Here is a 57,671-nt window from a genome sequence, read left to right as displayed (position 1 = left end):
GTAGATCACGTAGGCCAGGTTCGAAGCGTTGAGGCCCGGTACCTGAGGGTTTTGATCGGGGTAGTTCTGCCAGTGATCCTGATCGAAATCGAGCAGCGGCACGCCACCTGCCTCGAACAGCGTCCGGGTCGCGCCGTGCGCCAGCAGCGCCACCGGGGCGCTGTCCTTGAGCATGTAGTTCAGGCGTTCCGCCGGGTACGCCGGGTCCAGCGGGACATAAGCGCCGCCGGCCTTGAGAATGCCCAGCAGGCCGATCACCAGTTCAGGCCCGCGCTCTACGCAGATCGCCACCGGCGTATCCGGCCCGACACCCAGCTCACGCAAGCGGTGAGCCAGGCGATTGGCCCGGGCATTGAGTTCGACATACGTCAGTGATTGCGCATCGGCCTGCAATGCAACGGCCTGCGGCGAACGCTGGACCTGAGCCTCGAACAGGCCATGAACGGTCTGTTGCAGATCGAGCTCGACGCGGCTGTCATTGAATCCCACCAGCAATTGCTGCCGCTCCTGCTCCGGCAAAACCGGCAACTGGTTGATCAGCGTCTCGGGCGACCGTTCCAGGGCATCGAGCAAGCCGTCGAGTGCGGTTTGCACATAGGCGCAGACCCGTTCGGCGCCGATGCCGCTCGGGGCGATGGCGGACAGCCGGAAACCACTGCCCAGGTCATCGACACTCAGGGTCAGCGGATAGTTGGTCGGCTCCTTGCCACTCAGGACCTGGACGCCGGGGGCCAGTTCGATCACTGCGGCAACATCACCGACAGCGCTGTGGCGATAATTGAGCATGGCGCTGAACAACGGCGTCTGCGCATTCAACGCGCTGCAACGCTGGGCCAGTGCCAGCGAGGCCTGTTCATGGGCGAGCAACGCGCTCAGCCGTCGATGCGTGGCGAGCACGCCGTCGTGGACGCTTTGCGCGCCGACATCGACCCGCAGCGGCAAGGTGTTGATGAACATGCCCAGCGCCTGCTCACCGCCATCGCCCGCCTCCATGCGCCCCAGCAACACGGTGCCGAACACCACCGAGGTGCGCCCGGACAACTGGCCCAACACCCGCGCCAGCGCCAGGTGCATCAGGCTCGCCACGCTCACGCCGAGTTGCCGCGCTTGCGTGCGCAGTCGCAGGTTCAGTGCATCGCTGAGCGTCAGCTGCGCATCTTCGAAATCCTGCCCGCCGCCGTGAACATCCTGCAACCCCCACGGCAACGTCGGCTCGTCGATATCGCCGAGCATCTCGCGGAAGAACGTTTCGTGGGCCTGCTCATCAAGGGCCATGCGCGCCCGCGCCAGGTGATTGCGAAACGGCACGGCCGGCGCCACCTGTTCGGTCTGCCCTTGCAGCCACGCCTGGATTTCCCGGCGCACCACATCCAGCGCCACGTGGTCGATGATCATGTGATGGAACAGCAGCAGCGCGACGATCCGCCCCTGCGCCGGATCCCGTGCATAGACCAGACGCAGCAGCGGCGCCTGTTGCAGATCAAGGCGCAAGTGACGGGCGTCGTAACGCGCCTGCAACTGACTGAACACGTCCGTGGACGTGTCGAGCTGCACCTCTTCGCAGACCAGCGGCGCCTGGCGCCAGACCACTTGCACCGGCTCGTCCAGGCGCTCCCAGACAAACGAGGTGCGCAGAATGTCGTGACGGTCGATCACCCATTGCAAGGCCTGGGCAAACGCGTCGAGGCGCTGGTGACTGTCGAACGTGAACTGCGCCTGTTGCACATACAGATCGCCTTCACCGGCGGCGAGGTGCAGATACAGCATGCCCTCCTGCAACGGCGCCAGCGGATAGATGTCCTGCACATTCGCCACGCCACCCGGCACGGTGGCGACGATGCGGTCGATGGCCGGTTGATCCAGTTGCACCAGCGGCAGCATGTCCGGGGTGATGCGCAGCGCCGGGCTCGACCAGTCGCCGCCATGGCTCGCCACCAGCTCCAGCAACTGCGCCTTGTGCTTGGCGAGGCTGTCCCAAAGCGCGTCGTCCAGCGCCTCGTCGTCGCCCAGAATGACCAGGTCTTCATCGTCCTGTTGAAGGCGGATCGCATGGGTGGAAATAACAGCCATCAGCTCGCGAAATTGCATGGGGGTAACCTGCTGTAAATTCGGGAAAAAAGGAGCGCGCAGCGGCGAATCCGTGCGGCCACGCGCAGCCCGGAAAAACTAAAACATCGGGGCTTGGGTGTCTGACATGGGAAGCGGGGACAAGCCCCGTGACCGGCCAGTCATGGCGTCGATCCACGGGAACCGCGAATCGACGCCGATGTCGGCTCAGAGCCGGCGTTTGCGGTTGAGCGTCGGTATGGTGGTTTGCGGGACTTCAACCTGCCTGGCTTGCGCCGAAGTCTGGGCCGCCAGCGCCGCCAGGGTCGGCTGACTGAACAGCGTGCGGGCATCGACGTGCAGCCCGGCCTGACGCATGCGCGCCACCAGACTGACCGCCAGCAACGAATGCCCGCCGAGTTCGAAGAAGTGATCGTTGCGTCCGACCTGCTCCAGTTGCAGTACCTCGGCCCAGATCTGCGCCAGCCGGATTTCGACTTCGCCCTCGGGCGCCTCGTAGCGACGACTGAGCACCGCCTCTGCCCCCGGTGCCGGCAAGGCCTTGCGGTCGACCTTGTCGTTGGGGGTCAGGGGCAACGCATCGAGCTTCACGTAGGCGCCTGGCGCCATGTACTCCGGCAAGCGCTCCAGCACGTGGGCGCGCAAGCTTTCGATGGGTGGCGCGTCGAAGCCTTCACGCACGGTGAAATACGCCACCAGTCGTTCGTCGCGCACCAACACCACGGCTTCACGCACCGCCGGATGCTCGATCAGCCGCGCCTCGATTTCCCCCGGTTCCAGACGCAGGCCGCGCAACTTGATCTGGAAGTCGTTGCGCCCGAGGAATTCGAGGTTGCCGTCCGCCCGGTAGCGCACCAGATCGCCGGTGCGATACAGGCGATCACCGGCCACGAACGGGCTGTCGATGAAGCGCTCGGCCTGCATGTCCGGCAGTCCCAGGTAACCCCGCGCGACTCCGACCCCGCCGATGTGCAAGTGACCGCTGACACCGAATGGCACCGGTTGGTCGTGGGCATCCAGCACGTAGAGCCGGGTGTTGCTCAACGCCTTGCCGATTGGCACCACCGCTTCCGGCACCGGTTGATCCGGTTCCAGCGTCCAGCCGGTGCTGTCGACCGTGGTTTCGGTCGGGCCGTAAACGTTATGCAGACGCACCCATGGCAGGCGCTCGCGGACGCGCCGCGCCAGTGCGGCAGTCAGTTCACCGCCACCGTTGAGCACGTCGGTCAGGCTGGTGCACTGGCTGACATCGTCCTGCTCGATGAACTGTTGCAGCAGCGCCGGCACGAACTTGACCACGGTAATCTGCCGTTCGCGAATCACCTGGGTCACATAGGCCGAATCGCGGTTGCCGTCGGGACGCGCCAGCACCAGCCGCAGGCCGGAACACAGCGGCCAGAAAATCTCCCACACCGAACTGTCGAAGCTGAACGGCGCCTTCTGCAACAGCGCGCCGTGCCCGGTCGGTGGGCTGATCTGCGAACCCCAGTGCACCATGTTGCAGGCGCTGCGGTGCTCGATCATCACGCCCTTCGGCGTGCCGGTGGAACCCGAGGTGTAGATCATGTAGGCCAGGTTCGCAGCGCTCAAACCCGGTATTTGCTGATTGTCGGCGGACGCGTCCTGCCAGGTGCAACGGTCGAAATCGATGACCGGCACACCGGGATCAGCCAGCAGATTGCGGGTGGCCTCGTGTACCAGCACCGCCACCGGGGTGCTGTCCTGCAACATGTAATGCAGGCGTTCCAGCGGATAGTCGGGATCCAGCGGCACATACGCGCCGCCCGCCTTGAGAATGCCCAGCAGGCCGACTATCAGATCCAGGCTGCGCTCGACACAGATCGCCACCCGGGAATCCGGTTGCACACCTTGCTCGCGTAGATGATGCGCCAAGCGGTTGGCCTGCTCATTCAACTGGCGATACGTCAGCTGTTGTTCACCGGCCTGCAAGGCGATGGCGTCGGGACGACGTTGCGCCTGCTGTTCGAACAAGGTTTGCAGCGGCTGATCCATCGGGCAATCGACTTCGCTGGCATTGAACTCGACCAGCAGTTGTTCAAGCTCCGCCGCCGGCAGGATCGGCAAGCGATTCAGCGGCTGTTGCGGTGTCTGCTCCAGCGCATCGACCAGCGCCTGCAACGCGGTTTGCACGTAGTCGCCGATGCGCCGGGCGCCGATGCTGATCAGGGTTCGCGTGGTGATCTGCAAGGCGCTGCCCAGGTCATCGACGCTCAAGGTCAGCGGATAGTTGGTGCGTTCTTCGTTGTCCAGGGTCTGGATGCCTTGCCAAGCCGGATCCGCCGCCGATTCCTGCACCTCAAGGTCGGTATGCCGATAGTTGAGCAACGCACTGAACAGCGGTGCCGGTGACGCGACGCCGCTGCAACGCTGGGCCAGCGCCAGTGACGCATGTTCGTGCCCGAGCAAGTCGGTCAGTCGGGCGTGGGTCAGCAGCACGGCATCACGCGCGCCTCGGTCCATGTCCACTCGCAAAGGCAACGTGTTGATGAACACCCCGAGCGCCCGGTCCGCGCCCTCGCCGCCCTGCATGCGGCCCATGAAAACGCTGCCGAACACCACACGTTCCTGTCCCGAGGTCGCCGCCAGCACCTGCGCCCAGGCCAGATGAATCAGGCTGGCCACGCTGACGCCTGCCTGCCGCGCTTGCTGGCGCAAGCGGCGGTCCAGTTCAGGCGCAAGGGTTCGCACGGTTTCGTCGATACCGCGCCCGTCGCCCTGTACGTCCTGCAAACCGAACGGCAAGGTCGGCTCGTCGATGTCGGCGAGCATTTCGCGGAAAAACGCTTCATGTTCCTGCTCGCTGACACCGAGCCGGGTCTGGGCCACGTAATTGCGATACGGCACCGCTGGCGGCAACGGCTCGCCCTGCCCCAGCAGGTTGGCGCGCATTTCATGGCGCAAGACTTCCAGGGCGATGTGATCCAGCGCCAGGTGATGGAACAACAGAATCGCCACGATCCGCCCATGGGCCGGATCGCGGGCATACATCAGCCGTATCAGCGGCGCCTGACTGACGTCGATGCGATAACGCCGGGCATCGAAGCGCTCATGCAACTGCGCGAGGACATCGCCCTCGGCCGGGTCGAGCATGATTTCCTGCACCGGCAATTCAGCCTGGCGCCAGACCACCTGCACCGGCGTGGTCAAGCCTTCCCAGACCACGGCGGTGCGCAGGATGTCGTGCCGCGCCATGACCTGACGCAGCGCGGCCGCATAGGCCTCGACCCGCTCGACGCTGTCGAACGCCAGCTGCGATTGCAGCAGGTACGGATCACCCTGCGCGGCGGTGATGTGGTGATAAAGGATGCCTTCCTGCAACGGCGCCAGCGGATAAATGTCCTGCACGTTGGCCGCGCCGCCCGGCACGGTGGCGATGATCCGGTCGAGGGTGGTTTGATCCAGCTCGACCAACGGCAACAGGTCCGGGGTGATCTGCGTGCAACCCTGCGGAATGCGGTTGGCCGGCACTTCGACTTCACGACCACTGCCTACCGACGCTGCCAGCGCCGCCAGGGTCGGCTGGCCGAACAGCACGCGCACGTCGCTGCTCATGCCGAGCTGGCGCATGCGCTCGATCAGATTGACCGCCAGCAACGAATGCCCGCCCAGCTCGAAGAAGTGATCGTGACGCCCGACCTTTTCGACTTGCAGCACCTCGGCCCAGATCTGCGCCAGGAGGATTTCGACGTCGCCTTGCGGCGCTTCGTACTCGCGGCGGATCAACGCCTCCGGCCCCGGTACCGGCAACGCCTGACGATCCAGTTTGCCGTTGGCGGTCAGGGGCAACGCCGTCAAGCGCACGTAGGCCGATGGCAGCATCGCGCTCGGCAGACGGGTTTGCAGATGGGCATGCAGCTGCGTGATGTCCAGCGACTGGTGTTCGGTGAACCAGGCCAGCAACTGCCCGTCGCGCACCTGCACCACCGCATCGCGCACCGATTCATGACTGCTCAACGCGGCTTCGATTTCGCCGGGTTCGATGCGTACACCACGGATTTTCACCTGATCGTCGTTGCGGCCCAGATATTCGATGGTGCCGTCCGGGCGCCAGCGTGCGAGGTCACCAGTGCGGTACATCCGCGCGTTGGGCTGGTGGCTGAACGGATCGTCAAGAAAGCGTTCGGCGGTCAGTTCCGGGCGGTTGAAGTAACCCCGCGCCACCCCGGCACCACCGACGTACACCTCACCGGCCACGCCAATCGGCACCGGTCGCTGTCGGTCATCCAGCAGATAGGTCGTGGCGTTGCTCACGGGTTTACCGATGTGCAGCGTCCGGCCCGGCTCGAGTCGGCCCGAGGTGGCAACCACGGTGGCCTCGGTCGGGCCGTAGTTGTTGATCACCTCGAACGTTTGCTCGCGATTGAACTGGCGCAGGCGATCACCGCCGATCAGCAGGGTGCGCAACGTCGGATGTTCGAGGTGGCGACTGAAGGCGTACTCGGCAATCGGCGTTGGCAGGAAACTCACGTCCAGCGGTTGCGCGCGCCACCAGTCGAGCAGCGCGTCGATGTCTTCGCCACCGTCACGGGACGGCGCCAGGTGCAGGGTCGCGCCGACACATAGCGCAGGCCAGACTTCCCAGGCCATGGCGTCGAAGCCGAAGCCGGCCAGGCTTGAGGTGTGGCAACCCGCGCCCAGGTCGAAAGCCGTGCAATGCCAGTCCACCAGATTCGACAGGGTCCGATGTTCGACCATCACGCCTTTGGGCTGGCCGGTGGAACCAGAGGTGTAGATCACGTAGGCCAGGTGCGCGTTGGTCAGGCCCGAGACCTCGGGGTTGAGATCATTGACCGGCCAAGAGCGCGGGTCGATGTCGATCACCGGCACATTCAGCACCGGCAGACGTTCACGCAGATTGCGCTGGGTCAGGACCACGACCGGCGCGCTGTCGCTCAATAAATAGCTCAAACGTTCCGCAGGATGGGCCGGATCGACCGGCACATAACCGGCGCCGGACTTGAGGATTGCCAGCAACGCGACCAAGGTGTCCAGCCCTCGGCGGGCGACCAGCGCCACGCGGTCATCGGGTTGCACACCGAGCCCGATCAAATGATGGGCCAAGGCGTTGGCCTTTCGGTTCAGTTCGGCATAGGTCAGTCGTTGTCCCTGGGATTCTGCTGCCACCGCATCCGGCCGCATCGCCGCTTGCGCTTCGATTCGCTGATGGAGGGTCAGCCCGTCGGGGTAATCGGCGCGGGTGTCATTCCACTCTTGCAGCAAGGTCGACTCGGCTGACAGGTTCAGACTGAAATCGCCAACCGCCAGCGAAGTATTTTCAAGCCCCTGCTCCAGCACCCACAGCAATCGGCCGCACAGCGCCGCGATTTCATCCGCGTCAAAGTAGGCCTCGTTGTACACCATGTACAAACTGTCCTCTTCGTCGCCTCGGCTGCTCAACAGGTGCACGGACAGCGGCGTGCCCTCTTCATGGTTGGACACTTTGACCACCCGCCCCCGGGCCTCTCCGTACCGGTATTCATGGGCGTCCCGCTCGTAGGAGACGGTCACTTCGAACAGCTGTGAACGATCCTCGCGCAGCAGGCCCAGCGCCCGGTTCATCTCACTCAGAGGAAAACGCTGATGGCGGAAATCCTGTTTCAGCTCATCGCGAACGGCCTTGACCAGCGCGCCGAACGCCAGCTCGCGCCCGAACCCCATGCGCACGGCGCTGACCTGGGTGAACAGCCCCAGGGTCGACTTGAAACGGGCCCCGGACCGATTGAGCAACGGCAAGCCCACCACCCATTCATCACGCTGGCCGATGCGGCTGTAGTACACATGCATCGCCGCCAGCAGAAAGTGCAACGCCGAAGCCCCGTACTCTGCGGCCACCTGCTTCATACGGTCGTGAAAGCGGGCCGGAAAGACCTGCGAGTAAATCCGCGTCGGTGCCGTCGCGCCGGCAAAGCGTTCCTGATAGCGCGGCAATAACAGCGGTTCGGGAAGATGCCGGTATTTTTCCAGCCAGTACGCTCGGTCACGCGCATAGCGGGCGGACTCGTAATACCGTGCGTCGTCATGGATGAAGTCGACATAGGACGGCGCCGAATCCGGCGGCTGTTGCCCGAGCGCCAGGGCGTTGTAGATCTCGTCGAGGGACTTGAGCATTTCGCCAAAGCCCCAGCCATCGACAATCAGGTGGTGGGCCTGGAGCGAAAACCAGTGGCAGCGGTCATCGAGACGGATCAGGCAGAAACGGAACAGCGGCCCGCCGTCCAGCGTGAACGGCTGTTCGATGCGCTCCTGGGTCAACCGGCGCGCCGCAGCCTCGGGCTCGGGATGGGCACTGAAGTCATGGAACGGCATCGGCACCGGCATCGATGGCGCAAAACGCTGCAACGGCAGACCGTGCTCACCGGCACCCAGCAGCAGGCTGGTGCGCAGGGCGTCATGCCGGGCCACGAGGCCTTCAAGGGACGCATGCATCAACGCAGGGTCAAGGGCGCCGGTCATCTCGACATAACCACCGATGTTGTACACCGGCGAATCCCCCTGACGCAGTTGATCGAGCCAGATGTCACGCTGGGCAGCGGTCAGCGGGAAGGCTTCGGAAATCGCGGACAGACCGTCCGCCGCATCGGCAGCAAATTGGTTCATAAGATCCGTCTCATGTGATTTGGCGCGTATTCAAGCATCGGCCCCGAAACCCGCATGACACGTGAAACCCGGACAACTCCCCCCTCTTTGCCCCGCCCTGAGGGTCGTCAGCCCCGGACAAGTCAGTTATTCCCTCAAAAGTTCGGAAAGAAATGGCTGAAAATCCTGTAGGACAATCGCCACACACTGCTACCGACCAGCGCCTCGCAAATGTGGGACGCGGCGTTACGAGCCCCGGTTTTCGGGGTTCCCACTAGACCGTACAGTCACGGACCACGAGTCCTTACACATTGATCTGACAGAAACGTGACGCCATTTTTTCGGAAATGGTGGCACTTTGTGTCCCCGTTTTCCCCTACAGACGTAGGACAAATGCATAGGCTTAAATCCTGCTCCAGATCGATTTCAAGGAGAAACGCTGGGTTGGCGGCTTCACAGGTGTATGCACGGCAGATGATTCGGCAATGGCTTTAAATCAGGGATGACAAGGATATGAATCTGACCGGCAGTCTTCGCAACATGGAAAACCCGCACTTCTACTGGCAACTGGGCGAGCTGATCGCCAGTACGGGGAACGAACGATTCGCCTCCAACATGTTTCAGTTGGTCGACACCCTGGTGCCGGTCAACCGGGTGGATCTCAGCGAATGGACACTCGACGAGCGCGAGGCCAGCGTGGTCGAGATCAAGGCCCTGGGCAGCGCCGGTTTGCCAGATACCTTCCCGCCCCCGGACCCGCTGCAATGTCAGGACGATCATCCACTGTTGCAGAAGATGATCGAGATGAATGACTCGCTGCTGATTCAACTCAAGGCCTCGCTGCAGCAACGACACCCGCACCACAGCGTCCACCAGTGCAATCTGGTGTCACGCACCTCCAACCGCCGCTGCGTCATCTCGTTCTGTCGCCCTCACACGCACCGGGTGTTTTCCCTGCCGGAGCTGTCGTTTCTCAAAAGCCTGTCCGACACCCTGCTGCCATTGATCGAGCGTCACGCGCAGATCCGTCGGCAAATCATCGCCCGGCAACCGCGCCCACTTCAGGCCGATCAAGAGCAGACACCGTTGCAACAGGTGTTCGACGAGCGCCTGGCACTGGGCGACATCACCCTGTCAGTTCGTGAGAAGGAAGTCTGCCTGGGCCTGCTGACCGGCGGCACCGTGCCGCAGATGGCCGAAAGGTTGCGGGTCAAGAACAGCTCGATCGAGACCTACCTCAAGCGCGCGGCGGCCAAACTCGGGGTCAGTGGGCGTCACGGTCTGGCGAAATGGATGGCCGGGGCCTGATCCGGCGTTTTCTCATCACGGGCCTTCGCGCCCACTCCTATTTGTGAACGAGGCTGTTTGATGTCCAGGTTGCCGATCTCCCTGCTGTCCATGGCGTTGCTGATGGGCGGCTGCTCGCTGATTCCCGATTACCAGCGTCCGGCGTCACCCAGCGCGGCGCAGTATCCAAAAGGCCCCGCCTACCCTGTGCCAACCCGGACCACGACCGCTGTCGAGGACTGGCGCGGGCTGTTCAATGACCCGGCGTTGCAACAGCTGATTGAAAGCGCACTGGTCAATAACCGCGACTTGCGGGTTGCCGCGCTGAACGTTGAAGCCTTCCAGGCCCAGTACCGCATTCAGCGTGCCGACCTGCTGCCGGCGGTTTCAGCCAATGCCAATGAGCTGCGCCAACGGGTGCCGGCGAGCGTGACCAAAACCAAAGCGGCAATCACCTCGACCTACTCGGCGAACCTCGGCATCAGCGCCTACGAACTGGATTTTTTCGGCCGGGTCCGCAGCCTCAGCGAACAGGCCTTGATGAGCTGGCTGGCCACCGAAGAAGCCCGGCGCAGCGCGCAATTGAGCCTGGTGGCCAACGTCGCCAACGCCTACCTGACCTGGCGCGCCGACCAGGAGTTGCTGGCCCTGGCCCAGGAAACCCTGGCCGCCGACGAGAAAAGCCTGCACCTGACCACCCGCAATCGCGAGGCCGGCAAGTCCTCGGCGCTGGACCAGATCCAGGCGCAGACCAGCGTCGACAGCACTCGTGCCAGTCTTGCCCGCTATCAGCGACAGGTGGCCCAGGACTTGAACAGCCTGACGCTGCTGGTCGGTGCACCGGTTCCGGAGACTCTGCCGGCACGTCCACTGGCCAGTGATCTGGTTGCGCAAGTACCAGCCGGATTGCCGTCGGATCTGCTGCAACGCAGGCCGGACATTCTCCAGGCCGAATACAAGCTGAAAGCTGCCAACGCCAATATCGGCGCGGCCCGGGCGGCGTTTTTCCCCAGTGTCAGCCTGACCGCCAATGCCGGCACGTCGAGTCGGGAGCTGTCGGGATTGTTCAAGGGCGGCTCCGGCGCCTGGACCTTCCAGCCGCAGATCAACCTGCCGATCTTCAACGCCGGCAGCCTGCGCGCCAGCCTCGATTACGCGAAGCTGCAGAAGGACATCACCGTCGCCGAATACGAAAAGACCATTCAGACCGCCTTTCAGGAAGTGTCCGACGGTCTTGCCGCGCGGGAAACCTATCAGCAACAACTCCAGGCCCAGCGCGATCTGGTGCAGGCGACTCAGGACTACTACAACATGGCACAGCACCGCTACCGGACCGGTGTCGACAGCAGCCTGACGTTTCTCGATGCCCAGCGTTCGCTGTTCAGTTCGCAGCAAGGTCTGATCTCCGACCGGTTGGCACAACTGGTGGCGCAAGTGAACCTGTACACCGCACTGGGCGGTAGCTGGAGCCCGGTCGAACCGTCGCCGCAATAACCGCAGGTCATGTTTTCTTACACCTTTTGTCGCCAGATCTGACATCCGTCGGTGATCAAAAACCGACCTGCCGGTTCATTTTGGTATCATGCGCCGCTTTTACGGTTAACCCCCCGCCTGTCTCGCTGACCGGCGGGCTGCAAAAGGCGGTATTAGATGACGGCTTTGTTGACTCGCCGCAAGGTGCTTGCGGGAATGGGCGTGCTCGGTCTGGGCCTGCTCGCCGGCTGCGACACCCGTGGCCAACTGTCGTACAAGTACGGCAAGGATCTGAGCGACAAGATCCTCGGACGCACCTTCAAGCTCAAGGACACCGAAGGCAACACCGTGACGCTGTCGAGCTTTCGCGGCCTGATGCCGATGATTTTCTTCGGTTTCACCCAATGCCCGGCCGTCTGCCCGACGACCCTGGCCCGCGCGGCGAAAATCAAGAAGCTGATGGGCAAGGATGGCGACATCCTGCAGGTGGTGTTCATCACCCTCGACCCGGAACGCGACACACCCGAAATCCTCGACGCCTACGTCAAGACCTTCGACCCGAGCTTCGTCGCCCTCTACGGCACCCTCGAGGAAACCAAGGCCACCGCCAAGGAATTCGACGTCTTCTACGAAAAAGTCCCTGCCGGCGACACCTACACCCTGTCGCACACGTCCACCAGTTATGTCTACGACACCCGCGGCAACCTGCGCGTGGGTCTGTCCCAATCGCTTTCTGCACAAGAGTGCACGGAAGATTTGCAAACCGTCATGGAGGTCTGCTGATGAACCCTTTCCTGAACAACATCAAACGTGCCGCACTGGGCCTGTCCCTGCTGGGCCTGGCCTTCCAGGTTTCGGCGCAGACCAGGGTCGATGACGCCTGGGTCCGTGCAACCGTGCCAAACCAGTCGGCCAGCGGCGCGTTCATGACCGTCACCGCCGACAGCGACAGCAAGCTGCTGAGCGTTGCCTCGCCGGTGGCCAAGGACGTACAGATTCATGAAATGACCATGAAGAACGACGTGATGAGCATGGGCCCGGTCAACTCGGTCGACCTGCCGGCCGGCAAGGCTGTGAAGTTCGATCCGAACGGCTACCACGTAATGCTGATGGGCCTGAACGGTCAACTGAAGGAAGGCGAAACCGTGCCGCTGACCCTGACTGTGGAAAACGCCAAGGGCGAAAAACAAGCCATTGAAGTGCAGGCGCCAGTACGCTCGCTGACCAACATGGAAGGCCACGATCACAGCAAGATGCATTGATCTGACTTTGCGGTAACAAAAAACGGGACAGACTGATCGACAATCAGACTGTCCCGTTTTTTTGTTTTTAGCGTGTGTCGCTTCGCTTATCTCAAATCAGCATTGCCAGTGGATACGCGCAGCGACAGGTCAGTTGTCTTCATGAGGCTGCGTTTCTTCAAGATTACGGGCCAATGCGTAGTGAACGACCGACCGGGAAACGTTCTGCCGATCAAGCTTCTGGACATGTTCCAGCAAACCCGCGATCAAACGCTGCTTGCGCAGTTTTTTCTCTATTCGCACAAAAATGTAGAAAGCAATACCGATCAACAGGCCCCAGCCCGCGAAAAACCAGGTTCCAACAGACCCCAGCAGCAGTGCAATCCAGAAAGGTGTGCTGCTCGGTTTTGCCTCGACAAGTTCCGTGTAGATGTATTCGCCATCATCCAGCAAACCCGCGTCACCGTTGCGGCAATTACGCAGAAGCGCATAAATAATGTCGTCGGTCGTTTCGGTCGAGGCAGAAATAATCTGGACCTCATCACCTGGACGAACCTGGAAATTCAAGCGTGAAATGTCAATCGCACTCTCATCGCCCTCCTCGTCCCGGACCCAGATCACATCCTCTTCCCGGTGACGTGGTTCGCTGAGTTGATCGGCGCGAACAACCTTCCCTACCGTCTCCCAGAACTCGATCACGATGTTATCGAAGACATAATCCTTCATGGCAATTCCTTGAGATCCCTGCAGAACGATACGTAAAGGGAAAATACATTGGGCCCCGAATGCTACTGAGTGGCCACTACCCTGTCCAGAAACCCGGCGAGAGCGGCCCTGCGACTGCAAGCCTTAAACAGCCTGAAACAATAAATCTGCCGTCGATGGCTCCCCGTTCATTTGCCGCAATCGGGCTGACACGAACGCCGGTCACGACTTCAGGCCCTGTGCCGCGCTTTGGCAAGCAGATCAGCCTCGTGTTTAAAAAGGCGATCAGACAGCCCACCCTTGGTATCATCGCGCACACTTTTATGACGGTTTGATGGCTGGAAGGTCTTTTTTTGTGAGCGCTCTTTTTCAACGGCTTCGGCACCCCGACGCCCGTCTTCTTTCTCTGGTTTTTCTGGTACTGATCGTACCGGTGTGCCTGCGTGCGGCACTCGGCTGGTCGAGCCTGTTCGGCTATCTGTCGGACCTGGCCATCGGCAGTCTGCTGGTGGTTCTGTTGCATCGACGACCGTGGTGGCTGGGCCTGCCGGTGCTGGTTTTCTGGGGTTTGCTGGCGGTGGCGACGGCAGAACTGGTCAGCGCGGTCGGGCGCCTGCCCAATCCCCAGGATTTGCATTACCTGATCGACCCGCAATTCGTCGAGAACTCCACCGGCGGCGGCTTCGCCCATCCGGGAGTGGCCGGTGCATTGCTGCTGGCGCTGTTGCTGTGGCTCGCGACGCAGTGGGCAAACCGCGGAACGCTGGCGCCGGCGTTGCCCCGCGCCGTGTGGTCGGCACCGGTGTTGCTGTTTGCCGCCCATTGGGGCGCACAGAATCTTTCGCCGAGCGACGCCGACCCATGGCGCCTGTACAACCTGCCTCACCAATTGCTCGCCACCCAGGTCGCCGACGCACAGATGCAGGCCGAAGAATGGCTGGAAGGTGGCAGCGATGCACCTGCTCCATCAATGGCCGGTCTCACCGACCTCGACTTGAATGGCCACTCGTTACTGGCCGCAAAAGGTCAGGCGCGCAACGTGCTGATCGTTGCCGTAGAAGGCATTCCCGGCGCCTACATCCGCGCCAATCGCGAGGCCATCGGCAGTCATTATCAGGAAGACCTGATGCCCAAACTCAGCCGCTGGGCCGAGCGCGGCATGAACACGCCGGACTACGTGCTGCACACGCACCAGACCATTCGCGGCCTGTACGCCATGCTTTGCGGCGATTACGACAAGTTGAACAACGGCACGCCCAAAGGCGTGGAAATGCTGACCCAGAACGAACGCAACCAGGCCTGCCTGCCGGCCCAGTTGCGTCAGCACGGTTTCACCACCCACTACCTGCAAGGCGCCGGCCTGCGCTTCATGGCCAAAGACAAGATCATGCCGCACATCGGCTTCGATGCGACCCATGGCCTGGAGTGGTTCACCAACGCCAACTACCTGGAATTCCCGTGGGGCAAGGACGACAAGGCCTTCTTCGAAGGCGCGCTGGGTTACGTCGGCCAACTGAAGAAACAGAAAAAACCCTGGATGCTGACCCTGCTGACCGTCGGCACCCATCAGCCCTACTCTGCGCCGGAAGACTACCTGCAGCGCTACGACACGCCGAAACAGGCCGCCGTCGGTTATCTGGACGACGCTTTGGACCAGTTCCTCAGCGGCCTCGAGCGTCAGGGCGTGCTGAAAGACACGCTGGTGGTGATCACCTCGGACGAATCCCATGGCATTGATGGCGTGCGGCTCGCCTCGTCCTGGGGCTTCAACCTGACCCTCGCACCGGAACAGGCGCAGTTGCCGCACCTGAACGCCGGGGTCTACGGACATGTCGATTTGAGCGCATCGATCCTCGATTACTTTGACCTGCCGGTGCCCGCCGCACTCAGCGGCCGTTCGCTGTTTCGCGACTACGACACCGGACGAGAAATCATGTCGTTCACCAACGGCAAACTGCGCTACTACGACGGCCACGGCATCCTGACCGAGTGCGATATGCCGCGACGCTGCCGGGCTTACGCCAGTGAAGGTTTCATCGCCGAAAGCGCGACGTTCAAGGGCAATGCCAGCGGCCAGAATGCGCGGCAGATTGCGGCCCGCGCCGATGCGCTGGACCTGTCGCTGCTGCGCACTCCGCTGAACCAGCGCTACCAGTTCGGCAGCGACAACGTCATCCCGCTGCAAGCGCAGATCAAGGATGACTGGGCCGACAACCTGATCGGCGCGCAATACCTGGAAATGCCCAAAGGCTCGCACACACGCGTGCGCCTGACCGTGCGCTCGATGGACCCGCAGCAGGCGGCGTACATCCAGCTCAAGGCCAAGGAGTTCGAGCAGGACGTGCAACTGGGCCTGCCGTCGGAAATGGTCGCCACGGCGGACCAGCCGCTGGAAATGGATTTCAGCTTCGACAACCCGCAGCCGCGCAAGGCCTTCTCGTTCCACTTGCTGGGTTATGGGCTGGGGGCGGTGGAGGTCACGGATTTCAGCGTGATCACCGAGCTGCCGGGGCAACAGGATCTGCGGGAGGAACTCCCGGAAGACGACACCGCTCAGTCGAGCTGATGCCGACGCCAGCGTCCCGCGGTTCGCGGGACGCTGGCGAAAGATTGCGGGGAACGATCAGAAGGTAGTGCGCAATCCCACCTGAATGCTTCGCCCTTCTGCCGGCGCAATGTCGCGCAGGATCGAGCTGGCGTAGCGCACGGTCTGGTTGGTCAGGTTCTCGGCATTGACGAAGGCCAGCCATTTGCTCTGGCCGACGTCAAAGTGATACCCAACATTCGCACCCAGCGTGGTGTAGCCATCGGTGCTGCTTTCATTGTCCGGTACCCGATGCTGGGAACTGGCGTGCTCCACATCGATCCGTGCCTGCCAGCGATCCAGCTCCCACAAAAGCCCGGTGTTCAAGCGCAGAGGCGCGATGCGCGGCAGATCCTGACCGTTGTCGAGGTTCTTGGCGCGGGTGTAGTCGCCCGACAATTCCAGCGCGAACTTGCCGTAGGCGCTCTCGCCGAGCTGCCAGCGATCCTGGGCTTCGATGCCGCTGAAGCGTGCGCGAACACCGGAATAGGCGTATTCGGGAATGCCGCCGGCGTCCTCTTCCCCTTCGTCATTCAGCGTGCGACCGGTGCCGAGCAGGCCGATGTAATTGGAGAAGTGGCTGTAGAACACGCCGACGCTGCCCTTGTGCGTGCCATTGTCGAAACGCAATGCCAGATCGCTGGAGACGGCTTTCTCCTTCGACAGACCCGCATCCCCGACTTCATACGTGCCGGTGGCGACGTGAGCGCCGTTGGCGTACAGCTCGTAGAACGTCGGTGCCCGCTCGGTGTAGCCCAGCGTTGCGGCGACCGACCAGACCGGCGTCAGCGTGTAGACCGCACCGGACGACAGACTGCCGGCGGTGAAACTGCTGGAGCGATCGGCATTGGCGAAGCGCTCGTTGCCTTTGGCGTCCGGGTCGACCGTGGTGTGCTCCAGGCGGCCGCCGAGGGTGAACAGCAGGCGATCCGTGGCTTGCAGCTCTTCCAGAATGAACATTGCGCCGGCATTGGTATCGGTGTGCGGCACGAAGGCTTCTTCGCCCAGCGCCGAGAATTCATTGCGACTGACCTGCGCGCCAATCACCCCGTTGAACGGCCCCAATGGCTGGTGCCGGGCCTCGACCCGCGCTTCGTAGCCCTTGTTCTTGAACGTGGTGCCGACCTCGCCGCCCTCGATTTCGCGGTGCTGGTAATCGGTGTAACCGGCGTCGAACTTGACCGAGCTGAACGGCCCCTGGAGGTTGCGGATTTCCGAGGCGAACGCGTAGTGCTCCTGCTGCATGCGAATCCGCACGTCGTCTTCGGCCGGTGAGCCGTAATTGGAGTCGTAGTTGCTGTAAGACAGACCCGCGTAACCGTCATCCCAAGTGTACGACCCGCCCACCGCGCCACCGTCCTGACGACCGTCGCTGTTGGCCAGGCGATGCTTGCTGGAATCGCCATCATCCCCCGCCCGTTCGCGGCTGCTTTTGGCATAGCCGGGGATTTTCAGGTCATTGAACTCGCGGGCGCTGGCGTCCAGGTGCAAGGCGAACTGACCGTTGCCGGCCTCGAGTTTGCCCGCGCTGCTGCGGGTGGTGTCGGCACCGCCATAACGCAGCTCGCCGGCACCGTGGATGCCGTCGATGGCTTCGGTCGGGATGCGGTTGTCGAAGGTATTCACGACCCCGCCGATAGCGCTGCCGCCATAGAGCAACGCGGCCGGGCCACGGACGATTTCGATGCGGTCAACGTTGATCGGATCCAGCGGCACCGCGTGGTCGTAGGACAGCGACGAGGCATCGAGCGCGCCGACGCCGTTACGCAGAATGCGAATGCGATCGCCATCCTGTCCGCGAATGATCGGACGACTGGCGCCCGGCCCAAAGTAGGACGACGACACGCCCGGCTGCTTGTTCAGGGTTTCACCCAGGCTGCCCTTTTGCTGCAGCGTCAGGTCATCACCGCTCAACACCGTCGAGGGCGAAGCCAGGGTCTGGCTGCCCAGTGGATTGGCAGTGATGACTTGGGGTTGCAGCTCGAGAGTTTCGGCAGCGAACGCGGGGGATGCGATCAGCAGCGCAGAGGCCAGCAGGCTTGGCGGGAAGGAGGGAAAACGGGCTGACATTTCTAGTATTCCGTAGGGCAGAAAGGTAAGGATCGATGCCACTGCCACACGGACATGTCAGTGACATCGATCAGATGAAATCATTTTTATGTTATACAATAACATTTCCAATGGCCATCATGATTCTCGCCCGATGTTTACAACAACCGCTCAAGGACGGGTCTTTCAGCACACGGTTTCGCCGCTTGCGCAAGCACGTCCTGCGTTTCTTACGAAAAGTCCTGAACAGACAGCGGTAAAAGACTTTGCCTATCAGCCACCAATAGTCGGCCTATTAGCTGACCTGCCCAGTCGGGTCTAGCCTTACTAATCCGAAGTCGGCACGAGCCGGCCGCAGAAGACCTGATAAGGACCCGAACATGGCAAATGAATCGAAATGCCCGTTCAATCACGCCGCCGGCGGTGGCACGACGAACCGCGATTGGTGGCCGAATCAACTGAACCTGAAAATCCTGAGCCAGCACTCGCCCGCCTCCGATCCTTTGGGCAAGGACTTCGACTACGCCAAGGCTTTCAAAAGCCTGGATTTCCAGGCCCTGAAACGCGATCTGACGGCGCTGATGACTGACTCCCAGGACTGGTGGCCCGCCGACTTCGGCCATTACGGCCCGCTCTTCATCCGCATGGCCTGGCACAGCGCCGGCACTTATCGCACCGCTGACGGCCGTGGTGGCGCCGGCTCCGGCCAGCAACGTTTTGCTCCGCTCAACAGCTGGCCGGACAACGTCAGCCTCGACAAGGCCCGGCGCCTGCTGTGGCCGATCAAACAGAAGTATGGCCGCAATATTTCCTGGGCCGACCTGATCGTCCTCACCGGCAACGTCGCGCTGGAGTCGATGGGCTTCAAGACTTTCGGATTTTCCGGCGGACGTCCCGATGTGTGGGAGCCGGACGAAGATGTGTACTGGGGTTCGGAAAACACCTGGCTGGGCGGTGACACCCGTTACGGCAAACACCCCGAAGCCATGCAGGAACCGGGCGACGGCACCCTGGTCGCCGAACCTGACGAACACGGCCATGAACAGAGCCGCACCAACCAGGGCGAACGCAATCTGGAAAACCCGCTGGCCGCTGTGCAGATGGGCCTGATCTACGTGAACCCGGAAGGTCCCGAGGGCAATCCCGACCCGGTGGCCTCGGCCCGGGACATTCGTGAAACCTTCGGCCGCATGGCCATGAACGACGAAGAAACCGTCGCCCTGATCGCTGGCGGCCACGCCTTCGGCAAGACCCACGGTGCCGGCCCGGCCGATAACGTCGGCCCGGAACCGGAAGCCGCCGGTTTGGAAGAACAAGGCCTGGGCTGGAAAAGCACCTTCGGTACCGGGAAGGGTGGCGACACCATCACCAGCGGTCTGGAAGTGACCTGGACCACCACCCCGACCAAATGGAGCAACAATTACCTGGAAAACCTGTTCGGCTTCGAGTGGGAACTGACCAAGAGCCCGGCCGGTGCCCACCAGTGGAAACCGAAAAACGGCGCCGGGGCCGGCACCATTCCCCATGCCCATGACCCGAACAAACGCATCGACCCGACGATGCTCACCTCTGACCTGGCCCTGCGCTTCGACCCGGCCTACGAGAAGATTTCGCGGCGCTTCCTGGCCAATCCCGATCAACTGGCCGACGCCTTCGCCCGCGCCTGGTACAAACTGATCCACCGCGACATGGGCCCGCTGTCGCGCTATCTCGGCCCGGAAATGCCGCAGGAAGAACTGTTGTGGCAAGACCCGATTCCCGAGGCCAGCCATCCGCTGATCGACGACAGCGATATCAGGGCGTTGAAAGGCAAAGTGCTGGCGTCGGGGCTGTCCGTTTCGGAGCTGGTCTCCACCGCCTGGGCGGCCGCGTCCACCTTCCGTGGTTCGGACAAACGCGGCGGCGCCAACGGCGGGCGTCTGCGTCTGGCACCGCAGAAATTCTGGCAGGCCAATCAGCCGGAGCTACTGGACAAGGTGCTGAAAGTCCTCGAAGGCATTCAGAACGAGTTCAACGCCGGGGCGGCAGGCAAGCAAGTCTCGCTGGCGGACCTGATCGTGCTGGCGGGTAATGCCGGTGTCGAACAAGCGGCGAAAAACGCCGGGCACACGGTGACCGTGCCGTTCAATCCGGGGCGCACCGATGCGACTCAGGAACAAACCGACGTCGAATCGTTCGGCTTCCTTGAACCGCACACCGATGGCTTCCGCAACTACGCCGCCAGCACCTATCGCGTGCCGGCCGAAGCGTTGCTGATCGACAAGGCGCAGCTGCTGACGCTTTCGGCGCCAGAGCTCACTGTGCTGGTTGGCGGTCTGCGTGTACTGGACACCAACGTCGGCAAAACGAAGCACGGGGTGTTCACCGACAAGCCTGGCGCCCTGACCAACGACTTCTTCCGCAACCTGCTGGACATGGGCGTGGAATGGAAACCGACCTCCAAGGCGGCGGACGAGTTCGAAGGTCGCGACCGCAAGACCGGCAATGTGAAATGGACAGGAACGCGCGTCGATCTGGTGTTCGGCTCCAACGCGATACTGCGGGCGCTGGCCGAGGTGTATGCCAGTTCCGACGCGAAGGAGCAGTTCGTCAACGACTTCGTTGCCGCGTGGGCGAAGGTGATGGATCTGGACCGGTTTGATTTGCGCCAATAGTTTTTCATCCACCCACAAAAACGCCGCTCATTGAGCGGCGTTTTTTATTGCCCTGAAAAGACTTCAGGCAAGGCTTTTGCTGACCACCTCATACACATCACTGGACAGCTGCCCCGAAGCCAGAATCCGCTCCAGCTCTGCCTTCATCAGCGCCTGACGAGCGCCGTCATACTTGCGCCAGCGAGTCAGCGGCGCCAGTTGACGCGAAGCGATTTGCGGGTTGAAGCCGTTCAGTTCGATCACCAGGTCCGCGAGGAAGCGATAACCCGAACCGTCCGCCGCGTGGAAGTTGATCAGGTTCTGCCCGGCGAACGCACCGACCAGCGCACGCACCTTGTTCGGGTTCTTGATGTTGAACGCCGGGTGCTGCATCAGGGCTTTGACCCGCGCCAGACCGCCCGGCAAGGTGCTGCCGGCCTGCACGCTGAACCACTGATCCATGACCAGCGGATTGTCCTTGAAGTGCTCGGCGAAACTGGCCAGGGCCTTGGCCTTCTCGGCGTCGAACGGCGAGTTGACCAGCACCGCCAGCGCGGTCAGGCGCTCGGTCATGTTGTCACAGGCGTCAAACTGCTCCAGCGTTGCTGCCAGCACTTCAGGCTTGCCGCTGAGCATCAGGTACGACAGCGCAATGTTCTGCAGCGCGCGACGGGCGAAATGCTCGGCTTCGGCCACGTACGGGGTCTTTTTCGACAGCTCGCGGTTGGCCTGATAACGCTGCCACAGCGCCTCGAACAGATTGTCCGCCAGTTGCTGACGGGCGAATTCACGGGCGGTGTGGATTGCATCCACGTCGGCGATTTCACTGATTTCGGTCAGGTAGGCTTCGCTCGGCAGCGAGAGCATTTCCGCGACCATTGCCTGATCCAGGGTCTGGTCAGCCAGTACCGTACGCAAGGCAGAAACCAGACGCGGATCGAGCACCAGGCTTTCGCCCTTCTGCTGCTGACCAATCAGTTCCTGCAACACCTGCACCGACAGTTGCTGGCCGGCATCCCAGCGGTTGAATCCGTCGCTGTCATGCTGCATCAGGAACATCAGTTGATCGCGGTTGTACGGGAAGCTCAGTTTCACCGGCGCCGAGAAACCACGCAGCAAGGACGGCAGCGGTTGTTCGGCGATGTCGACGAAGGTGAAGGTCTGTTCGGCTTCGGTCACCGAGATCACCCGAGTGGTGCCTTGAGCCGAGGCTTCACCGGCCAGACGCAGGGCAATCTCGTTGCCTTGGCTGTCGAGCAGGCCCAGTTCCACCGGGATCACGAACGGCAGCTTTTCAACCTTGTCCGGGGTTTCCGGGCAGCTCTGGCGGAAGGTCAGGCTGTAGGTTTTCGCAGCGGCGTCGTAAGACTCGCTCACCGCCAGACGCGGTGTACCGGCCTGGCTGTACCAGCGCTTGAACTGAGTCAGGTCGACGCCATTGGCATCTTCCATGGCCTTGATGAAATCGTCGCAGGTCACGGCCTGGCCGTCGTGGCGTTCGAAGTACAGGTCGCTACCCTTGCGGAAGCCTTCGGCGCCCAGCAGGGTGTGGATCATGCCGACCACTTCCGAGCCCTTTTCGTACACGGTCAGGGTGTAGAAGTTGGAAATCTCGATGAAGCTGTCCGGGCGTACGGCATGGGCCATCGGGCCGGCATCTTCGGCGAACTGGTGGGTACGCAGGTACGCCACGTCCTGAATGCGCTTGACCGTGGCCGAGTTCATGTCAGAAGAGAAACCGGCGTCGCGGAATACGGTGAAGCCTTCCTTGAGCGACAGCTGGAACCAGTCGCGGCAGGTCACGCGGTTGCCCGACCAGTTGTGGAAGTATTCGTGGGCGACAATGGCCTCGACCCGCTGATGCGCAGCGTCGGTGGCGGTTTCGGCCCGGGCCAGCACGGCGCTGGAGTTGAAGATGTTGAGACCCTTGTTCTCCATGGCGCCCATGTTGAAGTCGTTCACGGCGACGATCATGAAGATGTCCAGATCGTACTCGCGACCGTAGACCTCTTCGTCCCAGCGCATGGACTTCTTCAGGCTGTTCATGGCGTGCTGGCACTTGTCGATGTTTTCCGGCTCGACATAGATGCGCAGCGCTACGTTGCGGTTGGTCATGGTGGTGAAAGAGTCTTCAACGCACCACAAGTCACCGGCCACCAGCGCGAACAGGTACGCCGGCTTCATGAACGGGTCTTCCCAGGTCGCCCAATGACGGCCGTCTTCGCCGGGACCGCTGGCAATCGGGTTGCCGTTGGACAGCAGCACCGGATAGCTGTGCTGCTCGGCGACCACCGTGGTGGTGAACTTGCTCATCACGTCCGGGCGGTCTAGGTAATAGGTGATCTTGCGGAAGCCTTCGGCCTCGCACTGGGTGCAGAACATCGTGCCGGACTTGTACAGGCCTTCCAGCGCGGTGTTGGTTTCCGGGTGGATCTTGACGCTGGTGTCGACCGTGAAGGTTTCACTCTTCGGCTGCAGGGTCAGGTGATTCTCGGTCAACTGGTAGTCGGCGGCGCGCAGTTCCTGGTCGGCCAGGGTCACCGAGAGCAATTCCAGCTGCTGGCCATCGAGCACCAGCGGCGGCAGGCCCGGGCCACGGGCCGGGTTGCGGCGCATCACCAGTTGCGCGTGGACCAGGCTGTGGTCCTCGAACAACTCGAAGGTCAGGTGTGTTTCATCGATCAGGTACTCGGGCGCCTGATAGTCCTTCAGGTAAATCATCTTCGGTTGTTCGGTGCGCATGCTGAAGTCCTTATTGATGCACGGCGAGCTGATAGGCCGTGTACTTGCGAATGTTGATCACGCCAGTGTCGAAGATCAGGTACTGGCCCTTGATCCCCAGCAGCGTGCCTTCGGCAATCGGGTTCTTGTCTAGGTTGAAGCTGACGATCTTGGCCGGGTACTGCTCGACCGGGTAACGGATTTCCAGCGGCTCGACGTCGTTGACCGGTTGAATCGCCTGCAGACCGAAACGTTCCTGCAAGCCTTGCAGGCCTTCGGCGCAGCTGGCGAACAGCTGATCGCGCACCTGGGCCAGATCCACCGCCGCCGCATCGCCCTTGAGCAGTGCGCGCCAGTTGGTCTTGTCCGCCACCTGACTGCGAAACAGGTCTTCGACAAAGCCCGACTGCTGGCGCGTGGCGACGCGCATGATCGGCAGCGCCTGACTGGCGCCCTGATCGAGCCAGCGGGTCGGCAGTTGGGTGGCGCGAGTGATGCCGACCTTGATCCCCGACGAATTGGCGAGATAGACGACGTGGTCGGTCATGCAGAACTTCTCGCCCCACTCCGGTTCCCGGCAGGTGCCGGCGTCGAAGTGGCAGCGCTCCGGGCTCATGATGCACACATCGCACTGGGCCAGTTTGGTCATGCACGGGTAGCAGTAACCCTGACTGAAACTGGTCTTGGTCTTGCGTCCGCAATGGGTGCAGTGAATCGCCCCCAGGTATTCCAGACGCACCGTGGTGCCGATCAACGGGTTGACCGGCACCTCGACGTCATCCAGACGAAACGCGTATTGCACGTTCGGCCCGTCCAGGCGCGCCGACATTTTGCTGATTGCACCGCGGCCAATCTCGATCAATGGATGGCGTCCGACTTGAACAGGATGTTCGGCACTTCGATCGACTTCGACGCACACTCCTGCGGGCCCATGTAACCGGTGCGCTCTTCTTCGGGCAGGTTCTGCATTTCCCAGGCGATCATCGCCTGCAGCGACAGCTCGCGCTGTTCGGCGGTGAGCTTGCCACCGTCGGACCATTTGCCGATTTCCACGGCCAGTTTCAGGCTCTGGTAGATATCCGGGGTGATGTTCTTGATCAGGTCGTTAAAAGAGGACATCAGGGTCTCCGTGCTCTTTATTCAAAAATTCAGGCGGCCAGTTTACGGCGGTTGTACAAACCGCCCAACAAACCGGTGAAGCATCCGATGAGTAACCCGCCGACGTGGGCGGCGTTGGCGATCTGGCCGAACCCGATCATCGAGATCAGCCCGGACATGCACACCAGCAGCCACACCAGCATCATCACCAGCACGCCTCGCGGCAGGCGATAGGCCGGGTTCGGCGCCAGCAGCTGGAAGATCCAGCAGTGGCCAAGCAGCCCGTAAAGCACGCCGGACAGGCCGCCAAACAGGCTCGGGCCGCTCCAGGCAAACTGTGCGTAGTTGGAAACGAGGCTGAACAGCAGCGTCAGGCCGATGAGGTTGATACTGCCCTGGCGCGACTCGATGCGCCGCCCCAGTTCCCAGTACCACATGCCGTTCATGGCCAGGTGCAGGATGCCGAAGTGGATCAGCATCGGCGTGAACAGACGCCACCACTGCCCCGCCGCCAGGCTGTCGGCCAGTGAGGTGAAATGGATGTAGTCGCCGACCACGCGAAAATCGAGGAAGGTCAGCCAGCGCATCGTGTCGAGGTTGTCGCCCAGATACGTCAGGCCGCCCACCAGCAGGCTCAGCAACAGGATGAACCCGGTGGCCTTGGCGTGTTTCAGTTGCTCGGCGAAACTCGGACGCTTGAAGGTCGGTGCCACCGGAATGTCCAGTTGCTGATCCGGGTCACCTGCCGGGAAGCGCTCGTACAGTGAGCGCACGTCTTCGCTGATTTCAGACGGCACCCACAACACCTGCTCGCCCGACTCTTCGCTGACGCGGTGTGGCACCTGCATGCGTTGCAGCAGTTTGACGAAACCGCTCAGGTCCGCCGCCAGTGGCAGACGCAATACCGCTACCGCGCTCATCGCAGCACCTCCGGCCGCTCGACATCGACCCAGACAAATTTATGCGGATCCAGGCGGGTTTCCTGATCCAGACGATAAGCCACCAGTTTGCCGTAGAGCACGGCGCTGTAATCCAGGCACGCGAGGTTCGGGCGGATCGGCGCCGGTTTGCCGCTGCGCCAGTAGTGGCCGACGAACAGCAACGGTTCATCGACGCCGTAGCGCAGCAGGGAATTCTTTTCGCTGGAGGTCAGCGGCTTCTGCGCCACCGGCTCCGGCAGTGCGTCAGGCTGGAACACGATGTCGCCGTAAGTCTGCGGGTCGTCTTCCCAGAACTTGGTGCGGAAGAACGAGCGCACCAGACCGTCGCCGCTGGTCATGGTCAGGCCATCCGGCAGACGCATGTCGGTGCCGCGCAGCAGGCGATCGAACACCGTGCAGGCAAAGCTGCCCGGTACGGCGGAAGCCTGAAGGAAGTGCTCATCGATGCAGCCATCGGGGAACAACGCGCGCAGCGGTTCGATCAGTCCGGCATCCCAGCAGGCATGCACGACCCGGAAGCGTCCGGCGTCAACAAACAGCGGCAGCTCATAGAACCAGCGCTGGAAGTCGTGCCAGTCACCGGGATGGTCTTCGAACTGGGTCAGGGTTTCATGCAGCAAACGGGCATGGCGCGGCGTGTGCTCGCGCACGAACTGCTTGCCGCTGCCCGGTGGTGCCGGTGTGCTCCAGCCCAGTGCGTTGAATTCGTGGTTGCCCATGATGCACAAGGCCTGGCCGGCCTCGACCATGTCATGGACGATGTGCAATGCCTCGCGAATCCGCGGGCCACGGTCGATGATGTCGCCGACGAACACGGCCATGCGCGAAGGATGCCGCCAGACCCCGCCCTGCTTGTGGTAACCGAGACGGTCCAGCAGGTGTTCCAGGGTCAGGGCGCATCCGTGCACGTCACCGATCAGGTCATAACTGCGCGCGGGATCGAGCATCAGTCGCCTCCACCACCCAGCTTGCTGCCCCAGCCGAGTTTGGTGCGGCAGACCTCGTAGTAGTTGTGGTCGAGCGGATGGATCAGCCGCAGCTTCTGCGCTTTCTTGCTGACGGTGATGGTGTCGCCCGGCGCGCAGGTGAAGTGGTTCTGCCCGTCGCAGGAGACCTGCGGGTAGATCTGCATATCTTTGGACACGACGATTTTCAGCTCACTGTTGCCATCGACCACGATCGGTCTGCCCGACAAGGTATGGGGGTACATCGGCACAATCACAATAGCGTCGAGCTTGGGATGCATGATCGGGCCGCCGGCGGACAGCGCGTACGCGGTGGAGCCGGTCGGCGTGGCGACGATCAGGCCGTCGGCCTTCTGGCTGCAGACGAACTGGCCGTCGATGTACAGCTCGAACTCGATCATCCGCGTCGATTTGCCCGGGTGCAGCACCACGTCGTTCAACGCATCGCCCTGGCCGATGGCCTCGGCGTGGCGGCGGACTTCGGCCTGCAGCAGGAAGCGGTTTTCCACCAGATAGTGGCCGTCGAGCACTTCGGCGACCTTGATTTCCAGCTCGTCCGGGCGGATGTCGGTGAGAAAGCCGAGGCTGCCACGGTTGATCCCGAGCACCGGAATGTTGTGCTTGGCCAGCGCCCGGGCCGCACCCAGCAAACTGCCGTCACCGCCGACGACGATGACCATGTCGCAGACTTCGCCGAGCATCTTGCGCGACGAGGTTTGCAGGCCATGGCCGGGCAGGACTTCGGCGATAGTGTCTTCGAGGATCACATGCAGGTGACGATCGAGCAGAAAGCGTTTCAGTCGGCGGACGGTATCCAGCACCTGGGAACTGCCCAGGCGACCGATGATGCCGATATTACGAAATTGCTCCATGGGACTCCTGCTGGGGCTGCGACGGCGAAAACGACGATTATGGGCGAAAGCGCCGGATAGACAAAACCCTTTCAGCCCGAGAGTGCGCCTGCGTTTAAGGCTATGCTCGCAAGATGATCCTATTTCCCGATTTGCTCCAGTTGCCCCATCAGTTGCGCCACCCGGAAGTGCGCGATCTGGCGTGGGTGATCCTTGCCCCGCCGATGCTCGCCGCCACGCCGTGGCCGCAACGTCATCCGCTGGCGGGCAGCGACTGGGTGCACGACCCCGAGCGGCTGGCGCACTGGCTGCACCGGCTCGACCGGGACAGTTACGGTCTGCTGCAATGGCTGTCCCAGGCTCGCACCCGGCGCCTGGGCCTGTATTACGAGCGGCTGTGGCAGTTTGCCGTGGAGCATGCGCCGGGGATTGAACTGATCGCCGCCAACCTGCCCATCCGCCGCGAAGGCCACACCCTAGGCGAACTCGACATGCTGCTGCGCGACCGTGACGGCGTGCATCACCTGGAACTGGCGATCAAGCTCTACCTCGGCCCGCAGAACGGTGACGGCCGCGATCCGGCGCAGTGGCTCGGCCCCGGTTGTCATGATCGACTGGATCGCAAACTGGCCCACCTGAGTGAACACCAGTTGCCGATTTCCGCCCGCCCGGAAAGCCGTGAAGCCCTGGCTGCGCTGGATATCGAGTCATTCAGTGCGCAGTTGTGGCTGGGCGGTTACCTGCTGTATCCATGGCCCGGTCAGTCCGAACCACCGAGCGGCGCCCATCCTCAGCATTTGCGCGGCAGTTGGCTGCATCAAAAGGACTGGCCGGCGTTTATCGCCCAGCGCCCGGCCGGACGCTGGCAACCCCTGCCCCGCCATGCGTGGCTGGCGCCGGCGCATTACCCGGCAGATCAGGCCTGGAATCACGAGCAGTTGCGGGCCTGGCTCGATGAACTCGAACCGCTCGCCCCGGCGCAACTGATGGTGCGCCTGACCGAGAATGCCCGGGGCGAATGGGAGGAAGCCGAGCGGCTGTTTCTGGTTTCGGATCTGTGGCCGAACGTGCCCGGGCAGAGTTAGACGCTCAACCGGAGTGCCAGAGCCGCCAATGTCACCAGCAACACCGGCACCGTCAGCACAATCCCGACCTTGAAGTAATAGCCCCAGCCGATCCGGATGTCTTTGCGCTCCAGCACATGCAGCCAGAGCAGAGTCGCCAGACTGCCAATCGGGGTGATTTTCGGCCCCAGGTCGCTGCCGATCACGTTGGCGTAGATCATCGCCTCTTTCACCACACCGGTCGCCTGACTGGCATCGATCGACAGCAAACCGATCAGCACCGTCGGCAGATTGTTCATGATCGACGACAACAACGCGGTCAGCACGCCAGTGCCCATGGCCGCGCCCCACACGCCATACCCGGCGAAGGCATCCAGCCAGCCGGCCAGATGATCCGTGAGCCCGGCGTTACGCAGTCCGTAGACCACCAGGTACATGCCCAGGGAGAAAATCACGATCTGCCACGGCGCCTCTTTCATTACCTTGCGCGTGGAGATCTTGTGCCCGCGAGCGGCGATGCCCAGCAACAACGCCGCGCACACCGCCGAGATGGCGCTGATCGGAATCCCCAGCGGCTCCAGGGCAAAACAGCCCAACAACAGAATCAGCAACACCGCCCAACCGGCGTAGAACGTGGCCTTGTCGTGGATCGCCGTCTCCGGGTGTTCAAGCTGTTCAGGGTCGTAGTCTTTTGGAATGTCGCGGCGAAAGAACCACAACAACACCGCCAGCGTGGCCGCGACGCTGACGAAGTTGACCGGCACCATCACCGCCGCATAACGATTGAAGCCGATGTGGAAAAAGTCTGCCGAGACGATGTTGACCAGGTTCGACACCACCAGCGGCAGGCTCGCGGTATCGGCGATAAACCCCGCGCCCATGACGAACGCCAAAGTCGCCGCCGGCGAAAAGCGCAGGGCCAGCAGCATGGAAATCACGATGGGCGTTAGGATCAGCGCCGCGCCGTCATTGGCGAACAACGCCGACACCAGCGCACCGAGCAACACCATGAAGGCGAACAGCTTGCGCCCGCTGCCCCGCCCCCACCGCGCCACATGCAATGCGGCCCAGGCAAAGAACCCCGCTTCGTCGAGCAACAGGCTGATGATGATCAGCGCCACGAAAGTGCCGGTGGCGTTCCAGATGATCTGCCACACCAGCGGAATATCACTCAGGTGCACCACGCCGAAAATCAGCGCGACAACGGCGCCGAGCGTTGCACTCCAGCCGACCCCGAGGCCTTTGGGTTGCCAGATCACCAGGGTAATGGTCAGCAGGAAAATCAGTGACGCAGCGAGCATTCGCGACAGCCTTCAATAAAAGGGGAAAGAATCAGACCACAAAAAAACCTGTGGGAGTCAGCTCCCACAGGTTCGTTATGTTGTCAGAAAAATAAGTGGATCACTTCTTGTGCTGCGCTACCCACTCGCCATAGGCATTGATGAAGCTCTGCAGGAACGGCTTGACCGACTCGTTCAGCTTGCCCGACTCATCAAACGCCGTACCGGCGCCGCCCAGATAGGCCTCCGGCTGCTGCATGCACGGCACGTTGAGAAAAACGAAGGACTGGCGCAAATGCTGGTTGGCGCCAAAACCGCCGATGGCACCCGGCGAAACGCTGATCACTGCACCCGGTTTGCCGCCCCAGACACTCTTGCCATAAGGCCGCGAGCCGACGTCAATCGCATTCTTCAAAGGTGCCGGCACCGAACGGTTGTACTCCGGGGTGACAAACAGCACCGCGTCGGATGAGCCCACTTTTTGCCGAAAAGTGCTGTAGGCTGCCGGCGGTGAATCGCCGTCGATGTCTTCGTTATAGAGTGGCAAATCGCCAATTTCCACAATGTTCAGCTTGAGGTTGGCCGGTGCCAGTTCCGCCAGCGCCAGCGCGACCTTGCGATTGATCGATGCTTTACGCAGGCTGCCGACCACTACCGCGACGTTATAGACATTGCTCATGGGAAGACTCTCGACTGTCCGTGGGAGGAGCCTGTAGTTATAGATGATCCAGCGACGATTCCACCAGACGACGAGGGATATTTCCCGCGTCCGGATTATTTTTTTCCTGTAGGAAAACTTACCAAGCTCGATGGCGGTCTACCAAGCCGCAAATCAAGCGTTTTATCTCCAGAGGTTCTAAGCAGATGGCAGCAGTACTCGTCGGTCAGTTCCATGCAAGAGATGCGGAAGGCCGCGTTTATTCCGTGCATGAGTTCCAGGAATCCAACCCGTCGGCAGACGGTTTCACCGGCATGGAGCCTGTTACCACCTACAAACTGGCGATTGGCGATCGGGTCAATAAAATCGACGACAACGAATTCCTGCTGGTTCAGTCGGGCATCACGTTGATTCGCGAACCCGAGCCGACTGTCGCTTCATAACCGATTGTTATGAGCAGAAGTCATCCGCGCCGAGTTGGGGTAGGATTCAGCCACTGACCCCAACGGCCGGACATGGACTTCACGCATGCGTTTACGTCATATCGAGGTGATACAGGCGCTTTTACAGACGGGTCACGTGGGCACCGCCGCCGAATGGCTGCAACTGCCGACGGGCGATGTCGAGGAGCGACTGCGCGAAGCCGAGAGTCAGTTGGGGTTCATGCTGTTCGCCAGCGTGCGCGGACGGCTTCAGGCCACGGCCGAAGCCCGTGCGCTGCAAGTTGAAATCGCCCACATTTATGAAGCGCTGGAACCGGTGCAACGGCTGGCCAGCAGCCTCAAGCAATACCTCGCCCCACCCCTTCGAATCATCGGCACCCCGCCGCTGGCTCAACAGTTGTTGCCGCAAAGTCTCGCCACATTGCGCCGACGCCTGCCGGACGTGCCCTGCACGCTGCTCAGTGAACCCACCCGTCACATCGTTCGCAGTCTGTTGCTGCGTGAAAGCGATCTGGGCCTGAGCCTGCACGATCCCGAACATCCGGATATCCATTGCCAGCCGCTGGCCCAGGGCAAGCTGCAATTGCTCGCGCCTCACGGCTGGCTGCAACCGAAGCAGAAGTACATTTCGCTGCAGGACCTGGCCGGTCAGGCGATGGTCGGCCTCGAAGGCCAGGACCCGCTTAGCCCGGCGCTGGAACACAAACTCCAGGCCTTGCGCCCGGCACCGAGCATCCACACCCGGGTGCAGACCCATCAGATGATGCGCAGCATGGTCGAGGCCGGTGAAGGCCTGGCCATCGTCGACCCGTTCACCGCGCTGGGTGCCCGGGCCGGTGGAATCGACACTTGTCCGTTGTCACCGGCGGTGCCGATCAGCCTCTATGCACTGACCTTCAAGCACGCGCCGCCGACATCGGCAGTCCAGACATTGCTCGGCATCGTTACGGAACAAGCCGAGGCGATGCTGGCGAGCTGATCGGGTTTTCCAGCGGATTATCGAACAATCGATACCAGAACAACGCCACCTCGGCGGTGTTCGGGTCGATGCCGCGATAGCGCAGATGGTCGATGCCACCGATCACATAACCGCAACGCTCATACAGGCGGCAGGCGCCGAGGTTATTGTTCTGGGTCTCGAGCATGATCCCCGGCAGTTTTTTCTTGCGACTCCAGAACTGCGCCACATCCAGCAACGCTTTCGCCACACCATGGCGCCGTGCCGGCGCATGCACCGCCAGCTCATCGATATGGGCGAAACCGTTCCAGTTGGTGCTGATCACCAGATGCCCTACCGGCTGGTCTTCCAGATACGCCATGAAAATCGCACTGTCGGCGGCATCGCGAAAACTGCTGAACTCCTCGGGATCGATGCCGTAGCACTTGCGGTACGGCACGATCGGCGTCACGCCCCACTGCGCGACGGGTTTGCCGATTTCGGCGGCGCCATAGGCGGCGACCTCGAAGCTGAAATCACTGCCCCAGATATAAGCGGCAAAGCCGTCGTCGGCAACGCGCACCGACAGCCCTGGGTATTTTGGATTCATGACCGGTTGCATACTGGGAAACGCCCTCATTCCTTGACGCAATCGACGGTGTATTGCCGTCCATTGCCCTCGTCTTCGTGTTGCAGTCCGTGCACATCGACCACGAAACCCGGAAAACTCGCATCGAACGTGCGGGCAAACTTCAGGTAATCGATGATCGACCGGGTGGATTCGGTAAAACGCTCACCGGGCATGATCAACGGAATCCCCGGCGGATAAGGCACCAGCATCACCGCCGCGACACGCCCCTCCAGCTCATCGATCGGCACCGCCTCGACTTCGCCGCGCACCAGTTGATCGTAAGCGTGGGCCGGTTTCATGGCGATTTCCGGCAGCACGGTGTACATGCGCTTGAGGTGTCTGGCGGTGGCATTGCTGCGGTAACAGGCGTGGAGCTGATCGCACAGGTCGCGCAGACCCATGCCGCGATAACGCGCCGGGTCCTCCTGGGCGACACACTTCAGGCAAGTGTCGAGGCTGACGTTGGCGTCGTAGCTGCGCTTGAACTCCAAAAGCTCGGTCAGCAGCGTGCTCCATTTGCCCTTGGTGATGCCCATGGAGAACAGCACCAGGAACGAATAGAGCCCGGTTTTCTCCACCACCAGCCCTCGCTCCCAGAGGAAACGACTGACCACCGCCGCCGGAATCCCCTTGTCACTCAGCGCTCCACCAGCGGTCAGGCCGGGCATCACCAGAGTGACCTTGATCGGATCAAGCAGCACATAGTCGTCGCTGACCTCGCCGAAGCCATGCCAGTCCGCCTCGGGCTTCAGCAGCCAGTCTTCGGTCTGCACCCGGTCGATGCCCTCGACACCCGGCGGCTGCCAGATCGAAAACCACCAGTCATTGGCGTCGATGTGTTGCCGCAGATTGGCCAGTGCCCGACGAAAGCTCAGGGCCTCGTCGAAGGTTTCCTGCAACAGCGAACGCCCGGCCGGGCCTTCCATCATGGCCGACGCCACGTCCAGCGAAGCGATGATGCTGTACTGCGGCGATGTCGAGATATGCATCATGAACGCTTCGTTGAACCGGTCGCGATCCAGTTGCCGCGCGCCGCCGTCCTGCACATGAATCATCGAAGCCTGACTGAAGGCCGCCAGCAGTTTATGGGTGGAATGGGTGGTGAACACCAGCGGGCTGTCGGCACTGCGCGAGGTGGCCATGCCGTAGCGTCCGGCAAAGAATTCGTGAAATGCCGCGTAGGCGTACCAGGCCTCGTCGAAATGCAGGACTTCGACGCTGTTGCCCAGGCTCTGCTTGATCAGTTCGGCGTTGTAGCAAAGGCCGTCGTATGTGGAGTTGGTGACCACGGCGAGTTTGACTTTCGGCTCCCGGCCCTTGGTCAGCGGGCTCGCATCGATCTTGGCCTGGATCGATTCGCGGCTGAATTCACTCAGCGGGATCGGGCCGATGATCCCCAGTTCGTTACGTTCCGGGCACAGATAGAGAGGAATAGCCCCAGTCATGATGATCGCGTGCAACACCGACTTGTGGCAGTTGCGATCCACCAGCACCAGATCGTCACGCCCGACCATGGAGTGCCAGACGATCTTGTTGGCGGTCGAGGTGCCATTGATCACGAAAAAGGTGTGATCGGCGCCGAAATTGCGCGCAGCCCTTGCTTCTGCCTCGGCCAAAGGGCCGGTGTGATCGAGCAGCGAACCCAGCTCCGGCACCGACACCGACAAGTCCGAGCGCAGAGTGTTTTCCCCAAAGAACTGGTGAAATGCCTGCCCCACTGGGCTCTTGTGATACGCCACCCCGCCGCCATGTCCCGGGGTGTGCCAGGAATAATTGGAGTCGGCAGTGTGCTGCACCAGCGCCTTGAAGAACGGCGGCAGCAGACCGTCCAGATACTTGCGCGCCGCCCGTGCGACCTGTCGGGCCAAAAACGGTACGGTGTCTTCGAACAGGTAAAGAATGCCGCGCAACTGATTCAGTTCGGCCATGGCATCGGCCGGGGCGTTTTCCAGGGTGACCTGCTCGCCGAGGGCGAAGATCGGCAGATCCGGCGCCCGCACCCGGGCCAGACCGATCAGTTCGGCCATGTTCTGTAACAAATGGGAATTGGTGCTGGCGTCTTCGGCGGCAATCAACATGCACGCCAGACCATGGTGGGTCGACGCCACCAGCCGGCCCTCGGTGTAGTCCGTGGCCGAAACGATGCTGAAACCTTCCTGCTCGAGTTCACGGGCAATGCCGCGAATGCGTTCGCCGGCAACCGTGTCGGCCTTGATGTCGCGGTGGACGATCAACACCGGGAACTTCAGATCTTTGTACATGGGGCTCAGTGTCCTGAGGCGGCGGAGAGTAATCTGCCATTGTCCTCAGGGTAGAGGGTCGGAGCGGATGTGGCGAGGGTGGCCAGTTGTCAGTACTGCCAAAAACAAAGGATCGTCCGGATGCGGCCAGCGCCTTCGGACGATCCTTTTATTTTCAAGCCTGGGCTTCGGCTTCCAGCAGCTGAGTCCACAGCGCCGGGGCGCCAGCGGACTTGGCGATGATCTCCAGACGCACCTGGTGCTCGGCCAGTTCCGCTTCGGTGGCGCGAATGATCCGTCCCGGCTTGCGATCCGCCGGCAGACGAAGGATTTCAGTGGCGGAGTTGTCCGCGCCCTCACCCGTGCCGTTACCGTCGGAAGCGTTGCCGGCCAGCGACAGGCTAGTCTGGCCACCGGTCATGGTCAGGTAGACGTCGGCGAGAATCTCCGAGTCGAGCAAAGCGCCGTGCAGCTCACGGCCGGAGTTGTCGACGCCGTAGCGTTTGCACAAGGCATCGAGGCTGTTGCGCTGCCCCGGGTGACGTTCCCGGGCCATCATCAGGGTGTCGAGGATCGTGCAGTGCTGTGTGATGTCCGCGCGATCCTGCTGGCCCATCAGGGCGAATTCGTTGTTGATGAAGCCAACGTCGAACGCCGCGTTATGGATGATCAGTTGCGCGCCGTTGATGAACTCGAAGAACTCATCGGCCACTTCGGCGAAACGTGGTTTGCCGACGAGAAATTCGTTGGTGATGCCGTGGACGCCGATCGCGCCTTCGTCACTTTCGCGGTCCGGTTGCAGGTAGACGTGAAAGTGCCGCCCCGTCAGGCGCCGACCGATCAGCTCGACGCAACCGATTTCAATGATCCGGTGACCATCGGTCACCGGCATGCCGGTGGTTTCGGTATCGAGTACAACGGATCTGGTGGCCATCAGTGTTCAGCTCTCAACGGGTCAATCGTGCAAAAGCGGCGATGTTAACACGCCCGTGGCGCACGTCGCGCACCGCCGGGTGATCGGCGCTCATGCAGTTTTTAACAATCATTAGCAATGTTCATAAAGTCTGGGGCAAACCGGCTTGCTAGCGTGCGCGGCCTGTTTCTCACGGATTCGAACACCTCATGAAGACTGCACGGTTTCTATTGCTTGGCACCTGCCTGCTGACGGCTGAAGCGCACGCCACCAGCTTCGTCATCAGCACCGACATCACCCTGAGCCTGACGCTCAGCTCCAGCAAAGGCACCAGCGGGTCGTTCAAGGACGACAAGATCGTGCTGGCCGCCAAGGACGATGCGGCGGCCTTCGTAGCCAGCGACGGAGACATTCGGGGCGCGCAGATGGAAGCGGCATTCCAGCGGATTCGCAGCCTGTTGCCGGAACTGTCCGCGACTGACCAGCAACTGGCCAAGGCCATTCTGATCCTCTGATCAGTCCTGCTTGTAGCCGCGCACTTCATCCACGCCACGGTTGGCCAACTGGTCGGCCCGTTCGTTGCCGTGGTGGCCGATGTGGCCGCGGACCCATTTCCAGGTGACCTTGTGGCGGTTGACCTGCTCGTCCAGCTCTTTCCACAGGTCGGCGTTCTTGACCGGCTCTTTGGCGGCGGTTTTCCAGCCGCGTTTCTTCCAGTTGGCCATCCACTCGTTGATGCCTTTCATCACGTATTGCGAGTCGGTCACCAGCAGCACTTCGCAAGGACGCTTGAGGGCTTCCAGGCCGCGAATCGCGCCGAGCAGTTCCATGCGGTTGTTGGTGGTGTTGGCTTCGCCGCCCCACAGTTCCTTTTCGACGCCCTTGCACACCAGCAAGGCGCCCCAGCCGCCCGGGCCGGGGTTGCCCTTGCAGGCGCCGTCGGTGAACAGTTCTACGCTATCGACGCTTTCGCTCATGCCAATCTATCCAGAAAAATGCCTGGCCTCGCCGATCAAGGATCGACAACGGCCCGGGCCGGGGCAAACCCGGCCACAATAAAAGAAGGTTTACGGTTCGATGCGGCGACGATTGACCTTGGCCATCGGCAGCGGAATCAGCTTGCCCATCGGTTCGCGGCGTTCCTGACGCACCGGACGCAGGCCGACCACGATCTTGCGCGCGACCAACAGATAGAAACCGCCGCCCGCCAGTTGCCAGTCGCCGGCCTTGCGTTCCCAGCCGGCCAGACGGGCCTGCCACTTGGGTGACGCGAGCGGCGGACGATAGCACCCGAAGCGGCGTTTCTCCAGCGCGAAGCCCAGCAGATTGAGCCAGTCGGCGACCCGCGAAGGCGAGATGCAGCGCGCCTGATGCAACGCGTCGTGGGCGAACACATGGCGCAGGCCCCAGGTGCTCCAGGGATTGATCCCGACAATCAACAGATGCCCGCCGGGGCGTACGCTGCTGGCCGCTTCCCGCAGCAGGCCGTGGGGCGACAGGCAGAAATCCAGACCGTGCTGCAACACCACCACGTCGGCGGCGTGTTCACTCAACGGCCAGGCCTGCTCTTCGCAGACGATCTCGACGCCGGGCAACGGCGCACCGAGCCGCACGTTGCGCTGCACCTGCGGCGCCGACGGCGGCGTTTCGGCGGACGGCCCGTAATGCACCAGATAGCCGCCGAAGAACCGGCCGAGCTCGTCTTCGAGCATGCGCCGCTCTTCGTCCAGCAAAAATTGCCCGAGGGGACCGGACAGCCATTCACGGGCCGCCCCGATCAGGGCAAGCCAGTCAGGATCGGCCTGAGCGAACGCTTTATCGATCATTGCATTCTCCAACACGCCAGGAACCTCTAAGATGCGCCAATGTTACCCGCTTGGCGAATCCGAAGATGATACAGATCAGTGCCCTGCCCGCCTTCACCGACAACTACATCTGGTTGTTACAGGATCATGCCACCCAGCGTTGCGCGGTGGTCGATCCGGGAGATGCCGCCCCCGTGCAGGCGTGGCTCGCCGCGCATCCGGGCTGGGTGCTGGGCGATATTCTGATCACTCACCATCACCATGATCATGTCGGCGGTGTCGAGACGCTTAAAAAGGCTACCGGCGCGACTGTCTACGGTCCGGCCAGCGAAAGCATTCCGGGGCGGGATGTGGCGCTCAAGGATAACGACAAGGTTCGCGTGCTCGGCTGGGATTTCGATGTCTACGCCGTTCCCGGTCACACCCTGGGGCACATCGCCTATTACCACCACGGCCTGCTGTTCTGCGGCGATACTTTGTTCGCCGCCGGTTGCGGCCGGCTGTTCGAAGGCACGCCGGAGCAGATGCACCACTCGCTTGGTCGTCTGGCGGCGCTGCCGGAAGACACGCTGGTCTACTGCACCCACGAATACACCCTGAGCAACCTGAAATTCGCCGCTGCGGTGGAGCCGGGCAACCCGGACATTGCCGCCCGTCTGGAAAAAGTCAGCCAGCAACGGCAGAACGGAGTCATGACCCTGCCCTCGACCATCGCCCTGGAAAAGCTCACAAACCCGTTTCTGCGTACCAGTGAAACATTAGTTACACAAAAAGTGGACGAACGGAATGGCGCTCAAAACCGGGCGCCGAGTGAGGTTTTTGCGGCTCTGCGGGCTTGGAAAGATAAGTTCTAAGCCGTTCACCACTTGGTACAAAAACGCTGAATGGTTGACCGCAGGGGGTGCGCTTTCTAGAATCGCCCGACATTTTTGCCCGGAACTTACTTCCAGCCAATGTCGTCATCCATACGTAAGTCCGTCAATTCAGACGCATTGACCCGCCTGGCGCAAGCCATCGCGGTGGCTGTGTCCGCCACGCTGGCGGGCTGTTCCAGCCATGCTCCGCAGACTGAAGCGACCCATACGCCGAACATTGCTGCGCGAGCCAAGCAGAAGCCCATCTGGTTGTCCGAGAAGCCCAGCCCGCAGGTGCCCCAGGACATCTGGGAACGCATGCGCGGTGGTTTTCAGCTTCAGGAAGGCCTGGGCGTGAACCCGCGCATCGAGCAACAGCGCCTGTGGTTCGCCAGTAACCCTTCCTTTCTCGAGAACGCCGGCGAGCGCGGCAGCCTCTACATTCATTACATCGTCGAGCGCCTCGAAGAACGCAACATGCCGCTGGAACTGGCCCTGCTGCCAGTGATTGAAAGCGCCTACAACCCGATGGCCTATTCCCGGGCCGACGCGGTGGGGCTCTGGCAATTCATCCCTTCCACCGGGCGTTACTACAACCTGCGCCAGACCCGTTTCTACGACGGCCGTCGCGACATCACCGCCTCGACCACGGCAGCGATGGACTACCTGACCCGCCTGCACGACATGTTCAACGGCGACTGGCTGCTGGCCCTGGCGGCCTACAATGCCGGCGAAGGCACGGTCAGCCGCGCCATCGAACGCAACGAGAAGCTCGGCCTGCCGACCGACTACTGGAACCTGCCGCTGCCGGCGGAAACCCAGGCGTACGTGCCGAAACTGCTGGCTCTGTCGCAAGTGGTGCTGTCGCCGGAAGCCTACGGGGTCAACCTCAACCCGATCGCCAACGAACCTTACTTCCAGGTCGTCGAAATCAACCAGCGCATGGACCTGTCCAAGGTCGCCGCCGTGGCCAACATCGACGAAGACGAGCTGTTCCAGCTCAACCCGGCGTTCAAGCAGCGCACCACCATCGACGGCCCGCAGCACCTGCTGGTGCCGACCTCGAAGGCGCAATTGCTGACCGCCAGCCTGCAGACCATGCGCCCTGAAGAACTGATCAGCCCTCGTTCGCTGAAACCGGTCTTCGAAGGCGCCGACCCGACCGAAGTCGCGAAGCTCAAGCGTGCGTACCGGGTCAAGCGCGGCGACAACCTCGGCTCCATCGCCAAGGCCAACAAGGTCGACGTCAAGGACCTGCAACGCTGGAACAAGCTGACCGGCAAGAACCTCAAGGTCGGCCAGACCCTGGTCATGCAGGACACCACCAAACGCACCCCGGCCCACAAGACCAGCGGGCGCATCAACACCGTGGTCGCAGCCAACACCAAGACCAAAGCCAAGGACGACAGCAAGCAGCAGACCCAGTACAAGGTCCAGCGCGGCGATACGCTGTATGTTGTTGCCAAGCGTTTCAACGTCGAGATGCAGCATCTCAAGCGCTGGAACCCGGGCGCTGGCAAGGCGCTCAAGCCTGGGCAGATGCTCACGGTCTACCAGCCGCACTGACAAAGAGCCCCTGAATTCAGGGGCTTTTTTTTGCCTGTCATTTTTTGCTGTCGATGCCGGCAACTCCCACAATTAACCGCGCATTAAGCCCCTGTCTTTTTCCTGTCCATACAAGCTGTTACTGTACGGCCCACAAAGCCCAAGCCGCCTGGATCGGATCTGACTTGAAGCGTCCCCTCCTCCTGCTCCTGATCAGCCTGGCCTTGAGCTCCCCCGTCAGCGCCACGATCACCGAAAGTCACGGTTATGCGCAGTTCGGCACGCTCAAGTACCCGGCCAGATTTACCCACTTCGACTGGGTCAACCCGCAAGCGCCCAAGGGCGGTACGTTGCGGGTGATGGCGTTTGGCACCTTCGATACGCTCAATCCTTACACCTTCAAGGGCACCAGCCCCGTCACCACCCCGAATTTCCTGCAGTACGGCATCAACGAGCTGAACGAGCCGCTGATGGTCGGCACCGGCCAGTACTCGCCATCCGGCGACGAGCCGGCCTCCAGCTATGGCCTGATCGCGCAATCGGTGGAATACAGCGAAGACCGCAGCTGGGTGGTGTTCAACCTGCGCCCGGAAGCGCGCTTCCACGATGGCACGCCGATCACCGCCTACGACGTGGCGTTCTCCTATCGAACGCTGCTCAAGGAAGGTCATCCGCTGTACCGCACGGCGCTTCAGGAAGTGTCGCGGGTCGACATCCTCAACCCGCAGCGCATCCGCTTCATCATGAAGCGCTCGGGCAATCCGCTGCTGATCCTGCGCCTGGGCGAGTTGCCGGTGCTGCCCCAGCATTACTGGAAGGGCCGTGACTTCAAGGCCACCACCTTCGAGCCGCCATTGGGCAGCGGGCCGTACCGCATTACCTCGGTGACGCCGGGACGGCAGCTGATTTTCGAACGGGTCAAGGATTACTGGGGCAAGGACTTGCCGGTCAATCGCGGCAAGTACAACTTCGATCGCATGGAAGTCGAGTTCTATCGCGACAGCGATGTGGCCTTCGAAGCGTTCAAGGCCGGCGAGTTCGACATCTATATCGAGCATCAGGCGAAGAACTGGGCCAATGGCTACAACTTCCCGGCCGTGCGCCGTGGCGACGTGATCAAGGCGCAGATCCCGCACCAGATCCCGACCCAGAGCCAGGGCCTGTTCATGAGCACCCGGCGAGCCACCTTCTCGGACGTCAAGACCCGCGAAGCGTTGGGCCTGATGTTTGATTTCGAGTGGACCAACCGCGCGCTGTTCAGCGACGCCTACCAGCGCACCACCAGCTACTACCCGAACAGCGAGTTCAGCGCCAGCGGCCTGCCCGTCGGTCACGAATGGCTGATGCTCAAGCCCTACAAGGATCAACTGCCGGCCCGGCTGTTCACCGAGCCGTTCACGCTGCCAAAGACTGACGGGCGCGGCATTCCCCGGGAAACCATGCGCAAGGCCCTGGCGCTGCTGGCCGAGGCCGGCTGGAAGCTCAATGGCCAGCGCTTGCAGAACACTTCCGGCCAACCGCTGAGTTTTGAACTGCTGCTGGTCAATCCGAACCTTGAGCGGATCCTCCAGCCGTACATCGAGAACCTCAACAGCATCGGCATCGATGCGCGCCTGCGCACGGTGGATCGCGCCCAATACAAGCAGCGCCTGGATCAGTTCGACTTCGACATGATCCTCATGACCCTCAACCAGACCCTCAGCCCGGGGCTGGAACAGTGGCAGTACTTCCACTCCAGCCAGGTCGGGGTCAAGGGCAGCAAGAATTACGCGGGTATCGCCAACCCGGTGGTCGACCATCTGCTTGAGCAATTGCTCGCCGCCCGCACCCGCGATGAACAGGTCGCCGCCGGCAAGGCGCTGGACCGCGTGCTGCTCTGGCAGCACTACAGCATTCCCAACTGGTACCTCAATTATCACCGTCTGGCGTATCGCAACCGGTTCGCCTTCGTCACCACGCCGCCCTACACCCTGGGCCTGAGCGCGTGGTGGCTGAAATCTTCGGAGAAAGGTCAATGAACGCCGTTCGCACCCTGCTCGTGCAGGCTTGCGGCCTGTTGTTCGCCGGGCTGGCCTGTGCCGCCCCGCAACACGCCGTGACCCTGTACAACGAGCCGCCGAAATACCCCGCCGATTTCAAGCATTTCGATTACGTCGACCCCAATGCGCCCAAGGGCGGGGTTTTCCGTCAGGCCGGCTTCGGCGGTTTCGACAGCCTCAACCCGTTCATCAGCAAGGGCGTGCCGGCGGACGATGTCGGGCAGATCTACGACACCCTGACCCGGCACAGCCTCGACGAACCCTTCACCGAGTACGGCCTGATCGCCGGCAAGATCGAAAAGGCCCCGGACAACAGCTGGGTGCGGTTCTACCTGCGCCCCGAAGCGCGCTTCCATGACGGCCACCCGGTGCGCGCCGAAGACGTGGTGTTCAGCTTCGAGACCCTGACAAAAGAAGGCTCGCCGATGTTTCGCGGTTACTACAGCGACGTCGAAGAGGCCGTCGCCGAAGACCCGCTCACGGTAATGTTCAAGTTCAAGCACAACAACAATCGCGAGCTGCCGCTGATCCTCGGCCAGTTGCCGGTGCTGCCGAAACACTGGTGGGCCAGTCGCGATTTCAACAAGGGCAATCTGGAAATCCCGCTGGGCAGCGGCCCGTACAGGGTCGCCGAAGTGAAGGCCGGGCGCTCGGTACGATACGAGCGGGTCAAGGATTACTGGGGCAAGGACCTGCCGGTCAATCGCGGTTTCTACAATTTCGACGTGATGACCACCGACTACTACCGCGACAACACCGTCGCCCTGGAAGCCCTGAAGGCCGGCCAGTTCGACTACTGGCTGGAAATGACCGCAAAGAACTGGGCCAACGCCTACAACATCCCTGCGGTCACCGAAGGCCGACTGGTCAAGGAACTGATCCCCAACGGCAACCCGACCGGCATGCAAGGCTTCGTCTTCAACCTGCGCCGTCCGGTGTTCCAGGACGTTCGTGTGCGTCAGGCGCTGGGTCTGCTGCTCGACTTCGAATGGACCAACAAGCAGCTGTTCAACAGCGCCTACGTGCGCACCCGCAGTTATTTCGAAAACTCGGAAATGGCCGCCACCGGCCTGCCGGACGCCGATCAACTGGCAATCCTCGACCCGTTCCGTCGCCAGCTCCCGGCGCAGGTGTTCAGCGAAGCCTTCGAAAACCCCAAGACCGATGCCAGCGGCATGATCCGCCTGCAGCAACGTGAAGCCTATCAACTGCTGCAAGAGGCCGGCTGGAAGATCGTCGACGACAAAATGGTCGACACCACCGGCAAACCGGTGGTCATCGAGTTCCTGCTGGCCCAGACCGAATTCGAGCGGGTGCTGCTGCCGTTCAAGCGCAATCTCGCTGACCTTGGCATCGATCTGGTGATCCGCCGCGTCGACGTCTCGCAATACGTCAACCGTGTGCGTTCGCGGGATTTCGACATGATCGTCGGCAGCTTCCCCCAGTCCAACTCACCGGGTAACGAACAACGGGAGTTCTGGATGAGCGCCGCCGCCGACAAACCGAGCAGCCGCAACTCCATGGGCCTGAAAGACCCGATCGTCGATCAACTGGTCGAGAGCCTGATCAACGCCGACTCGCGCAAAAGCCTGGTGGCCCACGCCCGCGCCCTCGATCGCGTGCTGCAATGGGGTTACTACGTGATCCCCAACTGGCACATCAAGACCTGGCGCGTAGCGTACTGGAACCACATCGGCCATCCGAAAGTCTCCCCCAAGTACGACATCGGCATTAATACCTGGTGGGTCAAGCCCGACACGAAACCTGCGGTAGAAGTGCAAACCCAACTGCAAGCCGACCCTGTGGGCACGGAGTAATCAGATGCTGGCGTATATTTTTCGGCGACTGTTGCTGATCATTCCGACCCTGTTCGGCATTCTGCTGATCAACTTCGTGATCATCCAGGCCGCGCCCGGCGGGCCGGTGGAACAGATGATCGCCAAGCTCGAAGGCTTCGAAGGCGCCACCAGCCGCATCGCCGGCGGCGGTGCCGAGGTGTCGGTGGCCGGCTCCGCCTATCGCGGCGCGCAAGGCCTGGACCCGGCGCTGATCAAGGAAATCGAGCACATGTACGGTTTCGACAAGTCGGCACCGGAACGGCTGTGGATCATGGTCAAGAACTACGCGCGGCTGGATTTCGGCGACAGCTTCTTCCGCGACGCCAAGGTCATCGACCTGATCAAGGAGAAGATGCCGGTATCGATCTCGCTCGGGCTGTGGAGCACGCTGATCATGTACCTGGTGTCGATCCCGCTGGGGATCGCCAAGGCCACGCGGCACGGCAGTCATTTCGACGTCTGGACCAGTTCGGCGATCATCGTCGGTTATGCGATCCCGGCGTTTCTGTTCGCCATCCTGCTGATCGTGGTGTTTGCCGGCGGCAGTTATCTGGACTGGTTTCCTTTACGCGGGCTGACGTCGAACAACTTCGATGAGCTGAGCCTGGGCGGCAAGGTCCTCGACTACTTCTGGCACCTGGCGCTGCCGGTGACGGCGCTGGTGATCGGCAACTTCGCGACCATGACCCTGCTGACCAAGAACAGCTTCCTCGACGAGATCAACAAGCAGTACGTGGTCACCGCCAAGGCCAAGGGTCTGACCCGCCATCGCGTGCTTTACGGTCACGTATTCCGCAACGCGATGCTGCTGGTGATCGCCGGATTCCCGTCGGCATTCATTGGCATCTTCTTCACCGGCTCGCTGCTGGTGGAGGTGATTTTCTCCCTCGACGGCCTCGGTCTGATGAGTTTCGAAGCGGCGATCAACCGCGATTACCCGGTGGTGTTCGGCACCCTGTTCATCTTCACCCTGCTGGGGCTGGTGGTGAAACTCATCGGCGACCTCACCTACACCCTGGTCGATCCGCGTATCGACTTCGCCAGCCGGGAGCATTGAGATGAACCTGTCCCCGCTCAACCGCCGGCGCTTCGAACTGTTCAAGGCCAACAAGCGTGGCTGGTGGTCGCTGTGGCTGTTTTTGATCCTGTTCGGCCTGAGCCTCGGCGCCGAACTGATCGCCAACGACAAACCGCTGGTGGTGCACTACGACAACAACTGGTACTTCCCGGCGATCAAGCGTTACCCGGAAACCACCTTCGGCGGCGAATTCCCGCTGGAAGCCAACTACAAGAGCCCGTACATCCAGGAACTGCTCAAGGCCAAGGACGCGTGGGTGCTGTGGGCGCCGATTCCGTTCAGCTACCAGAGCATCAACTACGACCTGAAGGTCCCGGCCCCCGCCCCGCCCTCGACGGTCAACCTGCTGGGCACCGACGATCAGGGCCGCGATGTGCTGGCGCGGGTGATCTACGGCTTCCGGATTTCCGTGCTGTTCGCCCTGACGCTGACCGTGCTCAGCTCGATCATCGGCGTGATCGCCGGCGCGTTGCAGGGCTTCTATGGCGGCTGGGTCGACCTGGCCGGCCAGCGCTTTCTGGAGATCTGGTCGGGTTTGCCGGTGCTGTACCTGCTGATCATTCTCGCCAGCTTCGTCCAGCCGAATTTCTGGTGGCTGCTGGGGATCATGCTGCTGTTCTCGTGGATGAGCCTGGTGGACGTGGTGCGCGCCGAGTTCCTGCGCGGGCGCAACCTCGAATACGTGCGTGCGGCCCGGGCGCTGGGGATGCAGAACGGCGCGATCATGTTCCGCCACATCCTGCCCAACGCCATGGTCTCGACCATGACCTTTATGCCGTTCATCCTGACCGGCGCCATCGGCACCCTCACCGCGCTGGACTTCCTCGGCTTCGGCTTGCCGGCCGGCAGTCCGTCGCTGGGTGAACTGGTGGCCCAGGGCAAATCCAACCTGCAGGCGCCGTGGCTGGGCATGAGCGCGTTTGCGGTGCTGGCGCTGATGTTGAGCCTGCTGGTGTTTATCGGCGAGTCCGCTCGCGATGCCTTCGACCCGAGGAAGTGAAATGAATCAGGACAATCTGATCGAAATCCGCGACCTCGCCGTCGAGTTCGGCACGGGCGATCGCGCCCATCGGGTGGTCGAGGGCGTCAGCTTCGACATCAAGCGTGGCGAGACCCTGGCGCTGGTCGGCGAGTCCGGCTCGGGCAAGTCGGTGACGGCGCACTCGATCCTGCGCCTGCTGCCCTACCCGCTGGCCCGCCATCCGGCCGGCAGCATCAGCTATTCCGGGCAGAACCTGCTGGAGCTGAGCGAAAAGACCATCCGTCACATCCGTGGCAACCGGATCGCGATGATCTTCCAGGAGCCGATGACCTCGCTCAACCCGCTGCACTCCATCGAAAAGCAGATCAACGAGATCCTCGGCATCCACAAGGGCCTGACCGGCAAGGTCGCGACCAAGCGCACGCTGGAGCTGCTGGAGATGGTCGGCATCCCCGAGCCGCACAAACGGCTCAAGGCCCTGCCCCACGAGTTGTCCGGCGGCCAGCGCCAGCGGGTGATGATCGCCATGGCCCTGGCCAACGAGCCGGAACTGCTGATCGCCGACGAACCAACCACCGCACTGGACGTGACCGTTCAGCTGAAAATCCTCGACCTGCTCAAGGAATTGCAGGCTCGATTGGGCATGGCGCTGCTACTGATCAGTCACGATTTGAACCTGGTGCGAAGAATTGCGCATCGCGTATGTGTCATGCAGCGCGGTTGCATCGTCGAACAGGCATCGTGCGCAGAGCTGTTCCGTTCTCCGCAGCATCCGTACACTCGGGAGCTGCTGGCGGCGGAGCCCAGCGGAGGCCCGGCGAGCAATAAAATCGGCGCGCCGTTGTTGCAGGTCGAGGACTTGAAAGTCTGGTTCCCGATCAAGAAGGGCCTGCTCAAGCGCACGGTGGATCACGTCAAGGCAGTGGACGGCATCAATTTCAGCCTGCCTCAGGGTCAGACCCTCGGGATCGTGGGAGAAAGCGGTTCCGGCAAATCCACCCTGGGTCTGGCGATTTTGCGGCTGATCGGCAGCAAAGGCGCGATCCGTTTTGAGGGCAAGCAGCTAGACTGCCTGACGCAGAACGAGGTTCGCCCGTTGCGTCGGGAGATGCAGGTGGTGTTTCAGGACCCGTTTGGCAGCCTGAGCCCGCGGATGTGCGTGAGCGACATCGTTGGCGAAGGCTTGCGGATCCACAGGATGGGCACCGCCGCCGAGCAGGAAGCGGCGATTATTGCGGCATTGAAGGAGGTAGGTCTGGATCCGGAAACCCGGCACCGCTATCCCCATGAATTTTCCGGTGGGCAACGGCAGCGGATTGCCATAGCCCGGGCCCTGGTGCTCAAACCGGCGCTGATCCTGCTGGACGAGCCGACTTCGGCCCTCGACCGGACGGTGCAGCGGCAAGTGGTGGAGCTGTTGCGTTCACTGCAAGCCAAGTACAACCTGACGTATTTGTTCATCAGCCATGATCTGGCTGTTGTGAAAGCGCTGAGCCACCAGTTGATGGTGGTCAAGCATGGCCAAGTGGTCGAACAGGGAGACGCGCAAAGTATTTTTGCCGCCCCCCAACATCCGTATACACAGCAGTTGCTGGAAGCCGCTTTTCTGGCACCAGCCACTGCGCAATAACCTGAAAGAGGAGCAACACATGGGTTTTCTCGCCGGTAAGCGCGTACTGATCGTCGGTGTCGCCAGCAAGCTGTCCATCGCATCCGGCATCGCTGCCGCCATGCATCGCGAGGGCGCTGAGCTTGCCTTCACTTATCAGAACGAAAAACTGAAAGGTCGTGTCGAAGAATTCGCACAGGGCTGGGGCTCGAGCCCTGAGCTGTGCTTCCCGTGCGACGTGGCCAGCGATGAAGAAATCGCCAAGGTCTTCGAAGAACTGAGCAAGAAGTGGGACGGCCTGGACTGCATCGTGCACTCCGTAGGCTTCGCACCGGGCGACCAGCTGGACGGCGACTTCACCGAAGTCACCACCCGTGAAGGCTACCGCATCTCCCACGACATCAGCGCCTACAGCTTCGTCGCCCTGGCCAAGGCCGGTCGCGAAATGATGAAGGGCCGCAACGGCAGCCTGCTGACCCTGTCCTACCTGGGCGCCGAGCGCACCATGCCCAACTACAACGTCATGGGCATGGCCAAGGCTTCGCTGGAAGCCGGCGTACGCTACCTGGCCGGCTCCCTGGGCCCGGAAGGCACCCGCGTCAACTGCGTATCGGCCGGCCCGATCCGCACCCTGGCCGCTTCCGGCATCAAGAGCTTCCGCAAGATGCTGGCCGCCAACGAAGCGCAGACCCCGCTGCGTCGCAACGTCACCATCGAAGAAGTCGGCAACGTCGGCGCCTTCCTGTGCTCGGACCTGGCGTCCGGTATCAGCGGTGAAATCACCTACGTGGACGGCGGCTTCAACACCACCGCCATGGGCAACATCGAAGAGTAATCTTCGCGCTGCCGATAAAAAGCCCGCCGATTGGCGGGCTTTTTCATGCCTGCGATTTCAGCAGTACTGTTTTTCTGTGGGATTCAGCCTGCTGACTGATCGCGATGTATCAATCCACGCCCCCGGTGCGCCTGATACCGCCATCGCGAGCAGGCTCGCTCCCACAAGTGAAAAACACAGCGCTAGACTCAGGTCACCCAACCGTCGATCGAGGCCTTCCCATGCAGCTCAGCCCTTTCCATCTGGCCATTCCCGTATACGACCTCGCCGCCGCCCGGCATTTTTACCGTGAAGTGTTCGGTCTCGAAGAAGGTCGTTCCAGCGATCACTGGGTCGACTTCAATTTCTTTGGCCATCAACTGGTGATTCACCTGGCGCCGAAAAACGCCTCGCAGGAAGCGGCCCACACCAACGCCGTGGACGGCCATGACGTGCCGGTGCCGCATTTCGGTGTGGTACTGGGGATGGAGGAATGGCACGCGCTGGCCGAGCGCCTGAAATCCTTGGGCACGCGGTTTGTGATCGAGCCGGGGATTCGTTTTCAGGGTCAGGTGGGCGAACAGGCGACGATGTTTTTGTTCGACCCTTGCGGCAATGCGCTGGAGTTCAAGGCGTTCAAGGATATCGGGCAGTTGTTTGCCAAATAGCAGCGTCTATACAGACAGCTCGCTCCCACCCTTTGAAATACAGTTCCTGTGGGAGCGAGCTTGCTCGCAATGAGGCCGGCACTAACAGCGCTTCAAGGCCTGCTTGTGGGCATACATCGCCCCATCCGCATCCGCCAGCAGCTTGTCCACGGTCTCATGCCGTCGCGGGTCGTACTCGATCTGCCCGACACTGAAGCGAATCGCATAACCCCGATGCAACGTCGCATTGCGCTCCTCGAGGATTTCCTTGAGCCGCGCCATGATCGCCGTGGTTTCGATGTGGCTGGAGCCGGTCAGCAGCGCCACGAATTCATCGCCGCCCAAGCGCCCGACCACGTCGCTCTCGCGAAAGGCAATGCGCAACACATCGGCGAAGGTCTTGAGCGCACTGTCGCCCTCGGCGTGCCCATAAAGATCGTTGATCTGCTTGAAATCGTTGAGGTCGAAAAACAGCAGCGTCGCCGGTTTGTCCATCCGTGCGCAGGCGTCGAGCGCATGCTGGGCCAGCATCTTGAACCCCCGGCGGTTGGACAGCAGCGTCAGCTCGTCCATGCTCGCCATCTGCACGGCCATCAGCTCCTGCTCGGCCATGCCGGCGAGATCGCGCAGCAACTCGCGTTCTTCGTCGTCGAGTTCCCGGGGTTTGGTGTCGATCAGGCACAAGGTGCCCATCTTGTTGCCGTTGGGCACGGTCAGCGGGTAACCGGCGTAGAAGCGGATGTTCGGGTCACCGGTCACCAACGGATTGTCGTGAAAACGCTCGTCCTCGCGGGCATCGGGCACCAGCAGCAGTTCATCCTTGAGGATCGCGTGGCCGCAGAACGAAACAGAACGTGGCGTTTCGGTAGTGTCCAGCCCCACGCAGGACTTGAACCATTGCCGCTCCTTGTCCACCAGCGTGACCAGCGCAATCGGTACATTAAACAGTCGCCTGGCCAGACGGGTCAGGCGGTCGAAGCGTTCTTCGGGGGCAGTATCGAGGAGGTTCAATCCATACAGCGCCTGAACCCGAGCCGCCTCATTGGCGGGTTTGCCTGGAACCAGCATCAGTACACTCCATTGTCATCAGTGGTCTTTAGCGTAGACCGATTCGGCGATGACTCAAATGCTCATCCGCCGGCCACCGGGCATGGCCCTCCGGCATCCGCCCACAGCTTGAACTGACTGACGAAGATGTCGTGGGGCACCGGCACCGGTTGCCGCCCTGCTCCGGGATTCCAGCCCCAGAGCACCAGTTTGTCCTCGCTGACGTGCTTGATCAGCGCGGCGAAGTCCCGGTCGCCGTTGCTGCTGCGGTCCTTGATCATCGCGCACAGGCGATCCGGCGGCAGGCCGATCCAGGCCATCTTGTGCGAGGCTGGTGGCAGGCTCCAGTGCGGCGCACCCGGTGGCGCGTGGGGGCCGTAACTGGCCGGCGGATTGCTCTCGGCATGGCAGGTGGCGCAAGGCAAACCGGCGGCGCCCTTGCCGTCCATGCCGCGCACCACGTTCATCGCGTGGGGCGTGCCGGCGTCGAACTGCAACGGTGAATCGCCGGGGATGTGACAGTTCTGGCAACGCGGGCTCTGGAACACTTTCTGTACCGTGCCAAAGGCCTTCAGGGCTTCCTGATCGTCAGCGAACAGATCCGAAGCGTAACCACCCAACCCGACCAGAATCACCGTGCCCAACAACAGATGTCGTTTCATCTCACACCCCCGACAGTTGCAGCGGCAATTCCCGCAGGCGCTGCCCGGTCAGGGCGAACACTGCGTTGGCCACCGCCGGCGCCGTCGGCGGCACACCGGCCTCGCCGATGCCGCCGGGTTTGTCGGTGCTCGGCACGATATGCACCTCAACCACCGGCATCTCGTTCAGCCGCAACACTTGATAGTCGTGATAGTTGGACTGCACGACCTGACCGTCCTTGAGCGTCAGCTTGCTGTGCAACGCCATGCCCAGGCCGAAGGTGATGCACGACTCCATCTGCGCCGCGATGCTCTGCGGGTTGACCGCAATACCGCAATCCACCGCACACACCACCCGGTGTACGCGGATTTTCAGGTTGTCCTGCGATACCTCGGCAACTTGTGCCACATAGCTGCCGAATGACTCGTGCACCGCCACACCCAGCGCATGGCCGTCCGGCAGCGGCGCTTTCCAGTTGGCCTTCTCCACCGCCAGATTCAGCACGCCAAGGTGCCGGGCGTGATCCTTGAGCAACGTTCGCCGGTACTCCACCGGGTGCTTGCCTGCTGCCGTGGCCATTTCATCGATCAACGACTCCATGACAAACGCGGTGTGGCTGTGGCCCACCGAGCGCAGCCACAGCACACTGATCCCGGTGGCCGGCGAATGCAGATCGACCTGATGATCCGCCAGCCCCTGGATGTACGGACTGTCCGCCACGCCCTCGACCGAGGTCTGGTCAACACCGTTCTTGACCATGGTTTTTTCCAGCATGGTGCCAGCCATGATCGACTGCCCGACCAGCACGTGCTGCCACGCCAGCGGCATGCCGTCGGCGCCGAGGCCGATCCGCGCCTGATGCAGAAACATCGAGCGGTAGTAGCCGCCGCGAATGTCATCCTCCCGCGACCACACGGTTTTCACCGGCATCGCGGCAGCCTTCGCCACCTGCACCGCTTCAGCTACAAAGTCCGAAGTCGGGTTGGCCCGCCGGCCAAAGCCGCCGCCGAGGAATTCGGTGTGAATTTCCACCTGCTCGGGTTTCAGTCCGGTGATCTTACCGGCGATCATTTGGTCCAGCGTCTGAAATTGGGTGCCGGTCCAGATCTCGCACTTGTCGGCGGTGATCTTCACCGTGCAGTTGAGCGGCTCCATCGGCGCATGAGCCAGATACGGAACGCTGTACTCGACATCGATTTTCTTCGCCGCCTTGCCAAAACTGCCCTTGGCATCCCCGGCCTGACTGGCAGAAATGCCCGGTGTGGCCGCGAGTTTGCGAAAACTTTCCAGCAGTTTTTCGCTGCTCAGATCCGCGTGCGGCCCCAGATCCCAATCGACTTTCAATGCATCACGACCGAGCTTCGCCGCCCAGTAATGATCGGCAATCACCGCTACGCCTGTGGGCACCTGCACCACTTTGCGCACGCCTGGAACAGCCAGCGCCTGTGCGCCTTCAAAGGATTTCACGTTGGCACCAAACACCGGGGCGCGCGCGACCATCGCCGTCATCAGTCCGTCGAACTGCACGTCCATGCCGAATTTGGCACGGCCGGTGATTTTCTCCGGGGTATCGAGGCGTTTGGTGGGTTTGCCGATGACTTTCCAGTCCTTGGCTTCCTTGAAGGTGATCGACTTCGGATCCGGCACTGGCAGTTGCCCGGCGGCATCAGCCAGTTCGCCGTAAGTGGCGCGGTTGTCGCCGGCAATCACCACACCGGATTCGGTGCGGATCGTCGACGGAGCCACGTTGAAACGCTTGGCCGCCGCTTCGATCAACATCTGCCGTGCCGTCGCGCCAGCGAGCCGGTAACGGTCGAACTCCATCCAGGTCGAGGTCGAACCGCCGGTAATCTGCATCCCGCCAAACGCCGGCATGCCGTAATCGGCAGCCGAAGCCGGCGAGTGCTCGACGCGGATCTTCGACCAGTCGGCGTCCAGCTCTTCGGCGATCAGCATGGTCAGGCCGGTCCAGATACCCTGGCCCATCTCCGAATGGCCGAGCAGCACGGTGACGCTGTTGTCCGGCGCAATCCGCAGGAACGCGTTCGGCGCAAAGGCCTTGCCTTCATTTTCCGCCGCCGTGGCAAACCGGTTGCCGCCTGGCACCACGAACGCCACCACCAGACCACCGCCAAGTACCGCACTGCCCTTGAGAAATCCGCGACGGGATACAGGACTGTTCATCACTCACCTCCCCTCGCTCAGCCGATGTCGGCGGCACGTTTGACCGCCGCGCGGATTCTTGGATAGGTGCCGCAGCGGCAGATGTTGCCGGAGAGCGCCTGATCGATGTCGCTGTCGGTGGGTTTGGGGATTTTCGCCAGCAACGCGGCGGCGGACATGATCTGCCCGGACTGGCAGTAGCCGCACTGCACCACGTCCAGCTCGGCCCAGGCCTGTTGCACCGGGTGCGAACCATCGGTCGAAAGCCCTTCGATGGTGAGGATTTTCTGGCCATGGGCGACGGCAGTGGCCGGCGTGATGCAGGATCGCAGCGGCGCGCCATCGACGTGCACGGTGCAGGCCCCGCACTGGGCCATGCCACAACCGAACTTGGTGCCGGTCAGGTGCGCGACATCGCGCAGAACCCAGAGCAACGGCATGTCCGCGGGGACATCGAGCTCCTGATCCTTGCCATTGATGTTCAAGGTCAGCATCGGGGATTTCCTCAGACTCACGGTGTTCTGAAGGGGCTTGCGACAGCATTCGATGCCGTGCACGCCTCGGCTTATCCCTTTCAGCTAAGCGCATTTTGCCCCGACGACCAGCCGCCGCGACCACCGGTCATGGCTGTGCTGTCAGCGGCACCGGCAGGTTGAGCACGATCTGGGCGTCCTTGATCACGTCCAGACGCAGGATCCGCGACGCCCCGAGGCCGTCGAGCAACTGGCTCAACGGGCCGCCATTGCGATCCAGCTGCACATCGCGGGGAAACAGACGCTGGGCAAAGGATAGTGTGTTGCTCTGCACCACGCTCTGATGCCACAGGCCGTCGACCTGATGAATCATGGTGGCAGTGCTCATGCGCGATTGCGGGGTGACGTTTTTCAGGGTCGGCAGCGGGGTTTTCAGGACCAGGTCCGGCAGGCCCTTGGGCCCGTCGATGCGGGCGCTGACGCTGGTGCCGATGTTCACGTTAATGTCGGCGCGCCATTTGGGCAGTTGATAGCCGTGCACACCGCGCACCCGGGCGATTTCGGTGTTCACCGGCAGCGCCAGCACATGGGCGGTGAAGCTGCGCCGGCGCATGGCGTCCATCAGTTCCAGCGCGTGGGAGCCACGGGCGCCGGGGCGGCGCACGACGATCGCCACGGAGACTTCGTCGTACGGATCGTTGTCGCAGACCGAGTAGGAGAAAAACGTCAGCGCCACCAGCCCGTAGCCGGGAAACGCCCGCAGCGGCTCAAGCGGCGCCGGCAACGTCGCGCGCAAGCGGTCCAGCGGTGCGAGGAACAGCAACTGCACGCTGCCGGATCGGTAATAGAAGTTCGGCGCCCAGGTCGGACCGACTCTCGACGCAACTTGTTGCTTGGGAATGCGCCGGAAGAAGTCGATGTTGCCGGCGGCCTTGTCCCGGGCCACTTCGTCGAGGTTGGGGTTCATGCGGAAACGGTCGTAGTAACCGCCCTCCAGCACCTCGACCTTGTGCGATCCGAATTCGACTTCTGTAAAGCGCTTGCTCATGTTCGCTGACCTTTCTCGGTAAGTGGCCCGGCAGGTGGCCGGTCAGCGCCACTCTAAGGTTCAACCAAACTTTAAGGTCAAGCGCACAACGGCTATGGCCCACCATTCACGCCAGCGATGACCGTTCGGAACTTGCTTGACCTTAAAGCGCACTTCAATCCTAGAGTTCATAGCGCTTGTCTTCACCCCTTCACGTTTCCGTTCCGCATTTTCAGGAGTAGCGAACATGGGCTATGTCACAACGAAAGACGGCGTCGAAATCTTCTACAAGGACTGGGGCCCGAAAGACGCTCCGGTGATCCACTTCCACCACGGCTGGCCGCTGAGCTCGGACGACTGGGATGCGCAGATGCTGTTCTTCCTTGCTCAGGGCTTCCGGGTCGTAGCCCACGACCGACGGGGTCACGGGCGTTCGAGCCAGGTCTGGGACGGCCACGACATGGATCACTACGCCGATGATGTGGCGGCGGTGGTCAATCATCTGGGGACGCAGAAAGCCGTGCACGTCGGCCACTCCACCGGTGGCGGCGAGGTGATTCACTACATTGCCCGGCATGGCGAGGATCGGGTCTCCAAAGCGGCGATCATCAGCGCCGTACCACCGCTGATGGTGAAAACCGAAAGTAATCCGGGCGGCCTGCCAAAGTCGGTGTTCGACGATCTTCAGGCCCAATTGGCGGCCAATCGCGCGCAGTTCTATCACGATGTGCCGGCCGGTCCGTTCTATGGCTACAACCGGCCGGGGGCCAAGCCTTCGGAACCCGTCGTGCTCAACTGGTGGCGTCAGGGCATGATGGGCGGTGCAAAGGCGCACTATGACGGGATCGTCGCGTTCTCACAGACCGACTTCACCGAAGACCTGAAAGGCATTTCGATTCCGGTGCTGGTAATGCACGGCGATGACGACCAGATCGTGCCGTATGAAGACTCCGGTGTGCTCTCCGCCAAACTGCTGAAAAACAGCACGCTGAAGATTTATCCGGGCTTCCCCCACGGCATGCCGACCACCGAGGCGCCGACGATCAACGCGGATTTGCTGGCCTTTATTCGCGGCTGATTTTATTGGCCGGGGTCAGGCGCCATACCTGACCCCGGCTACTCTTCGGTTCTCCCCGTCCCCTCGCGATTACCCACATAGTGTCTGGCCAATGGAAACGCCGGCAGCCACGACTCGCGACGCACCGTCCAGAGTTCATAAGTCGGCTGCAATTGATCGGGCGCATCCAGAGCGCCCAGACTGACCTCGATTTCATCGCCACTGCGACCGAACACCGACGACCCGCAGCGCGGGCAGAAAAACCGCCCGGCGTAGTCCCGGGTTTCGCCGGTTATGGTCACCGCCTCCGCTGGAAAGATCGCCGCCGACGCAAACAGCGCGCCGTGATGTTTGCGGCAATCCAGACAATGGCAAACGCCAACCCGCCAGGGTCGGCCCGTCGTTTCGATCCGCACCGCGCCGCACAGGCAACCGCCCGTCAGTCGATCCATGGCACACCTCCCGCAAATGGAATATCCGGTGAGTGAAAATAGCAGCGCAATGGGGGAACGCTTACAATCGTGGCCCATTACCACCATTCAGACAGACCACTCCCTTCATGGCGCTCGACCCCCTTACGATGTTGACCATTTCCACCGCCCTGGCAGCGGCGGCGGCCCTTTACCTGGCGGTCGAATGGCGCAGCATCCGAGAATCCTCATTGCTGTTCTGGAGCGCCGGTTTCGCCACCATCACCGTCGGCTCGAGCCTGGCTCTGCTGCGCGCCAACGGTTATCCGCTGATCGGCATCTGGTTCGCCAACGGTTTGCTGGTCGTTGCGCACTGGTTGTTCCTGCTGGGCGTCGCGCGGTTTACCCAGCGGTCGTTGTCGCGAGCCTGGTACTTGATGTTCCTTGCGTGGCTGGCGTTGCTGCTGTTACCGGAAGATCCGTCGTGGTCGAAGATCATGCTGATGGCCAACTCGCTGCTGGTGGCCGTGCTGATGCTGCGGGCCAGTCTGCTGCTGCGTCCTCACGGCAAATCATTGAGCATTGGCGCCGTGCAACTGCGTTATGTGCTGTTGATTCACGGGCTGTTTTATTTCGCCAAGGCAATTACGGCGGTGCTCCCGGGCACTTTGATCGACCTGGCGGCGTTTCGCGGCACGATCATCCAGATTTCCCTGGTCGAAGGCGCGATGGCAATCATGCTGATCGCGCTGTCGATGACCGGCACCGAGCGCTACCGCCGGGAAAAACAGATCGCCGAACTGGCCGCCCGGGATCCGCTGACCGCGCTGTACAACCGCCGCGCCCTCGAAGTCCGCGCGCCGCGCCTGCTCGATCAAGTCTCCAGCGCCCGCCCCGGCGCCCTGCTGCTGATCGACATCGACAACTTCAAACTGATCAACGACCTATATGGCCACACCGCCGGCGACCGCCTGCTGATCTCGCTCAGCGAAATGATCCGCTCGCAGTTGCCTCAGGGCGCGCTGGCGGCAAGGCTGGGCGGAGATGAATTCGTCATGTTGCTGGGCGATGCTTCCCACGAACGGATCATGGTGCTGGGCAGCGAGCTGCGTGAACAGTTTCAGGCGATGACTGCGCAGGCCTACATCACGCCTGAAGCCGTCACCTTGAGCATCGGTGCCAAGGTCTTCGACCAGCCGCCGGCCAGCCTCGCGGCACTGATCGAACAGGGCGACAGCGCGCTCTATGAATCCAAGCGTGGCGGTCGCAACCGGATTCGTCTGGCCGACTACACCTGACCTATCCTTGCCTGCACCCGCATCCTCGGAGTTCGCCATGTCCTCGCCTGAGTCCACCCTCCTCCAGAGCTGGCACCACAACGCCCAGGCCTGGACCGAAGCCATCCGCAGCGGCGCCATCGAAAGCCGCCAGCAAGTTACCGATCAGGCCATGCTGCTGGCGTTGATGGGGCGCCAGCCGGAGCGCGTGCTCGATCTGGGATGTGGCGAAGGCTGGCTGTTGCGGGCGCTGGCTGAACGAGGAATCGAAGCGGTCGGCGTGGACGGTGATGCGACACTGGTCGAGGCCGCACAAGCGGCGGGATCGTATCCGGTGCGCGTCGCCAGCTATGAAGATCTGGTGGAAGCGAAAGTCGACATCGGCCACGACTACGACCTGATCTGCGCCAACTTCTCCCTGCTGCATCAGGACATCATCCCGCTGCTCGCCGCCATGAACGCCCTGCTCGCACCCGGCGGCGCGCTGGTGATCCAGACGCTGCATCCATGGTCGGTGGCCGCGGGTGATTATCAGGATGGCTGGCGAGAGGAAACCTTCGACGGGTTCAAAGGCCAGTGGCAGCCGATGCCGTGGTATTTCCGCACCTTGTCCAGCTGGCTCAATGCGCTGGACATGGCCGGGTTTCAGTTGACCAGCCTGCGTGAGCCGCAACATCCGCAAAGCCCCGTTCCGCAGTCGTTGTTGATGATTGCCGAGCGTCGCGGCTGAAAAAGCTACAGCCTCGGTTTGAGCAGGATCCCGGTGTAATGCCGTAAAAACAGAGCAAAAGCCGCGCACCAGAGCATCACGGACAACCCCAGTCCCAGACCGGAAAACGGCACCAGCAACACCCGGCAACCCGCCGCGATCAACACCAATGCAAACCCCAGCACCACGGCTTTCGGCGGTTGCAACATACGGCCGGTGTGGCCGAGGCTGACCCGCGCAATCATCGCCAGAATCAACCCGCCCACGCCGCCGACCG

General features: G+C 62.0%; 46 protein-coding genes (2 of these 46 running past the window's edge). 22 read left to right on the top strand and 24 right to left on the bottom strand.

The annotated features are described in order from the left end of the window. Both ACKLNA_RS26825 and ACKLNA_RS26820 read right to left on the bottom strand, forming a co-directional pair. Nucleotides 1–2,088 carry part of the coding region annotated (locus tag ACKLNA_RS26825; RefSeq protein ID WP_408987636.1) for an amino acid adenylation domain-containing protein on the bottom strand (this coding region is incomplete at its 3' end). The annotated region extends 12,442 nt beyond the left edge of the window, so 2,088 of the 14,530 annotated nt are shown. Between the two features lie 186 nt (nucleotides 2,089–2,274). Next, nucleotides 2,275–8,685 carry an amino acid adenylation domain-containing protein gene (locus tag ACKLNA_RS26820; protein ID WP_408987635.1) on the bottom strand — a complete coding sequence of 2,137 codons (6,411 nt, stop codon included), beginning with the start codon at nucleotides 8,683–8,685 and terminating at the stop codon, nucleotides 2,275–2,277. Nucleotides 8,686–9,177: 492 nt separating this feature from the next. Between ACKLNA_RS26820 and ACKLNA_RS26815 the strand changes: the two genes are divergently transcribed. The 4 genes from ACKLNA_RS26815 to ACKLNA_RS26800 all read left to right on the top strand — a co-directional run bounded on the left by ACKLNA_RS26815 (nucleotide 9,178) and on the right by ACKLNA_RS26800 (nucleotide 12,686). After that, complete coding sequence (locus ACKLNA_RS26815) at nucleotides 9,178–9,972, top strand: helix-turn-helix transcriptional regulator (RefSeq protein WP_085708573.1); 795 nt, start codon at nucleotides 9,178–9,180, stop codon at nucleotides 9,970–9,972. Nucleotides 9,973–10,032: 60 nt separating this feature from the next. Further along, entirely contained in the window at nucleotides 10,033–11,445 is a 1,413-nt protein-coding gene (locus tag ACKLNA_RS26810; RefSeq protein ID WP_408987634.1) for an efflux transporter outer membrane subunit, read from the top strand. A 156-nt stretch (nucleotides 11,446–11,601) separates the two neighbouring features. Then, a complete protein-coding gene (locus tag ACKLNA_RS26805) occupies nucleotides 11,602–12,207 on the top strand; it encodes an SCO family protein (protein WP_119426602.1) in 606 nt (201 codons plus the stop codon). Continuing rightward, entirely contained in the window at nucleotides 12,207–12,686 is a 480-nt protein-coding gene (locus ACKLNA_RS26800; protein ID WP_085708576.1) for a copper chaperone PCu(A)C, read from the top strand. Before ACKLNA_RS26805 ends, ACKLNA_RS26800 begins: the two co-directional genes overlap by 1 nt. Before the next feature lie 129 nt (nucleotides 12,687–12,815). On the opposite strand, the gene ACKLNA_RS26795 is transcribed toward ACKLNA_RS26800, so the two are convergent. Then, nucleotides 12,816–13,391: a hypothetical protein gene (locus ACKLNA_RS26795; protein ID WP_408987633.1), complete on the bottom strand. Its 576-nt coding sequence runs from the start codon at nucleotides 13,389–13,391 to the stop codon at nucleotides 12,816–12,818. Between the two features lie 334 nt (nucleotides 13,392–13,725). Here ACKLNA_RS26795 and ACKLNA_RS26790 point away from each other — a divergent pair, with 334 nt between their 5' ends. Continuing rightward, a complete protein-coding gene (locus tag ACKLNA_RS26790) occupies nucleotides 13,726–15,936 on the top strand; it encodes an LTA synthase family protein (RefSeq protein WP_408987632.1) in 2,211 nt (736 codons plus the stop codon). 57 nt (nucleotides 15,937–15,993) lie between these two features. Here ACKLNA_RS26790 and ACKLNA_RS26785 read toward each other — a convergent pair whose 3' ends face one another. Next, nucleotides 15,994–18,024 (bottom strand): TonB-dependent receptor, encoded by a 2,031-nt coding sequence (locus ACKLNA_RS26785; RefSeq protein ID WP_408987631.1) that lies wholly within the window; start codon nucleotides 18,022–18,024, stop codon nucleotides 15,994–15,996. A 359-nt stretch (nucleotides 18,025–18,383) separates the two neighbouring features. On the opposite strand from ACKLNA_RS26785, the gene katG reads away from it, so the two are divergent. Next, nucleotides 18,384–20,657, top strand: coding sequence for a catalase/peroxidase HPI (gene katG, locus ACKLNA_RS26780; protein ID WP_408987630.1), 2,274 nt, complete (start codon nucleotides 18,384–18,386; stop codon nucleotides 20,655–20,657). A 63-nt stretch (nucleotides 20,658–20,720) separates the two neighbouring features. Here the strand turns inward: katG and pepN are convergent, their stop codons facing one another. From pepN to ACKLNA_RS26750, 6 genes are read right to left on the bottom strand one after another with little or no spacing between them, the layout of a single operon-like run. Next, complete coding sequence (gene pepN / locus ACKLNA_RS26775) at nucleotides 20,721–23,378, bottom strand: aminopeptidase N (protein WP_408987629.1); 2,658 nt, start codon at nucleotides 23,376–23,378, stop codon at nucleotides 20,721–20,723. 10 nt (nucleotides 23,379–23,388) lie between these two features. Next, complete coding sequence (locus tag ACKLNA_RS26770; protein WP_408987628.1) at nucleotides 23,389–24,219, bottom strand: DUF2797 domain-containing protein; 831 nt, start codon at nucleotides 24,217–24,219, stop codon at nucleotides 23,389–23,391. Further along, nucleotides 24,216–24,476, bottom strand: a complete 261-nt coding sequence (locus ACKLNA_RS26765; protein WP_007956913.1) for a YeaC family protein — start codon at nucleotides 24,474–24,476, stop codon at nucleotides 24,216–24,218. The genes ACKLNA_RS26770 and ACKLNA_RS26765 overlap by 4 nt, the downstream gene beginning before the upstream one ends. A 29-nt stretch (nucleotides 24,477–24,505) precedes the next feature. Beyond that, nucleotides 24,506–25,375: a rhomboid family intramembrane serine protease gene (locus ACKLNA_RS26760; protein WP_085733061.1), complete on the bottom strand. Its 870-nt coding sequence runs from the start codon at nucleotides 25,373–25,375 to the stop codon at nucleotides 24,506–24,508. Further along, complete coding sequence (locus ACKLNA_RS26755) at nucleotides 25,372–26,346, bottom strand: metallophosphoesterase (protein WP_371856526.1); 975 nt, start codon at nucleotides 26,344–26,346, stop codon at nucleotides 25,372–25,374. The genes ACKLNA_RS26760 and ACKLNA_RS26755 overlap by 4 nt, the downstream gene beginning before the upstream one ends. Then, nucleotides 26,343–27,233, bottom strand: a complete 891-nt coding sequence (locus ACKLNA_RS26750; protein ID WP_011333623.1) for an NAD(+) kinase — start codon at nucleotides 27,231–27,233, stop codon at nucleotides 26,343–26,345. Before ACKLNA_RS26750 ends, ACKLNA_RS26755 begins: the two co-directional genes overlap by 4 nt. A gap of 113 nt (nucleotides 27,234–27,346) precedes the next feature. Here ACKLNA_RS26750 and ACKLNA_RS26745 point away from each other — a divergent pair, with 113 nt between their 5' ends. Then, entirely contained in the window at nucleotides 27,347–28,297 is a 951-nt protein-coding gene (locus tag ACKLNA_RS26745) for a DUF1853 family protein (RefSeq protein ID WP_408987627.1), read from the top strand. Here the strand turns inward: ACKLNA_RS26745 and ACKLNA_RS26740 are convergent. Both ACKLNA_RS26740 and ACKLNA_RS26735 read right to left on the bottom strand, forming a co-directional pair. Continuing rightward, nucleotides 28,294–29,577 carry an arsenic transporter gene (locus tag ACKLNA_RS26740; protein ID WP_408987626.1) on the bottom strand — a complete coding sequence of 428 codons (1,284 nt, stop codon included), beginning with the start codon at nucleotides 29,575–29,577 and terminating at the stop codon, nucleotides 28,294–28,296. The two genes, ACKLNA_RS26745 and ACKLNA_RS26740, sit on opposite strands and share 4 nt — an antisense overlap. Nucleotides 29,578–29,677: 100 nt before the next feature. Further along, on the bottom strand, nucleotides 29,678–30,235 hold the full coding sequence (locus tag ACKLNA_RS26735) for an NADPH-dependent FMN reductase (protein WP_085708589.1): 558 nt from the start codon (nucleotides 30,233–30,235) through the stop codon (nucleotides 29,678–29,680). 185 nt (nucleotides 30,236–30,420) lie between these two features. Here ACKLNA_RS26735 and ACKLNA_RS26730 point away from each other — a divergent pair, with 185 nt between their 5' ends. Beyond that, nucleotides 30,421–30,657 carry a hypothetical protein gene (locus ACKLNA_RS26730; protein ID WP_085708590.1) on the top strand — a complete coding sequence of 79 codons (237 nt, stop codon included), beginning with the start codon at nucleotides 30,421–30,423 and terminating at the stop codon, nucleotides 30,655–30,657. Nucleotides 30,658–30,742: 85 nt separating this feature from the next. After that, nucleotides 30,743–31,636 (top strand): LysR family transcriptional regulator, encoded by an 894-nt coding sequence (locus tag ACKLNA_RS26725; RefSeq protein ID WP_408987625.1) that lies wholly within the window; start codon nucleotides 30,743–30,745, stop codon nucleotides 31,634–31,636. On the opposite strand, the gene ACKLNA_RS26720 is transcribed toward ACKLNA_RS26725, so the two are convergent. The 3 genes from ACKLNA_RS26720 to dnaQ form a co-directional block, all read right to left on the bottom strand. Further along, entirely contained in the window at nucleotides 31,602–32,216 is a 615-nt protein-coding gene (locus ACKLNA_RS26720; protein WP_085708592.1) for a GNAT family N-acetyltransferase, read from the bottom strand. The genes ACKLNA_RS26725 and ACKLNA_RS26720 overlap by 35 nt on opposite strands. A 14-nt stretch (nucleotides 32,217–32,230) precedes the next feature. Beyond that, nucleotides 32,231–34,486, bottom strand: a complete 2,256-nt coding sequence (locus ACKLNA_RS26715; protein ID WP_085708593.1) for an Orn/Lys/Arg decarboxylase N-terminal domain-containing protein — start codon at nucleotides 34,484–34,486, stop codon at nucleotides 32,231–32,233. Between the two features lie 154 nt (nucleotides 34,487–34,640). Next, nucleotides 34,641–35,399, bottom strand: a complete 759-nt coding sequence (gene dnaQ / locus ACKLNA_RS26710; protein ID WP_408987624.1) for a DNA polymerase III subunit epsilon — start codon at nucleotides 35,397–35,399, stop codon at nucleotides 34,641–34,643. A gap of 188 nt (nucleotides 35,400–35,587) precedes the next feature. Here dnaQ and ACKLNA_RS26705 point away from each other — a divergent pair, with 188 nt between their 5' ends. Continuing rightward, entirely contained in the window at nucleotides 35,588–35,893 is a 306-nt protein-coding gene (locus tag ACKLNA_RS26705; protein WP_408987623.1) for a DUF2388 domain-containing protein, read from the top strand. Here the strand turns inward: ACKLNA_RS26705 and rnhA are convergent, their stop codons facing one another. Beyond that, on the bottom strand, nucleotides 35,894–36,355 hold the full coding sequence (rnhA, locus tag ACKLNA_RS26700; protein WP_039770807.1) for a ribonuclease HI: 462 nt from the start codon (nucleotides 36,353–36,355) through the stop codon (nucleotides 35,894–35,896). A gap of 90 nt (nucleotides 36,356–36,445) precedes the next feature. Next, nucleotides 36,446–37,204, bottom strand: a complete 759-nt coding sequence (locus tag ACKLNA_RS26695; RefSeq protein ID WP_085708596.1) for a methyltransferase domain-containing protein — start codon at nucleotides 37,202–37,204, stop codon at nucleotides 36,446–36,448. Nucleotides 37,205–37,269: 65 nt separating this feature from the next. Between ACKLNA_RS26695 and gloB the strand changes: the two genes are divergently transcribed. The 9 genes from gloB to ACKLNA_RS26650 all read left to right on the top strand — a co-directional run bounded on the left by gloB (nucleotide 37,270) and on the right by ACKLNA_RS26650 (nucleotide 48,610). After that, nucleotides 37,270–38,037, top strand: a complete 768-nt coding sequence (gene gloB, locus ACKLNA_RS26690) for a hydroxyacylglutathione hydrolase (RefSeq protein ID WP_114886648.1) — start codon at nucleotides 37,270–37,272, stop codon at nucleotides 38,035–38,037. A 99-nt stretch (nucleotides 38,038–38,136) separates the two neighbouring features. Next, nucleotides 38,137–39,603 carry a transglycosylase SLT domain-containing protein gene (locus tag ACKLNA_RS26685; RefSeq protein WP_408987622.1) on the top strand — a complete coding sequence of 489 codons (1,467 nt, stop codon included), beginning with the start codon at nucleotides 38,137–38,139 and terminating at the stop codon, nucleotides 39,601–39,603. 164 nt (nucleotides 39,604–39,767) lie between these two features. After that, entirely contained in the window at nucleotides 39,768–41,600 is a 1,833-nt protein-coding gene (locus ACKLNA_RS26680) for an extracellular solute-binding protein (protein WP_408987621.1), read from the top strand. Next, nucleotides 41,597–43,438 (top strand): extracellular solute-binding protein, encoded by a 1,842-nt coding sequence (locus tag ACKLNA_RS26675; RefSeq protein ID WP_408987620.1) that lies wholly within the window; start codon nucleotides 41,597–41,599, stop codon nucleotides 43,436–43,438. Before ACKLNA_RS26680 ends, ACKLNA_RS26675 begins: the two co-directional genes overlap by 4 nt. Before the next feature lie 4 nt (nucleotides 43,439–43,442). Further along, nucleotides 43,443–44,516: a microcin C ABC transporter permease YejB gene (locus tag ACKLNA_RS26670; protein ID WP_085708600.1), complete on the top strand. Its 1,074-nt coding sequence runs from the start codon at nucleotides 43,443–43,445 to the stop codon at nucleotides 44,514–44,516. 1 nt (nucleotide 44,517) lies between these two features. Beyond that, nucleotides 44,518–45,537: an ABC transporter permease gene (locus ACKLNA_RS26665; protein ID WP_085708601.1), complete on the top strand. Its 1,020-nt coding sequence runs from the start codon at nucleotides 44,518–44,520 to the stop codon at nucleotides 45,535–45,537. 1 nt (nucleotide 45,538) lies between these two features. Further along, nucleotides 45,539–47,149 (top strand): ABC transporter ATP-binding protein, encoded by a 1,611-nt coding sequence (locus ACKLNA_RS26660; protein WP_408987619.1) that lies wholly within the window; start codon nucleotides 45,539–45,541, stop codon nucleotides 47,147–47,149. Nucleotides 47,150–47,168: 19 nt separating this feature from the next. After that, nucleotides 47,169–47,963 carry an enoyl-ACP reductase FabI gene (gene fabI, locus ACKLNA_RS26655; protein ID WP_085698845.1) on the top strand — a complete coding sequence of 265 codons (795 nt, stop codon included), beginning with the start codon at nucleotides 47,169–47,171 and terminating at the stop codon, nucleotides 47,961–47,963. Nucleotides 47,964–48,184: 221 nt separating this feature from the next. After that, nucleotides 48,185–48,610 carry a VOC family protein gene (locus ACKLNA_RS26650; RefSeq protein ID WP_085708604.1) on the top strand — a complete coding sequence of 142 codons (426 nt, stop codon included), beginning with the start codon at nucleotides 48,185–48,187 and terminating at the stop codon, nucleotides 48,608–48,610. A gap of 81 nt (nucleotides 48,611–48,691) precedes the next feature. On the opposite strand, the gene ACKLNA_RS26645 is transcribed toward ACKLNA_RS26650, so the two are convergent. The 5 genes from ACKLNA_RS26645 to ACKLNA_RS26625 form a co-directional block, all read right to left on the bottom strand. Continuing rightward, the gene (locus ACKLNA_RS26645) at nucleotides 48,692–49,657 is read right to left on the bottom strand and encodes a sensor domain-containing diguanylate cyclase (RefSeq protein ID WP_114882282.1); all 966 of its coding nucleotides are present in this window, start codon (nucleotides 49,655–49,657) and stop codon (nucleotides 48,692–48,694) included. A 62-nt stretch (nucleotides 49,658–49,719) separates the two neighbouring features. Then, the gene (locus ACKLNA_RS26640) at nucleotides 49,720–50,298 is read right to left on the bottom strand and encodes a hypothetical protein (RefSeq protein WP_248738979.1); all 579 of its coding nucleotides are present in this window, start codon (nucleotides 50,296–50,298) and stop codon (nucleotides 49,720–49,722) included. A gap of 1 nt (nucleotide 50,299) precedes the next feature. After that, nucleotides 50,300–52,462: a molybdopterin cofactor-binding domain-containing protein gene (locus tag ACKLNA_RS26635; RefSeq protein ID WP_408987618.1), complete on the bottom strand. Its 2,163-nt coding sequence runs from the start codon at nucleotides 52,460–52,462 to the stop codon at nucleotides 50,300–50,302. Nucleotides 52,463–52,479: 17 nt separating this feature from the next. Next, a complete protein-coding gene (locus ACKLNA_RS26630; protein WP_085708608.1) occupies nucleotides 52,480–52,935 on the bottom strand; it encodes a (2Fe-2S)-binding protein in 456 nt (151 codons plus the stop codon). 127 nt (nucleotides 52,936–53,062) lie between these two features. Beyond that, complete coding sequence (locus tag ACKLNA_RS26625) at nucleotides 53,063–53,962, bottom strand: acetoacetate decarboxylase (protein WP_408987617.1); 900 nt, start codon at nucleotides 53,960–53,962, stop codon at nucleotides 53,063–53,065. Between the two features lie 226 nt (nucleotides 53,963–54,188). Here ACKLNA_RS26625 and ACKLNA_RS26620 point away from each other — a divergent pair, with 226 nt between their 5' ends. After that, nucleotides 54,189–55,019 carry an alpha/beta fold hydrolase gene (locus ACKLNA_RS26620; protein ID WP_085708611.1) on the top strand — a complete coding sequence of 277 codons (831 nt, stop codon included), beginning with the start codon at nucleotides 54,189–54,191 and terminating at the stop codon, nucleotides 55,017–55,019. Nucleotides 55,020–55,057: 38 nt separating this feature from the next. Here ACKLNA_RS26620 and ACKLNA_RS26615 read toward each other — a convergent pair whose 3' ends face one another. After that, nucleotides 55,058–55,450: a GFA family protein gene (locus tag ACKLNA_RS26615; protein ID WP_408987616.1), complete on the bottom strand. Its 393-nt coding sequence runs from the start codon at nucleotides 55,448–55,450 to the stop codon at nucleotides 55,058–55,060. 107 nt (nucleotides 55,451–55,557) lie between these two features. Here ACKLNA_RS26615 and ACKLNA_RS26610 point away from each other — a divergent pair, with 107 nt between their 5' ends. Both ACKLNA_RS26610 and ACKLNA_RS26605 read left to right on the top strand, forming a co-directional pair. Beyond that, a complete protein-coding gene (locus tag ACKLNA_RS26610) occupies nucleotides 55,558–56,706 on the top strand; it encodes a GGDEF domain-containing protein (protein ID WP_408987615.1) in 1,149 nt (382 codons plus the stop codon). A 37-nt stretch (nucleotides 56,707–56,743) separates the two neighbouring features. Continuing rightward, nucleotides 56,744–57,415 (top strand): class I SAM-dependent methyltransferase, encoded by a 672-nt coding sequence (locus ACKLNA_RS26605; RefSeq protein ID WP_408987614.1) that lies wholly within the window; start codon nucleotides 56,744–56,746, stop codon nucleotides 57,413–57,415. A 5-nt stretch (nucleotides 57,416–57,420) separates the two neighbouring features. Here ACKLNA_RS26605 and ACKLNA_RS26600 read toward each other — a convergent pair whose 3' ends face one another. Continuing rightward, a protein-coding gene (locus ACKLNA_RS26600; protein ID WP_408987613.1) for an NnrS family protein crosses the window boundary here: on the bottom strand, nucleotides 57,421–57,671 show its 3' end. It continues 904 nt past the right edge of the window; only the last 251 of its 1,155 coding nucleotides appear in the window; its start codon lies beyond the right edge, outside the window; it ends in the stop codon at nucleotides 57,421–57,423.

It is taken from the genome of Pseudomonas sp. UV AK001 (assembly GCF_046097675.1).
GTDB lineage: Bacteria > Pseudomonadota > Gammaproteobacteria > Pseudomonadales > Pseudomonadaceae > Aquipseudomonas > Aquipseudomonas kribbensis.
This window is presented reverse-complemented; position numbering and strand designations above follow the sequence as displayed.

What these genes read in the sequence shown, in the direction of transcription:
- fabI (WP_085698845.1), top strand. Translation starts at nt 47,169, where the DNA reads ATGGGTTTTCTCGCCGGTAAGCGCGTACTGATCGTCGGTGTCGCCAGC.
- ACKLNA_RS26740 (WP_408987626.1), bottom strand. Translation starts at nt 29,577, where the DNA reads ATGCTCGCTGCGTCACTGATTTTCCTGCTGACCATTACCCTGGTGATC.
- ACKLNA_RS26715 (WP_085708593.1), bottom strand. Translation starts at nt 34,486, where the DNA reads ATGTACAAAGATCTGAAGTTCCCGGTGTTGATCGTCCACCGCGACATC.
- ACKLNA_RS26750 (WP_011333623.1), bottom strand. Translation starts at nt 27,233, where the DNA reads ATGGAGCAATTTCGTAATATCGGCATCATCGGTCGCCTGGGCAGTTCC.
- ACKLNA_RS26620 (WP_085708611.1), top strand. Translation starts at nt 54,189, where the DNA reads ATGGGCTATGTCACAACGAAAGACGGCGTCGAAATCTTCTACAAGGAC.
- ACKLNA_RS26725 (WP_408987625.1), top strand. Translation starts at nt 30,743, where the DNA reads ATGCGTTTACGTCATATCGAGGTGATACAGGCGCTTTTACAGACGGGT.
- ACKLNA_RS26660 (WP_408987619.1), top strand. Translation starts at nt 45,539, where the DNA reads ATGAATCAGGACAATCTGATCGAAATCCGCGACCTCGCCGTCGAGTTC.
- ACKLNA_RS26675 (WP_408987620.1), top strand. Translation starts at nt 41,597, where the DNA reads ATGAACGCCGTTCGCACCCTGCTCGTGCAGGCTTGCGGCCTGTTGTTC.
- ACKLNA_RS26625 (WP_408987617.1), bottom strand. Translation starts at nt 53,962, where the DNA reads ATGAGCAAGCGCTTTACAGAAGTCGAATTCGGATCGCACAAGGTCGAG.
- ACKLNA_RS26665 (WP_085708601.1), top strand. Translation starts at nt 44,518, where the DNA reads ATGAACCTGTCCCCGCTCAACCGCCGGCGCTTCGAACTGTTCAAGGCC.
- dnaQ (WP_408987624.1), bottom strand. Translation starts at nt 35,399, where the DNA reads ATGGCCACCAGATCCGTTGTACTCGATACCGAAACCACCGGCATGCCG.
- ACKLNA_RS26630 (WP_085708608.1), bottom strand. Translation starts at nt 52,935, where the DNA reads ATGCTGACCTTGAACATCAATGGCAAGGATCAGGAGCTCGATGTCCCC.
- ACKLNA_RS26720 (WP_085708592.1), bottom strand. Translation starts at nt 32,216, where the DNA reads ATGCAACCGGTCATGAATCCAAAATACCCAGGGCTGTCGGTGCGCGTT.
- ACKLNA_RS26635 (WP_408987618.1), bottom strand. Translation starts at nt 52,462, where the DNA reads ATGAACAGTCCTGTATCCCGTCGCGGATTTCTCAAGGGCAGTGCGGTA.
- ACKLNA_RS26650 (WP_085708604.1), top strand. Translation starts at nt 48,185, where the DNA reads ATGCAGCTCAGCCCTTTCCATCTGGCCATTCCCGTATACGACCTCGCC.
- ACKLNA_RS26810 (WP_408987634.1), top strand. Translation starts at nt 10,033, where the DNA reads ATGTCCAGGTTGCCGATCTCCCTGCTGTCCATGGCGTTGCTGATGGGC.
- rnhA (WP_039770807.1), bottom strand. Translation starts at nt 36,355, where the DNA reads ATGAGCGAAAGCGTCGATAGCGTAGAACTGTTCACCGACGGCGCCTGC.
- ACKLNA_RS26820 (WP_408987635.1), bottom strand. Translation starts at nt 8,685, where the DNA reads ATGAACCAATTTGCTGCCGATGCGGCGGACGGTCTGTCCGCGATTTCC.
- ACKLNA_RS26765 (WP_007956913.1), bottom strand. Translation starts at nt 24,476, where the DNA reads ATGTCCTCTTTTAACGACCTGATCAAGAACATCACCCCGGATATCTAC.
- ACKLNA_RS26685 (WP_408987622.1), top strand. Translation starts at nt 38,137, where the DNA reads ATGTCGTCATCCATACGTAAGTCCGTCAATTCAGACGCATTGACCCGC.
- ACKLNA_RS26705 (WP_408987623.1), top strand. Translation starts at nt 35,588, where the DNA reads ATGAAGACTGCACGGTTTCTATTGCTTGGCACCTGCCTGCTGACGGCT.
- ACKLNA_RS26815 (WP_085708573.1), top strand. Translation starts at nt 9,178, where the DNA reads ATGAATCTGACCGGCAGTCTTCGCAACATGGAAAACCCGCACTTCTAC.
- ACKLNA_RS26795 (WP_408987633.1), bottom strand. Translation starts at nt 13,391, where the DNA reads ATGAAGGATTATGTCTTCGATAACATCGTGATCGAGTTCTGGGAGACG.
- gloB (WP_114886648.1), top strand. Translation starts at nt 37,270, where the DNA reads ATGATACAGATCAGTGCCCTGCCCGCCTTCACCGACAACTACATCTGG.
- ACKLNA_RS26730 (WP_085708590.1), top strand. Translation starts at nt 30,421, where the DNA reads ATGGCAGCAGTACTCGTCGGTCAGTTCCATGCAAGAGATGCGGAAGGC.
- ACKLNA_RS26610 (WP_408987615.1), top strand. Translation starts at nt 55,558, where the DNA reads ATGGCGCTCGACCCCCTTACGATGTTGACCATTTCCACCGCCCTGGCA.
- ACKLNA_RS26800 (WP_085708576.1), top strand. Translation starts at nt 12,207, where the DNA reads ATGAACCCTTTCCTGAACAACATCAAACGTGCCGCACTGGGCCTGTCC.
- ACKLNA_RS26805 (WP_119426602.1), top strand. Translation starts at nt 11,602, where the DNA reads ATGACGGCTTTGTTGACTCGCCGCAAGGTGCTTGCGGGAATGGGCGTG.
- ACKLNA_RS26670 (WP_085708600.1), top strand. Translation starts at nt 43,443, where the DNA reads ATGCTGGCGTATATTTTTCGGCGACTGTTGCTGATCATTCCGACCCTG.
- katG (WP_408987630.1), top strand. Translation starts at nt 18,384, where the DNA reads ATGGCAAATGAATCGAAATGCCCGTTCAATCACGCCGCCGGCGGTGGC.
- ACKLNA_RS26760 (WP_085733061.1), bottom strand. Translation starts at nt 25,375, where the DNA reads ATGAGCGCGGTAGCGGTATTGCGTCTGCCACTGGCGGCGGACCTGAGC.
- ACKLNA_RS26745 (WP_408987627.1), top strand. Translation starts at nt 27,347, where the DNA reads ATGATCCTATTTCCCGATTTGCTCCAGTTGCCCCATCAGTTGCGCCAC.
- ACKLNA_RS26645 (WP_114882282.1), bottom strand. Translation starts at nt 49,657, where the DNA reads ATGCTGGTTCCAGGCAAACCCGCCAATGAGGCGGCTCGGGTTCAGGCG.
- ACKLNA_RS26785 (WP_408987631.1), bottom strand. Translation starts at nt 18,024, where the DNA reads ATGTCAGCCCGTTTTCCCTCCTTCCCGCCAAGCCTGCTGGCCTCTGCG.
- pepN (WP_408987629.1), bottom strand. Translation starts at nt 23,378, where the DNA reads ATGCGCACCGAACAACCGAAGATGATTTACCTGAAGGACTATCAGGCG.
- ACKLNA_RS26735 (WP_085708589.1), bottom strand. Translation starts at nt 30,235, where the DNA reads ATGAGCAATGTCTATAACGTCGCGGTAGTGGTCGGCAGCCTGCGTAAA.
- ACKLNA_RS26605 (WP_408987614.1), top strand. Translation starts at nt 56,744, where the DNA reads ATGTCCTCGCCTGAGTCCACCCTCCTCCAGAGCTGGCACCACAACGCC.
- ACKLNA_RS26640 (WP_248738979.1), bottom strand. Translation starts at nt 50,298, where the DNA reads ATGAAACGACATCTGTTGTTGGGCACGGTGATTCTGGTCGGGTTGGGT.
- ACKLNA_RS26615 (WP_408987616.1), bottom strand. Translation starts at nt 55,450, where the DNA reads ATGGATCGACTGACGGGCGGTTGCCTGTGCGGCGCGGTGCGGATCGAA.
- ACKLNA_RS26695 (WP_085708596.1), bottom strand. Translation starts at nt 37,204, where the DNA reads ATGATCGATAAAGCGTTCGCTCAGGCCGATCCTGACTGGCTTGCCCTG.